This is a genomic window from Ekhidna sp. ABH4_415, from assembly GCF_056161305.1.
The window spans coordinates 288,358-345,013 of the sequence record NZ_JBSWYW010000005.1 but is presented as its reverse complement, the minus strand read 5'-3'; the positions used below and the strand labels follow the sequence as shown (position 1 = coordinate 345,013).

Annotated in this window: 60 protein-coding genes and 1 tRNA gene (2 of these 61 running past the window's edge); 23 read left to right on the top strand and 38 right to left on the bottom strand. The window is 41.4% G+C overall.

Annotation, left to right across the window (positions count from 1 at the left end):
* The 3 genes in view from ACXAH9_RS10865 to ACXAH9_RS10855 are tightly spaced (each overlapping or abutting the next) and all read left to right on the top strand, a layout consistent with a single transcriptional unit that may run on beyond the window.
* A protein-coding gene (locus ACXAH9_RS10865; RefSeq protein WP_474894882.1) for a peptidylprolyl isomerase crosses the window boundary here: on the top strand, positions 1–765 show its 3' portion. It extends 90 nt beyond the left edge of the window; 765 of the gene's 855 nt are visible here — the last part of the coding sequence; its start codon lies off the left edge, out of view; its stop codon occupies positions 763–765.
* The gene (locus ACXAH9_RS10860) at positions 766–1,665 is read left to right on the top strand and encodes an SDR family oxidoreductase (protein ID WP_474894881.1); all 900 of its coding nucleotides are present in this window, start codon (positions 766–768) and stop codon (positions 1,663–1,665) included.
* Positions 1,658–2,557, top strand: coding sequence for an ATP-grasp domain-containing protein (locus tag ACXAH9_RS10855; protein WP_474894880.1), 900 nt, complete (start codon positions 1,658–1,660; stop codon positions 2,555–2,557). The genes ACXAH9_RS10860 and ACXAH9_RS10855 overlap by 8 nt, the downstream gene beginning before the upstream one ends.
* A gap of 270 nt (positions 2,558–2,827) precedes the next feature.
* Here ACXAH9_RS10855 and ACXAH9_RS10850 read toward each other — a convergent pair whose 3' ends face one another.
* Genes ACXAH9_RS10850 through pxpA form a run of 3 tightly spaced genes read right to left on the bottom strand, consistent with a single transcriptional unit; the run spans position 2,828 to position 5,044 of the window.
* Positions 2,828–3,631, bottom strand: coding sequence for a 5-oxoprolinase subunit C family protein (locus tag ACXAH9_RS10850; RefSeq protein WP_474894879.1), 804 nt, complete (start codon positions 3,629–3,631; stop codon positions 2,828–2,830).
* A gap of 20 nt (positions 3,632–3,651) precedes the next feature.
* Positions 3,652–4,341, bottom strand: coding sequence for a 5-oxoprolinase subunit PxpB (pxpB, locus tag ACXAH9_RS10845; RefSeq protein ID WP_474894878.1), 690 nt, complete (start codon positions 4,339–4,341; stop codon positions 3,652–3,654).
* A complete protein-coding gene (pxpA, locus tag ACXAH9_RS10840) occupies positions 4,307–5,044 on the bottom strand; it encodes a 5-oxoprolinase subunit PxpA (protein ID WP_474894877.1) in 738 nt (245 codons plus the stop codon). The genes pxpB and pxpA overlap by 35 nt, the downstream gene beginning before the upstream one ends.
* Positions 5,045–5,123: 79 nt before the next feature.
* Between pxpA and ACXAH9_RS10835 the strand changes: the two genes are divergently transcribed.
* Entirely contained in the window at positions 5,124–6,044 is a 921-nt protein-coding gene (locus tag ACXAH9_RS10835; RefSeq protein WP_474894876.1) for an L-lactate dehydrogenase, read from the top strand.
* Here ACXAH9_RS10835 and ACXAH9_RS10830 read toward each other — a convergent pair.
* From ACXAH9_RS10830 to ACXAH9_RS10820, 3 genes are all read right to left on the bottom strand, one after another.
* Positions 6,041–7,240 carry an Nramp family divalent metal transporter gene (locus ACXAH9_RS10830; RefSeq protein ID WP_474894875.1) on the bottom strand — a complete coding sequence of 400 codons (1,200 nt, stop codon included), beginning with the start codon at positions 7,238–7,240 and terminating at the stop codon, positions 6,041–6,043. The genes ACXAH9_RS10835 and ACXAH9_RS10830 overlap by 4 nt on opposite strands.
* A 90-nt stretch (positions 7,241–7,330) precedes the next feature.
* On the bottom strand, positions 7,331–7,774 hold the full coding sequence (locus ACXAH9_RS10825; RefSeq protein ID WP_474894874.1) for a PaaI family thioesterase: 444 nt from the start codon (positions 7,772–7,774) through the stop codon (positions 7,331–7,333).
* Positions 7,771–8,532 (bottom strand): NRDE family protein, encoded by a 762-nt coding sequence (locus tag ACXAH9_RS10820; RefSeq protein ID WP_474894873.1) that lies wholly within the window; start codon positions 8,530–8,532, stop codon positions 7,771–7,773. The genes ACXAH9_RS10825 and ACXAH9_RS10820 overlap by 4 nt, the downstream gene beginning before the upstream one ends.
* 70 nt (positions 8,533–8,602) lie before the next feature.
* On the opposite strand from ACXAH9_RS10820, the gene ACXAH9_RS10815 reads away from it, so the two are divergent.
* Entirely contained in the window at positions 8,603–9,541 is a 939-nt protein-coding gene (locus ACXAH9_RS10815; RefSeq protein ID WP_474894872.1) for a CPBP family intramembrane glutamic endopeptidase, read from the top strand.
* Between the two features lie 8 nt (positions 9,542–9,549).
* Here the strand turns inward: ACXAH9_RS10815 and ACXAH9_RS10810 are convergent, their stop codons facing one another.
* From ACXAH9_RS10810 to ACXAH9_RS10765, 10 genes are all read right to left on the bottom strand, one after another.
* Positions 9,550–9,882, bottom strand: a complete 333-nt coding sequence (locus ACXAH9_RS10810) for a hypothetical protein (RefSeq protein WP_474894871.1) — start codon at positions 9,880–9,882, stop codon at positions 9,550–9,552.
* 14 nt (positions 9,883–9,896) lie between these two features.
* Positions 9,897–10,850, bottom strand: coding sequence for a WD40/YVTN/BNR-like repeat-containing protein (locus tag ACXAH9_RS10805; protein ID WP_474894870.1), 954 nt, complete (start codon positions 10,848–10,850; stop codon positions 9,897–9,899).
* A 21-nt stretch (positions 10,851–10,871) separates the two neighbouring features.
* A complete protein-coding gene (locus tag ACXAH9_RS10800; RefSeq protein WP_474894869.1) occupies positions 10,872–11,573 on the bottom strand; it encodes a hypothetical protein in 702 nt (233 codons plus the stop codon).
* 41 nt (positions 11,574–11,614) lie between these two features.
* Complete coding sequence (locus ACXAH9_RS10795) at positions 11,615–12,301, bottom strand: hypothetical protein (RefSeq protein WP_474894868.1); 687 nt, start codon at positions 12,299–12,301, stop codon at positions 11,615–11,617.
* 13 nt (positions 12,302–12,314) lie between these two features.
* Complete coding sequence (locus tag ACXAH9_RS10790; RefSeq protein WP_474894867.1) at positions 12,315–12,725, bottom strand: DoxX family protein; 411 nt, start codon at positions 12,723–12,725, stop codon at positions 12,315–12,317.
* 56 nt (positions 12,726–12,781) lie between these two features.
* Positions 12,782–13,210 carry a nuclear transport factor 2 family protein gene (locus ACXAH9_RS10785; protein ID WP_474894866.1) on the bottom strand — a complete coding sequence of 143 codons (429 nt, stop codon included), beginning with the start codon at positions 13,208–13,210 and terminating at the stop codon, positions 12,782–12,784.
* Between the two features lie 10 nt (positions 13,211–13,220).
* Positions 13,221–14,324, bottom strand: coding sequence for a pyridoxal phosphate-dependent aminotransferase (locus ACXAH9_RS10780; RefSeq protein WP_474894865.1), 1,104 nt, complete (start codon positions 14,322–14,324; stop codon positions 13,221–13,223).
* A 10-nt stretch (positions 14,325–14,334) separates the two neighbouring features.
* Positions 14,335–15,348: a cyclase family protein gene (locus tag ACXAH9_RS10775; protein ID WP_474894864.1), complete on the bottom strand. Its 1,014-nt coding sequence runs from the start codon at positions 15,346–15,348 to the stop codon at positions 14,335–14,337.
* Positions 15,349–15,354: 6 nt separating this feature from the next.
* Positions 15,355–16,845, bottom strand: coding sequence for an ankyrin repeat domain-containing protein (locus tag ACXAH9_RS10770; RefSeq protein WP_474894863.1), 1,491 nt, complete (start codon positions 16,843–16,845; stop codon positions 15,355–15,357).
* Between the two features lie 565 nt (positions 16,846–17,410).
* Entirely contained in the window at positions 17,411–18,160 is a 750-nt protein-coding gene (locus ACXAH9_RS10765) for a helix-turn-helix domain-containing protein (RefSeq protein WP_474894862.1), read from the bottom strand.
* Between the two features lie 399 nt (positions 18,161–18,559).
* On the opposite strand from ACXAH9_RS10765, the gene ACXAH9_RS10760 reads away from it, so the two are divergent.
* A tRNA-Pro gene (locus ACXAH9_RS10760) sits at positions 18,560–18,634 on the top strand.
* A gap of 33 nt (positions 18,635–18,667) precedes the next feature.
* Here the strand turns inward: ACXAH9_RS10760 and ACXAH9_RS10755 are convergent.
* Together ACXAH9_RS10755 and ACXAH9_RS10750 are read right to left on the bottom strand one after the other, a co-directional pair.
* Complete coding sequence (locus ACXAH9_RS10755) at positions 18,668–19,054, bottom strand: hypothetical protein (RefSeq protein ID WP_474894861.1); 387 nt, start codon at positions 19,052–19,054, stop codon at positions 18,668–18,670.
* The gene (locus ACXAH9_RS10750; RefSeq protein WP_474894860.1) at positions 19,051–19,932 is read right to left on the bottom strand and encodes a M28 family metallopeptidase; all 882 of its coding nucleotides are present in this window, start codon (positions 19,930–19,932) and stop codon (positions 19,051–19,053) included. The genes ACXAH9_RS10755 and ACXAH9_RS10750 overlap by 4 nt, the downstream gene beginning before the upstream one ends.
* Positions 19,933–20,146: 214 nt before the next feature.
* On the opposite strand from ACXAH9_RS10750, the gene ACXAH9_RS10745 reads away from it, so the two are divergent.
* Together ACXAH9_RS10745 and ACXAH9_RS10740 are read left to right on the top strand one after the other, a co-directional pair.
* Positions 20,147–20,956, top strand: coding sequence for a sensor histidine kinase (locus ACXAH9_RS10745; protein WP_474894859.1), 810 nt, complete (start codon positions 20,147–20,149; stop codon positions 20,954–20,956).
* Positions 20,953–21,645 carry a LytR/AlgR family response regulator transcription factor gene (locus ACXAH9_RS10740; RefSeq protein ID WP_474894858.1) on the top strand — a complete coding sequence of 231 codons (693 nt, stop codon included), beginning with the start codon at positions 20,953–20,955 and terminating at the stop codon, positions 21,643–21,645. The genes ACXAH9_RS10745 and ACXAH9_RS10740 overlap by 4 nt, the downstream gene beginning before the upstream one ends.
* 15 nt (positions 21,646–21,660) lie before the next feature.
* On the opposite strand, the gene ACXAH9_RS10735 is transcribed toward ACXAH9_RS10740, so the two are convergent.
* From ACXAH9_RS10735 to ACXAH9_RS10705, 7 genes are read right to left on the bottom strand one after another with little or no spacing between them, the layout of a single operon-like run.
* Positions 21,661–22,104, bottom strand: coding sequence for an SRPBCC family protein (locus ACXAH9_RS10735; RefSeq protein WP_474894857.1), 444 nt, complete (start codon positions 22,102–22,104; stop codon positions 21,661–21,663).
* 10 nt (positions 22,105–22,114) lie between these two features.
* Positions 22,115–22,888 (bottom strand): peroxide stress protein YaaA, encoded by a 774-nt coding sequence (gene yaaA / locus ACXAH9_RS10730; protein ID WP_474894856.1) that lies wholly within the window; start codon positions 22,886–22,888, stop codon positions 22,115–22,117.
* Positions 22,889–22,892: 4 nt separating this feature from the next.
* Positions 22,893–23,789 (bottom strand): alpha/beta fold hydrolase, encoded by an 897-nt coding sequence (locus ACXAH9_RS10725; RefSeq protein ID WP_474894855.1) that lies wholly within the window; start codon positions 23,787–23,789, stop codon positions 22,893–22,895.
* Positions 23,790–23,820: 31 nt separating this feature from the next.
* The gene (locus tag ACXAH9_RS10720; RefSeq protein ID WP_474894854.1) at positions 23,821–24,786 is read right to left on the bottom strand and encodes a polyprenyl synthetase family protein; all 966 of its coding nucleotides are present in this window, start codon (positions 24,784–24,786) and stop codon (positions 23,821–23,823) included.
* A 37-nt stretch (positions 24,787–24,823) separates the two neighbouring features.
* Entirely contained in the window at positions 24,824–25,912 is a 1,089-nt protein-coding gene (locus ACXAH9_RS10715; RefSeq protein ID WP_474894853.1) for a chorismate mutase, read from the bottom strand.
* Positions 25,913–25,914: 2 nt separating this feature from the next.
* Entirely contained in the window at positions 25,915–27,066 is a 1,152-nt protein-coding gene (locus tag ACXAH9_RS10710; protein WP_474894852.1) for a pyridoxal phosphate-dependent aminotransferase, read from the bottom strand.
* Positions 27,059–27,889 carry a prephenate dehydratase gene (locus ACXAH9_RS10705; protein ID WP_474894851.1) on the bottom strand — a complete coding sequence of 277 codons (831 nt, stop codon included), beginning with the start codon at positions 27,887–27,889 and terminating at the stop codon, positions 27,059–27,061. Before ACXAH9_RS10705 ends, ACXAH9_RS10710 begins: the two co-directional genes overlap by 8 nt.
* A 245-nt stretch (positions 27,890–28,134) precedes the next feature.
* On the opposite strand from ACXAH9_RS10705, the gene ACXAH9_RS10700 reads away from it, so the two are divergent.
* Positions 28,135–28,326, top strand: a complete 192-nt coding sequence (locus tag ACXAH9_RS10700; RefSeq protein WP_474894850.1) for a hypothetical protein — start codon at positions 28,135–28,137, stop codon at positions 28,324–28,326.
* Here the strand turns inward: ACXAH9_RS10700 and ACXAH9_RS10695 are convergent.
* Positions 28,312–28,896, bottom strand: coding sequence for a transposase (locus ACXAH9_RS10695; protein ID WP_474894849.1), 585 nt, complete (start codon positions 28,894–28,896; stop codon positions 28,312–28,314). The two genes, ACXAH9_RS10700 and ACXAH9_RS10695, sit on opposite strands and share 15 nt — an antisense overlap.
* 46 nt (positions 28,897–28,942) lie before the next feature.
* Entirely contained in the window at positions 28,943–31,396 is a 2,454-nt protein-coding gene (locus tag ACXAH9_RS10690) for a zinc-dependent metalloprotease (protein WP_474894848.1), read from the bottom strand.
* A gap of 53 nt (positions 31,397–31,449) precedes the next feature.
* On the opposite strand from ACXAH9_RS10690, the gene ACXAH9_RS10685 reads away from it, so the two are divergent.
* The 3 genes from ACXAH9_RS10685 to ACXAH9_RS10675 are packed head-to-tail and all read left to right on the top strand — an operon-like array spanning position 31,450 to position 33,636.
* Positions 31,450–32,304 carry an alpha/beta hydrolase gene (locus ACXAH9_RS10685; protein WP_474894847.1) on the top strand — a complete coding sequence of 285 codons (855 nt, stop codon included), beginning with the start codon at positions 31,450–31,452 and terminating at the stop codon, positions 32,302–32,304.
* 5 nt (positions 32,305–32,309) lie between these two features.
* Positions 32,310–33,110 carry an alpha/beta hydrolase gene (locus tag ACXAH9_RS10680; RefSeq protein ID WP_474894846.1) on the top strand — a complete coding sequence of 267 codons (801 nt, stop codon included), beginning with the start codon at positions 32,310–32,312 and terminating at the stop codon, positions 33,108–33,110.
* Complete coding sequence (locus ACXAH9_RS10675; protein WP_474894845.1) at positions 33,103–33,636, top strand: 2'-5' RNA ligase family protein; 534 nt, start codon at positions 33,103–33,105, stop codon at positions 33,634–33,636. Before ACXAH9_RS10680 ends, ACXAH9_RS10675 begins: the two co-directional genes overlap by 8 nt.
* A gap of 80 nt (positions 33,637–33,716) precedes the next feature.
* Here ACXAH9_RS10675 and ACXAH9_RS10670 read toward each other — a convergent pair whose 3' ends face one another.
* Complete coding sequence (locus tag ACXAH9_RS10670) at positions 33,717–34,205, bottom strand: DUF6702 family protein (RefSeq protein WP_474894844.1); 489 nt, start codon at positions 34,203–34,205, stop codon at positions 33,717–33,719.
* A 104-nt stretch (positions 34,206–34,309) separates the two neighbouring features.
* Between ACXAH9_RS10670 and ACXAH9_RS10665 the strand changes: the two genes are divergently transcribed.
* The 4 genes from ACXAH9_RS10665 (at position 34,310) to ACXAH9_RS10650 (ending at position 38,434) form a co-directional block, all read left to right on the top strand.
* The gene (locus ACXAH9_RS10665) at positions 34,310–34,897 is read left to right on the top strand and encodes a HupE/UreJ family protein (RefSeq protein WP_474894843.1); all 588 of its coding nucleotides are present in this window, start codon (positions 34,310–34,312) and stop codon (positions 34,895–34,897) included.
* A gap of 25 nt (positions 34,898–34,922) precedes the next feature.
* Positions 34,923–37,163 (top strand): M1 family metallopeptidase, encoded by a 2,241-nt coding sequence (locus ACXAH9_RS10660; protein WP_474894842.1) that lies wholly within the window; start codon positions 34,923–34,925, stop codon positions 37,161–37,163.
* An 89-nt stretch (positions 37,164–37,252) separates the two neighbouring features.
* Complete coding sequence (locus tag ACXAH9_RS10655) at positions 37,253–38,059, top strand: hypothetical protein (protein ID WP_474894841.1); 807 nt, start codon at positions 37,253–37,255, stop codon at positions 38,057–38,059.
* Positions 38,060–38,152: 93 nt separating this feature from the next.
* Entirely contained in the window at positions 38,153–38,434 is a 282-nt protein-coding gene (locus ACXAH9_RS10650; RefSeq protein ID WP_474894840.1) for a DUF427 domain-containing protein, read from the top strand.
* On the opposite strand, the gene ACXAH9_RS10645 is transcribed toward ACXAH9_RS10650, so the two are convergent.
* Positions 38,431–39,630, bottom strand: coding sequence for a lipoprotein N-acyltransferase Lnb domain-containing protein (locus tag ACXAH9_RS10645; RefSeq protein WP_474894839.1), 1,200 nt, complete (start codon positions 39,628–39,630; stop codon positions 38,431–38,433). The two genes, ACXAH9_RS10650 and ACXAH9_RS10645, sit on opposite strands and share 4 nt — an antisense overlap.
* Positions 39,631–39,656: 26 nt before the next feature.
* On the opposite strand from ACXAH9_RS10645, the gene ACXAH9_RS10640 reads away from it, so the two are divergent.
* Together ACXAH9_RS10640 and ACXAH9_RS10635 are read left to right on the top strand one after the other, a co-directional pair.
* Positions 39,657–40,679: an SPASM domain-containing protein gene (locus ACXAH9_RS10640; protein ID WP_474894838.1), complete on the top strand. Its 1,023-nt coding sequence runs from the start codon at positions 39,657–39,659 to the stop codon at positions 40,677–40,679.
* A 33-nt stretch (positions 40,680–40,712) separates the two neighbouring features.
* Positions 40,713–42,686: an alpha-ketoacid dehydrogenase subunit alpha/beta gene (locus ACXAH9_RS10635; RefSeq protein ID WP_474894837.1), complete on the top strand. Its 1,974-nt coding sequence runs from the start codon at positions 40,713–40,715 to the stop codon at positions 42,684–42,686.
* On the opposite strand, the gene ACXAH9_RS10630 is transcribed toward ACXAH9_RS10635, so the two are convergent.
* The gene (locus tag ACXAH9_RS10630; RefSeq protein ID WP_474894836.1) at positions 42,687–43,301 is read right to left on the bottom strand and encodes a porin family protein; all 615 of its coding nucleotides are present in this window, start codon (positions 43,299–43,301) and stop codon (positions 42,687–42,689) included.
* Between the two features lie 99 nt (positions 43,302–43,400).
* Here ACXAH9_RS10630 and gldB point away from each other — a divergent pair, with 99 nt between their 5' ends.
* Entirely contained in the window at positions 43,401–44,381 is a 981-nt protein-coding gene (gene gldB / locus ACXAH9_RS10625; RefSeq protein WP_474894835.1) for a gliding motility lipoprotein GldB, read from the top strand.
* A 33-nt stretch (positions 44,382–44,414) separates the two neighbouring features.
* On the opposite strand, the gene ACXAH9_RS10620 is transcribed toward gldB, so the two are convergent.
* The 4 genes from ACXAH9_RS10620 to ACXAH9_RS10605 all read right to left on the bottom strand — a co-directional run bounded on the left by ACXAH9_RS10620 (position 44,415) and on the right by ACXAH9_RS10605 (position 47,219).
* Positions 44,415–45,617: a glycosyltransferase family 4 protein gene (locus tag ACXAH9_RS10620; RefSeq protein ID WP_474894834.1), complete on the bottom strand. Its 1,203-nt coding sequence runs from the start codon at positions 45,615–45,617 to the stop codon at positions 44,415–44,417.
* Positions 45,618–45,713: 96 nt separating this feature from the next.
* The gene (nth, locus tag ACXAH9_RS10615) at positions 45,714–46,358 is read right to left on the bottom strand and encodes an endonuclease III (protein WP_474894833.1); all 645 of its coding nucleotides are present in this window, start codon (positions 46,356–46,358) and stop codon (positions 45,714–45,716) included.
* A 56-nt stretch (positions 46,359–46,414) separates the two neighbouring features.
* Positions 46,415–46,645: an anti-sigma factor family protein gene (locus tag ACXAH9_RS10610; RefSeq protein ID WP_474894832.1), complete on the bottom strand. Its 231-nt coding sequence runs from the start codon at positions 46,643–46,645 to the stop codon at positions 46,415–46,417.
* Positions 46,620–47,219, bottom strand: coding sequence for an RNA polymerase sigma factor (locus ACXAH9_RS10605; protein WP_474894831.1), 600 nt, complete (start codon positions 47,217–47,219; stop codon positions 46,620–46,622). The genes ACXAH9_RS10610 and ACXAH9_RS10605 overlap by 26 nt, the downstream gene beginning before the upstream one ends.
* A 179-nt stretch (positions 47,220–47,398) precedes the next feature.
* Here ACXAH9_RS10605 and uvrA point away from each other — a divergent pair, with 179 nt between their 5' ends.
* Positions 47,399–50,191 carry an excinuclease ABC subunit UvrA gene (gene uvrA, locus ACXAH9_RS10600; protein WP_474894830.1) on the top strand — a complete coding sequence of 931 codons (2,793 nt, stop codon included), beginning with the start codon at positions 47,399–47,401 and terminating at the stop codon, positions 50,189–50,191.
* On the opposite strand, the gene ACXAH9_RS10595 is transcribed toward uvrA, so the two are convergent.
* The 4 genes from ACXAH9_RS10595 to ACXAH9_RS10580 form a co-directional block, all read right to left on the bottom strand.
* Positions 50,192–50,599 carry a tellurite resistance TerB family protein gene (locus ACXAH9_RS10595; protein WP_474894829.1) on the bottom strand — a complete coding sequence of 136 codons (408 nt, stop codon included), beginning with the start codon at positions 50,597–50,599 and terminating at the stop codon, positions 50,192–50,194. It lies immediately after the preceding gene.
* Between the two features lie 151 nt (positions 50,600–50,750).
* A complete protein-coding gene (locus tag ACXAH9_RS10590) occupies positions 50,751–51,167 on the bottom strand; it encodes a TerB family tellurite resistance protein (protein WP_474894828.1) in 417 nt (138 codons plus the stop codon).
* 109 nt (positions 51,168–51,276) lie between these two features.
* A complete protein-coding gene (locus ACXAH9_RS10585; RefSeq protein WP_474894827.1) occupies positions 51,277–51,966 on the bottom strand; it encodes an ABC transporter ATP-binding protein in 690 nt (229 codons plus the stop codon).
* Positions 51,963–53,348 (bottom strand): DUF5687 family protein, encoded by a 1,386-nt coding sequence (locus ACXAH9_RS10580; RefSeq protein WP_474894826.1) that lies wholly within the window; start codon positions 53,346–53,348, stop codon positions 51,963–51,965. The genes ACXAH9_RS10585 and ACXAH9_RS10580 overlap by 4 nt, the downstream gene beginning before the upstream one ends.
* Positions 53,349–53,407: 59 nt before the next feature.
* Between ACXAH9_RS10580 and tpiA the strand changes: the two genes are divergently transcribed.
* The 3 genes from tpiA to ACXAH9_RS10565 form a co-directional block, all read left to right on the top strand.
* A complete protein-coding gene (gene tpiA / locus ACXAH9_RS10575) occupies positions 53,408–54,172 on the top strand; it encodes a triose-phosphate isomerase (RefSeq protein WP_474894825.1) in 765 nt (254 codons plus the stop codon).
* Positions 54,172–54,996, top strand: a complete 825-nt coding sequence (gene prmA / locus ACXAH9_RS10570) for a 50S ribosomal protein L11 methyltransferase (RefSeq protein ID WP_474894824.1) — start codon at positions 54,172–54,174, stop codon at positions 54,994–54,996. The genes tpiA and prmA overlap by 1 nt, the downstream gene beginning before the upstream one ends.
* A gap of 77 nt (positions 54,997–55,073) precedes the next feature.
* Positions 55,074–56,656: the 5' portion of a hypothetical protein gene (locus tag ACXAH9_RS10565; RefSeq protein ID WP_474894823.1), read on the top strand. It continues 3,337 nt past the right edge of the window; only the first 1,583 of its 4,920 coding nucleotides appear in the window; its start codon is at positions 55,074–55,076; its stop codon lies beyond the right edge, outside the window.

Below are 56,656 nucleotides of genomic sequence, written 5' to 3'. Positions count from 1 at the left end.
AAGTACGGAGACATGACTGTGGTGCTTTATGACGAAACGCCGCTTCATAAAAAGAATTTTTTAGAGCTCGCTCGCTCAGGTAAATACGACAGCACAGTATTCCACAGAATTGTTCAGGACTTTATGATTCAGGGTGGTGATGTGGCTAAAAAAGAAGGAGTACGAGAATCTGAAGAGGACAGAATCCCCGCTGAAATTGTAGATGGATTATATCATGTGAAGGGGGCCCTCGCAGCTGCCAGACAGGGGGATCAGGCAAATCCGGAAAAGAAATCGTCTGCTTCTCAGTTCTACATTATTGACGGCATGTCGTGGGATTTTATGACTACCGATGTGAGGCAATTAAATCAGCGAATGAGTGATATATTACAGGACACTGCACATAGCGACCTATTAAAACAATTTCAGGAACTGGCCCGAAACCGAGACAATGCTGGCATGACTGCTTTATCTCTCGCGAATAAAGATCTTGTTGAAGAAAAGTATGGAGTTGACTTAAGTGTGGACCCTTCGCAATATCCTGAAGAATATCACGGTGTAGGTGGTTATCCGCCATTGGACGGTGAATACACGGTTTTCGGTAAAGTGGTGGATGGATTAGAAGTAATAGACAAAATAGCTGCCATCCCAACATCACGAAACCCTCAAACTGGCGAGCGATCACTGCCGTCAGAAGATATTTACGTTTCGATGGAGGTGATCGAGATGAAGAAAAAAGAGATCACTGAAAAGTACGGATACGAGTATCCCAACTCAGAGGAGTAAATGAAAGTATTAATCACTGGAGCCAATGGGTTGCTGGGGCAAAAGCTGGTAAAGCTTTATGAAACCAACGAAGGTGTAGATGTCATTGCAACCGCTCGGGGAGCTAATCGAAATCCATTCGGATCATATACGTATGAACAGATGGATGTCACGGTCGTAAGTGAAGTGGCCAAAATCATTTCCAAGCACCAACCTGATGTGGTGATCAATACTGCTGCCATGACCCATGTGGATCAATGTGAACAAGATCCAGAAACCTGTCAAAAACTCAATGTAGATGCTGTAAGAAACCTAATCGAAGCATGTAAGGAGACTAAATGCTTTATTATTCATCTATCCACAGATTTCATTTTTGATGGAGAAGATGGTCCGTACGCTGAAGATGATCTACCTAATCCGCTTAGCAAGTATGCTGAAAGCAAACTTGAATCAGAAAAGTTATTGGGAGCAAGTGGGCTGAAACACGCCATTGTCAGAACGATGCTCGTTTACGGAATTGTTCATGACATGAGTCGATCCAACATCATCTTGTGGGTGAAAAAAAGCCTGGAAGAAAAACAACTGATCAAGGTGGTGAATGATCAGTGGCGAACTCCAACTTTGGCCGAAGATCTGGCCAAGGGATGTGCATTGATTGCGGAAAAACGAGCAGAAGGAGTCTGGCACATATCAGGGAAAGACCTACTGACCCCCTATGATATGGCTATGGCAACTGCCGAATATTTTGGTCTCGATAAGTCGCTAATCGAAAAAGCAGATGGATCCATTTTCACTCAACCTGCGAAACGTCCGGCAAAAACCGGATTTATTTTAGACAAAGCAAGAAGGGAATTAGGATATGAACCTGTTAGCTTTAGGGAGGGATTAGCCATTTTAAAGTCACAACTAGAAAATGTATGATGTTGTCATCCTGACGGACGAGCGGTACGTCAACCCCAAAGAGCGAAATGAATATATCAACAATGTGGTCCGCGAAGATCAGTTGGTGATGGACGCTTTGGAAAAGCGTGGCTTCAAAACGAAAAAAGTGGCCTGGTCAGATGCCGCTTTCGATTGGACACAAACAAAAATTGCACTCTTCAGGACTACATGGGATTATGCGGAGAAATTTATTGAGTTCAGTGACTGGCTGATGGAGGTCTCGATGAAAACCAGGTTGGTTAATGATTATGATACCATCATCTGGAACCTAGACAAACACTACCTCTCAGACCTCAAAGATCAAGGTGTCAATATTGTAGAAACGTATTTCATTGAGCCCGGAAACAAGCGAACGTTGAAGCAGCTGCACGATGAGCTGGGCTGGAAACATACTGTTCTCAAGCCGGCTATTTCTGCTGCCGCCAAAGACACGTTTAAGCTTAGCCCCGAGACAATTGAGAACTATGAGGAGCGCTACGCCTACCTGATCAAAGATGAAGCGATGATGTTACAACCCTTTCAGGAAGATGTAATGAAGCGAGGAGAGCTATCGCTGATGCTTATTGGCGGAGCATACACACATGCAGTACTGAAGGTTGCCAAACCCGGTGATTTTCGGGTGCAGGATGATTTTGGTGGAACAGTTGAAGACTACCAACCAACGCAAGCAGAGATTGACCTGGCTATTGCTGCCGTAAATGCTTGTGATCACATCCCTCTCTACGCCCGGGTAGATATCGTCAACGACAATGATGGGAACCCTGCCATTTCCGAATTGGAATTGGTAGAGCCGGAGATGTGGTTCAGAAAAAATGAGCAAGCAGCGGAGATGTTGGCGAAGGAAGTCCAGGCTTTATTAGGTTCCATCTAAAGACAAAATTCATGAAATCAGATAAAGAGAGTAATCTATTTCTCTATGTGTTTATTGCAATGCTACTCGTGACGATGCTTGCCTGTTACATTTTCTTATGAGAGCATCTTAAAAGGTATGTCCCGGATTTATTCCGGGACCTTGCGGAAGATCCCTTAATCCCTGGTTTTTGTCTTTCTCAAACCAATATTCGTTTTTGATTCGGGGACACGAACCATCGCGGAGACTCTCTAAGCTTTCGGAAAGTTTGAAACTTTCCGAAAGGTGTAATCAATTCTGCACACGCACCATCCTCACCGCTTTCCCCTGCCTCACCTGTGCCAGCTTGCCCATATCCTCATCAATCACCTTTCCAATCCTTGGATAGCCACCTGTTGTCTGGCAGTCATTCATTAGAATGATTGGATGGCCGTCAGCCGGGAGTTGAATGGTGCCAGGTATAACCGCAGATGATGCGATTTCTCGATAGTCACATGCCAACCGAGCACCTGTCAATCGAATTCCCATCCGGTCACTGCTTCCATCCACCTGGAATGATTCAAAGCTTGGTAGTTCTTTTAATAAATTCCATTCAGGCCCTTTCATGATTCGGATGGTTACAATCTCTTCGTTTTCTCTGTCCGGTATATCTGCCTGTGCTTTTATCTCTCCTTCGCCATTAGATGCAAGCATATCCCCCATTTGTAACCTTCTTCCATCTATTCCGCCAAATCCTGCCCGTTCATAGGTAGAGACACTTCCAAAATCCTCCTTCGCCTGAATGCTCCCTCCCATTCCAAGGTATCCGTAAACAAACGTAGGTGCGGAGATAGCGACCTTATCTCCAACTGACACTCTCATACATTTTCCTTTGGTCTGCCCATTGACTTTAAAGTTTGCACCAACAACAGAAATGACGGTTTCCTCAAGAGCTTCTAGCTCCATACCCATCAGCGCAAACTCGATCACTGGATATTGGTCAGGATTCCCCACAAGCTGATTTACTGCAATCATCATTTGCCGATCCATTGCTCCGGATTGAGGAATGCCGTATCGCCGATAACCAAACCGGCCAAAATCCTGAATGGTGGTCATGGGGCCCGATTTGATCATCTTCAATCTTCCCATTCCTCAAATGCTTTCTTAGTGATTCGATAAAACCGATACCGCGTTCCCACATCAATCAACATAGGCTGATCCTTTGTCGGAACAAAAATTTTTATTGGGGTTCGTCCAATGATATTCCACCCCCCGGGACTGGCTAATGAATAAATGCCTGTTTGCTCTCCGGCAATACCTACAGAACCTGAAGGGATTCGCTTTCGGGGCTGTTCCAATCGCGGACATGCTAATGATTCGTGAAGGCCGTCTGCATAAATAAAGCCCGGCGTAAAGCCTATGAATAAGGATCGATAGATTCCTTTTAAATGTCTTTCAATAACCTGATCTTCATTCATTCCGGACTGCTCGGCCACTCTGGAAAGATCCAGTCCCTCTTCATAGCAGATTGGTAGTTCAATCACATCGTCGTTATCTCGAATCTGCTTGGCAGACCCTTTTAGTCCATCCAGCCTCTTAATAACCTCACCCATGTCAAGTTTACTGAAAACGGCTATTGAATGGTATGCAGGTACTAAATCAATCAAATCTCCACCTATTGCCTGCTCCACAAGGTATGTACTCTCATGGATCTTCTCAATGGTTGTTCCCTTGCCACATTCGAGCAAAACAACCTCCTCTCCAAGGAGACTGGCTCGCCAGGAGATACTGTTAAACAGCAGCGATTTGGATTCCTTTGTTGACAAGGTGTTCGTGTATTTCTTTCGCTAAAGTTACTGCTCCTTCTGTATCACTGTGAAGGCATATGGATTGAACATTGAGCGTAAGCCAACCTCCAGCATTCACCCGGTTATTGACAGCCAGCTCTTCGACCTGCTTCAACACCTCTGTCTTTCGCAATACTGCTCCATCTAAAGTTCGAGAGCGGAGCGAACCATCAGGTTCATATTGGCGATCTGCAAACCCCTCTGCAATGAATGAATATCCATGCCTCTTGGCTACTTCTTCTGAAGTGGAGCCAGCCAGCCCCATCCAATAAGTGCCTGGAACAACTTCCTCAATGACTTTTAGAATCAGTTCGGAAATGAATTCATCTCCAGCAGCATGATTGTAAAGTGCGCCATGCGGCTTCACATGATGAAGGACTACTTGTTCCTCCTCGCACATTCTTTTGACCAAATGAATTTGATCTGTTATGCTGGCTGCCAATTCACCAGGCTGCATATGAATAATTTTCCTGCCAAAATGATCCGGATCGGGATAGGATGGATGCGCACCAACAGCTACCCCGTGTTGTTTTGCCAGGCGAATCGTTTGCCTGACAGAACGCTCATCTCCAATGTGACCTCCACATGCAGTATTGCAGGACGAAAGGAAAGGCATGATTTTTTCATCCAGGTTGGTTCCCGGATGTTCTCCCAGATCAGCATTGAGGTCGATGGAAAGCATAGTTGAATTTAGATAATATTAGAAAGTACCCGATTATTTCATCAACTTTAATTCTGCAGCAACATCAAATTCAACGTTTATGAAAACGAATCGCATTGGCATTATCGGGATGGGCTGGGTAGGGTCCAGCGTAGCAAGTTCCATTCTTCACAATGGTATTTGCAAAGAACTACTTCTTAATGATGTGCGTGAGGGACTGGCAGAGGGGGAGGCCATGGACTTCAATCACGGTTCATCTTTTTATCCAACCGCAAGCATTCGATCAGCTGAAATTGAAGAAATGCGATCCTGCCAGGCCATTGTGATTACAGCCGGCAGGGGTGGTAACCCCGGAGAAACACGTCTTGAATTATTAAAAGACAACATTGGGATAGCCAGAAACATTTCCAACAAACTGAAGGGGTATGAAGGTATTCTGATCATCGTTTCTAATCCGGTGGATGTGCTTACTTATTTCTATCAAAAGTTTTCAGGATTACCCGCGTCGAGGGTCATAGGAACTGGGACCATGCTGGATACAGCAAGGTTGCGGTCTATTACAGGCGCCAGATTAAATCTTGATCCACGCAGCATTCATGCACAGGTGATTGGCGAGCATGGAGATTCAGAGGTGGTATTATGGTCACGTGCCACCATCGGGGGTGATCCATTAAGAAACTGGGAAGGATGGCAGAAATCATTCGAAGTTTCCATTGCGGAGGAAGTGAGAAAAGCAGCTCAGGAGATTATCAAAAGGAAGGGTGCTACCAATCATGCAATCGGCTTGGTAACCGCCACGCTTTTGAAATGGATACTTAGAGGAGAACGCAGAATTATTACGCTATCATCTGCCCTTACAGGTCAATTTGGATTAACTGATTTGGCCCTTTCCCTCCCGTGTCTTGTGAGTGATAAAGGCATTGAAAAAATGTTTGAAATATCAATGAATGCTGAAGAAAAAGAGGGTTTCTTGAAATCAGCAGAGGTTATAAAAAAGGCCATAAAAGAAGTGATTGACTAAACAAACCCAAAGACATTATTCAGGCTTCTAAAGCTGACCAAAAGGCTGATCGAAATCACAAGAATTGCCAACCCATTTTGCCATGGTTTATTGATGTATAATCCGAGTAATGATTTTTTATTGCATAGGTAGATCAGGAAAAAAACGATGATCGGAAGGAGTATTCCATTGGCTACCTGAGCCACCTGGATTACCTCAATGGGTTTGTAGCCCAGCATGGAGAAGGTGGTCCCTACTATCAGTATCAGTGCCCATATAACCCTGAACTTCAACGTTTGAAACCCTTCTTTCCAACCGAAAATGCCCCGGGCAGTATAGGCCGCTGCTAAAGGTGCGGTAATCGCCGAAGAAATTCCTGCTGCAAACAAACCCAATCCTAAAAAATACTTAGCCCAGCTGCCAAGAAGTGGTTCCAGCTGCATGGCCATTTCATTAATACCCGTAACACCTTTGCCAAAAATTGTTGCTGCACTGGTAATGACTATTGCCATGGATATCAATCCACCCAACCCAATGGCGACCCCATTTTCCTTTTGCAGATCTGGAAGTTCCTCGGCTGATTTCCACTTCTGGCTAACTGAGGACGCATGTAAAAAGAGATTATAGGGGACAATGGTGGTCCCAATCAAACCGAGAATAGCTAGCTGGTTTTTGTTAGTAAATGAAGGAATGAAAAGTCCACTGAAAATCGAAGGTAGATCGGGCTTAACTAAGAAGGCAGTGATGATAAACACCACACTCATCAATATTACCAGTCCAATCAGGATTCGCTCGATGATCTTTACTTTACCAATAAACAATATGGCAAAAGAGCTAACTCCGATTATTAGCGCCCAGGGAACAGATTCACCAAAAATGCCTGAAATACCCAGAACTGCACCTGAAATGTTACCCGCTTCATAAGCAGCATTACCAACGATGATAGCTGTAAATACAAGTAGAATAGCCAACCACCTGGCTGCAGGATTTTCAATTTGAGATCGAATGGCTTCCCCCAAACCTGATTGTGTGATCAGCCCTAACCGAGCTGTCATCTCTTGTAAAATAATCGTAGCGATTGTTGCAAAGAGCAATACCCAAAGTAGCGTATAGCCAAAATTGGCCCCACTAAGGGTGCATACCGTGAGCGTGCCCGGACCTATGAAAGCGGCTGTTACGAGTGTGCTGGGTCCGAAGTATTTTTTTATTGCATTCATTTATTTTTTGTCATTTCAACGAAGGAGAAATCTTGAATAATCTGAGTAAATATTTTGTGCCATTGTACTAAATAGCATTTTGGGTGATCATCATACATAACCAGTTTCCGGACTCAGTTTCACTTTACTTTTCACAAACGTTCCTTGACCATGCCCTACTATTTTTCCTGCTTCATTCAACAATTCTGATCGAGCGACATACTCTTCTCCTTTAGATGTAGATGAAATTAATTCTCCAGTGGCGAGAATTTTTCCTTCAGTTACTGGCCGCTTAAAGTGTATTTCAAAAGATTTAGTTAAAACAAAAGCATCTTCAACTACAGAGTTTACTGCGAAGAATGCTGCATCATCCAGTAGTTTGAAATAAACAGATCCATGCATCGCATTGAGCGCATGGAAATATTTTGATTCAACCTTTAGTCCTATCTCAGCTTTACCTTTTGTTATGTGTACCGTTGTAGTATCAAATAGTTCAGTATTGATGTTGGCAGACAAATACATCCGCTGCAGCTTTTCAAAATGTGCTTTGTTCATTGAATGGTATGATCAATCTGAAAATCGAAAGTAACCGTGCTCTCTTTTCGACCAGCCACTGCATGTGTTTTTTCCATAAAGGAAACATTCCCATCATGGTCGATAGTGACTGCTGTGGTGCAGCAAGTGCCGTAATCGGGAGTTCGTATACACATGGCAGATACGGCTTTTTCTCTTTCATAATCAAGGCCTGTTTCCGGAAGCTGATCATCTGGTGCTGTTTCAGTGTCCTGCATCATATCAATCAATTGTTCGAGCCTAAAGGGCTGTTTAATGAGTGTATTAAATTTTCTTTTAGCTTTTTCTACTTTCGCCCATGGGGTATCGAGTAGTGCATTACTTAACCCGTAAACCCCAGGATCAAGTAGGTGCACGTCCTTATCATAATTGCTTACATGAGCTAACTCATTATCCAATGTAATTAGATTAAATCCGTTGTAATGGTCTCCTTTCTGCTTAACCTTTCTACAATACATTGACGGCTTTTCATTTCCCATAAGAAAGTTTACGGGCAGGTCACCTCTTGACATTGCTTCTGGCTTGATATTTTGAATGTCTCTGTAATTTGTAACGGCTGCAAAGCGACCATTTTTTTGTATCCCCATCCAGGTGCCCTTGGCCTGAAGGTCTCTTCCTCCCAATATCTTTTTGTGATCTATCCACCAATGAGCTATTGCAGTGGGACGTGCATAAAACTCATCTCGGTTTGCTACAAGAATGAACTTGTATTTGGGATGGACCTTATAAGCAAATGCCATTAAACACATGATTGATCATCCTTTGGTTTCGAATATCTAATTTAGAATTTCATTTTCACAAACCGACCTAATGAAGAAAGTTCTTCAGTACCTCAAAGATTATCAGCGATTACATTTCGATTGGAAATTATACCTGACGATACTGGTTTTCACAACGATCTGCATCATCTTCAACTATCGCTTTGATTTTGAAGATGGAGTCATAGATTCTTTCAATGGACGTCCTATCAAGTGGCTATGGATGTTTCTTTTTCATGGATTCCCATTCTTTGTCGTCTGTTTGATCTTATACGTTTTTGGCAAGAAGAAAGACTGGCTTAAAAGCAAAAGCTACTGGATTAAGTTCATCATTGGCTTTGGTTTGCTGGCACTGGATCGTTCCTTTTATGGTTTTACAGAGGGTCTTAAGTTTTTGCCCAAAATGGAGTATCACTTTATTGTAAGGTGTGTCAACTGGAGTTCCGGACTGATCCTTGTCGTAATCCCTTTGCTTCTTATTTACAAATTCATTGAAAATGACAAGGAACAAAACTTCTATGGTCTTAGCTGGAAAAAATTTGATCCAAGGCCTTATTTAATATTACTTGGAATTGCCGCCGTATTCCTAGGAATTGGCTCATTTATGGGTGACATTCAGGATTATTATCCTCGTTTTGCACGATCAGGCGCTAGCTTATACTTGAGAGAAAATCCTAAGGCTTCCCGCGCGTGGCTGGTGATAATCTATGAACTTTGTTATGGCAGCAGTTTTATTTCTGTCGAGTTGATATTTCGAGGCTTCTTGATATTTGCTTTTACCAGAACACTAGGAGGATATGCTGTACTGCCCATGGTCGTGACTTATGCGTTTCTCCACTTTGGCAAGCCGTTAGGCGAAACAGTCAGCTCTATATTTGGAGGATATGTTTTGGGCATCATTTCTTACAACAGTCGTAATATTTGGGGTGGCATATTCATTCATGTTGGGGTGGCCTGGCTGATGGAACTATTTGGTTGGATGCAGAGGTAAGACATTTGCTACCATTCTTGTAGTAATCCCCGGTCAAAAACATGTCCGGATTGAATGATTTGTGTCATAAGAAAAATCTCATCTCGCTTAACTGCAAGAATTTCTTCGGCAAGATTTAGAAAGTTTTGCTGAATAGCACTAATCTCTTGACCTGACCATAGGGATGGTAGGTAGAGTTCAACTTTCAATGTATATGGCTCTCCTACTTGCATAAAATCTGTTGATATGTGGATGGTGATGTCCTTTCGATCAACTCCAATTTTTTCACTCCAGTGATTAACAAATTGAACCCAGCTATCCTTTTGTGGTTTTTTAGCTGAAAAGCAGTTTATTATTGGCATTTATGTCCATTTTATTATTTAAAATAAGCCTGATTTACCTCTTTTAAAAAACCTTCCTTGCCGGAAATGAAAAACCTATCTCCAACCAAAATTGCATCATGAATGTGAGGCCAGTTTGCATTATATCTGATCCATGTTTCCCCGCCATCTGAGGTATAGAAGATCAGCGCCTTTTTCTCTTCGCCCAAAGTACCTCCAAATGCAAAACCATTATCTTTATCTGTGAATAGGATTTTTCGAATCATCCATTTTTCCTCCGCTTTGTAGCCTGGCAATTCTGAGTCAGACCAAGTTTCACCTCCATCGGTGCTCTTTCTTATCAGATAACTATCCTTAGTCTTTTTAGCAGTCCATTGCTCTGATTTTGTCAGGTAAAATTTATTATTAACAAATACCTTTTCTGCTGAAGAAGGTGGGTCGGCTTCTTTATCTCTCAACTCCCACGAATCCCCTCCATCGGATGTTATAAAATACAATGAGCTAAATGAGCTGCCACCAACTTTCGGGTTCATTCTAAACCCTGAAACAAAACCACTAAGGGAATCCGAAAAATACATGTGATAGTAGGCTACAAACTGTCCATCCGGATTTTGATTTTTAGTGGAGTCGTTTCGGTAGTGCTCTAAGATTCTGCCCTCAATCTCAGGGCTTATTTCTTGCCAGGTAGCCCCACCATCTTTTGTTCTGTAGACATATCCATAGTCTCCGCAAACAAACCCGGTTAATTCACTTACAAACTGTATTTGTTCGAAATATTCCGATCCCAGTTTCGCTCCCACCGACCAGTTCTCTCCATCATCATGACTTTTCAAAACCAACCCATTGCCGTAATCTACCGCCCAAAATGTTCCATTTGAATATGCCAATTCATGAAGAATCAAATTTTCAGAAAGTCTTATCTTCTGAGCTTCCAGGCTAAATATTGCTAGTATGCTTATTAGAAAACCAAAAAGGTTTTTACTTTTCAAAAGTTTAAGGTTGACCATGTGTTAGTTTGCTTTCTTTTTGAGTTCCTTTCTTTCTTTTTGGAAATAGTTAGTTGGGAGTGTTTTGGGGAGTAATGGAATACCTCCCTGGTGAATTCGCAGAACTTCAACAGAGTCGGCTCGTAATGGGTGAGACCATGAAAAAACCTGTGTTGAATCTTGATCAAAGTTCACATCGAATGAAATAAAGAGCTGCTGCACATTGGGCACAATCTCCTTTGAGATGACCATCTCCATATCCCGATAGCTTCCAAACGAAATAGTGTTTCCAACCCATCCAAACGTTGAATAGAATGCTTCGAAATCTAGTATGGGGTTTTGATGTAGGTAATCCTTACCATGGTAGTTGCCCCATACTTCTGCATCTCTATATCGCCAATCCCATTTATCTTGGTCTCTAATCCATTCATTCGAATCATTCCGATCAAAATTAATTTCTCCAAGTGACGCTGAAGCGTGCATAATTTTAATTTGATCATCTCCAAGATGATATACATTCATAATAGTTTGGATATCCGAGTGTACCCCTATGTAAAAATGATCTTGGTTTTCTTTTACCATCAAAAACTGATTCTCATAAATCAAGTCATAAAGAATAGTGTCGTTCTTTTCAGAGACACTTATTGAACCATCTAATCGATATGGTTCTGATAGAAGTTTCGTTGATTCTTCATTCTTGCAGGAAGTTCCCATGATTGCAATCATAAGTATGTAATAAACCGTAACTATATGCTTGCTCCCAAAAGTCATAACAGAAATAAATTTCTTGCAGCTATCTGCCACAGATCCGAAGATGAGAAAGAATAATAAGCCCAATGCATCAGGGCATATGCACCAAGTCCATAATAGTATGGCTGGCTTTTCAGCTTATTGAGCTGATCATAAAGGATAAAACCAATCAAGGTTAAATTCATCGCCCATAAATCCATGTCAATTGCCTCTAAGCCTAAGGGGGTGAAATTTATCCTGCCAATGGTTGGGCCTAAAAGTGAAACGGATGATACGATCATGTATCTCATGTGAACTGAAGGCTTGTTTATGTTCAAGATGGCAAGTAGATAAAATCCGCCAAAGAGGATCATCTGAGAAAATGGAAAAAAAATCTGAGCCAGATTTTGATCCGTAGTAAGGTGCTCTTCCATTCTAAAGAAAGAATGACGTATGACCAGCCAAATGGAGAGAACGATGATTGGAACCAGAAAATAAGAAGCCCTACCAATAGCTCGGTGAAAAGCATGCTTCTTTCTATTGATCAATATGGGTTGAATGATGAGCATCAAACACCATATCGTCATCACAGCCAAGTGGAAATGCAATGCCCAGTTTTGCAGTTCTCCACTGAAAAGTGCTGAAAAGTATCTTCTGAATCCAATCGGAACAAGAAGAAGTATGAGGACGAAGAAAAGGAAAATGAAACGATATTTTTTATCCATCGCTTTAGTCCTCCTATTTATTTAACCATTCATCAATTGACACTTTGCCTGCGCCAGCAAAAAGAAAAAAACAGGACATTGCCAGCATTTGTAGGGCTGGATAAGCATCAGCATAGGGGTCATTGACATGAACCATGAAGTAAGCCACCAGAAAGGTCCCTATCAATGGGATAGCGAATAACCGGACTTTAAAACCAAGTATCAAAGATATACCGCCCAAAAATTCAGAGAGCAGGTATGACCAGGCCGCCAAGAATGGAAGTGGCACTCCCATTGTCGCCAGCCAATCCGCATCTCCGGAGACATCAAAAGACGTGACAGATGACCAGGAGTAATAGAGTAGGTGTACACCAAAGGCAATACGAGGGAATAGAAACCCATAGCCCGCAATAGGCTCCAGTTTTTTATTGAGTGTTTTGATCATTTGATAGTTTAAAGAAGTTTGATTTTATTGAGCAAATCATGTGAGCTTTGAGCTTTTTACCGCACTACTTTATAGAAAATCTTACTTGTTATCTTCCATTGACCATCGATTTTGAGTAGCTGCATGTAATCAACAAAGTAGAATGTGTCATAGTCAATTTGCAGTTTAGCTTGAGCAGCCATACCTGAAATATCCACGGAAATAATACTCGTTTTTCGATTTTGAGGTGGACCTGGCTTCATTCCATTCCTAAAAAAATCAACTGCATTAACCTCTTTATAGCCATCATTGCTAATGAACTTCATTGAGGCATCCGGATGAAAAGCTTTGGAAAGGGTTTCAAAATCATTGTTGGTGCCCCCTTGTAGATACTGGTTGAGGGTTTGCATAACAGCAATGTGTTCTTCAGCATTGGACTGGGCCTGAGCAAACAGGGGAAACAGATTAAAGATCACAGTTGTGAGTACGATTAAAGAATATTTCATAGTCTTCATGTTACTTGTATAGTTCATTTAAATATTGAATTAAAGTTGTCATCTCATTTTCAGTACCTATGGTGATTCTGGCATAATTTCTATCTGCAATCTGCATTTGCCCAATGAGCATGTTTTGCATTAACAGTTTACTTTTTAAGTCATCGTTATTAAGCGTGGGAAAGAAAATGAAGTTGGTATTGGATTCGCATGGCTCCATGCCTAATTTATTGAGTGCAGATACGGTTTGATTTCTGACTCTTTCATTCTTATCCCTTGAGCTTTTTACAAACCCGGCATCATTCAGGGTTGCAATGGCCGCTGCAATGCCGGTGGAGCTTACACTTGCACTCCTCCATATTTGAAAGTGACTAAGCTCCTTTATTATTGACTGATGTGCTATTGCATAACCAACACGTAAGCCCGCAATACCAAATATTTTTGAGAATGTTCGGACGATGATAATCTTATCATTTGTCTTTATAAAATCCAACATGGATTGATCTTCTCCCGGATATTCTATGTAGGCTTCATCTATAATGATGTAAGAATGCTGGCTCATTCGGTCGCAAAAAGATTTCAACTCGTCCGCATTGAGCAAAGTACTGGTTGGATTATTAGGATTAACGATGTAGATCACACCCGGATTTTTATTCGCTACATCACCTAGTGCTTCTAAATCATGCTTAAAGTCTTTTGTTAATGATGTTGGAATAACCTTTCCACCTAATCGTTCAATATAATTTGGTAAAATTTCAAAGGTGGGTGAGGCATAAATAAGTGAAAGTCCTTTGTTAAAAACCCAATTTCCTAATTGATCCAAAAGCTGGGAGCTACCAGCACCGAGCATAAAGTTATTTTGATCTAGCCCAAACCTTTTAGCCAGCGATTCTATCAATTTAGTGGCTTGCGAAAATGGATATCTATTTCCACTATCTATTGAGAGTTTTATTGCCTCCCTTGCTTTTGTCGATGGTCCATATGGATTCTCGTTGGCATTTAAATAAATCGTGGAGTCTACATAGGAATCTCCAGAATCTGCAACCGAAAGCTGTGGTGATAACAGTCCAATTATTCCTAACATAGATGTATCTCTTATCCACTCTCTCCTCTTATACTTTTTCATAAATACACTTTTAAAAAATGGCAATCGGATTCACAGGAGAACTAGTGGTTCCTTCTATTCTCCATGGATTTATTGTGATAAAAAATTGATACCTGTTTATCTCCTTACAGTGCAAACTCAGTTCCTCCAAATTGGCATTATCGATGAGAGGCAAACCGAGATAAGGAATTCCAACTGTGTGAAATGTGCTGGAAAAACGATCGAATCCTTGAATCGGATGAGCATCATTATCCCCATCGCCACCCAGTAAGGCAATTTGATTTTTATGCGCCCACACAATACAACCCGGGTGAAGACCTGCCCGTCTTTCCCGGGTATTTTTTTCGCCTAATCCGGTTCGGACGAAAACAATATCTCCGGAACTCAGCAATGTTTTTTGCCTTTCGAGCACTTCTTCCAATAAAGCAGGAGTTATCGCAAAACCTGGTTCCAGGTCTCTCTCCAAATAATTTGGTACATCAATTAATACCCCTCTTCCCACAATTCCCTCTGAAAAATTTTCTGTGCCCAGCACTTTTGCCCCCTCCGAACCTAAGCTGTCTATGCTAAAACCATTATACATCTGTGTGGTGTCAGCAAACACATGGGCCAAGCCATCAAGGTGAGTAACTGCAAATCCGTGCCACACTGCACCCACAAAATCCCTGCTTCCGTACCGGCCTTTCTGCATTTGATATGATCCTTCCCGAACTCCAGGGGTTGTCACTATATTGGACTGTCTGGCAAGAGATATTTTCCTGCCAGATTTAATCAATCGAGAAGCTTCCAAAATCCTATCAGAGCTTATGTAGTTCAAAGTTCCTGTCTGATCATCTACTCCCCACCTTCCCCAATTGCTCAACTCGACGAGGTGATTTTGAATGTCTTCATCATTTGCTATTGTAGGCCATTCGGCGCGATTGATTGCCTGTTTATCAGCTCCTGTTTCCGATGTGGAACACGCAAATTGTAAGCAGAATAATCCAACCATTAGAAGTGGGAAAATTGATTTCTTAGCTGTTATAGAAATTGGTTTAGCTTCCATGAAGTACTATTCTTTATTGAAAATAAACTCAACCTCCACTTTCCCAAACCACTCTGGTTTTTCACCGCTGGGGTAGGTTTCATCATACATTCGGAAAGTCATTAGATCTCCATCAATTTTAAATCGATAGTACTGCTTTCCACCCTCAAAGCCTGGAACTTTAGCAATATCGGGTATGGCCAGCATCACATCATCAATGATTTCATAGGGCCCACTGTTGAAAACAATGCTTCTAAATCCAGCAAGTGTTTCATCGTCCGTCGGTTTGGATAGGTTTTTAAATGGTACTCTTGCCTTCCAGGATGGGTTGTACATAATGCTATACCTGCTTTGACCTATTAAGAGACTTCCCTGGTGTGCATCTATTGTATAAGTGGTGTCAGCATAGATATAATTAATGGTTTGAAGATTCCACGAGCCGATGAGTGGATTATCTACATTCCGCTTCTGCTCTATATAGGATTTCAATTCGTTGTTTTCATATCCTCTCGCCAGCGTATAGGCACTGTATGAGTTGTCCAGGCAACTAAGTGTATAGCTGGCACCAAAGTCAATCAGTGTCTTCGCAGCATTATTGTTGCCATAGAAAATAGACCAATGTAATGCTGTGCTTTGATTTACAATATCCTGATGGTCAATGGTTGCTCCAGCTTTAATCAACTTATTTATTAAACCTTCATGACCACCAACAGCAGCTCCAATCAGGGGTGTTAGTTGGTACTTTTCACCTCCATTGTTTACAGCCGCCCCACTTTCAATAAGCATGTCGGCAATATCGAAATAGCCGAATCTGGAAGCGATGGTTAAAGGAGTTTGTCCAACTCTGTTTAAAACATTAGGGTCTGCGCCTTGATTCAATAGCAGAGTTACCATTTTCAAATCACCAGCTCTAACCGCATGATGTAAAATCGACATCCCCAATCCATCCTTCGAGTTAGGGTTTGTTCCTTGTTTTATTAAGGACTTGACTTTGCCAAGATCGTTTTGGCGGGTCGCTTCTACAAGTTTTCTAACTTCCTCAGACGTTTCACCATCAAGTTCAGATCCTCTAAAAACATTAATCACAGAATCTGCATGCCACAACCTGAAGGCCACATCAAGGGCATCTCCGTGCTTGCTTTCCAGTTTGATGTTTGCACCTGCATCAATCAATTTTTGCATATTCCTGACATGCCCGTAATAAGTAGCCCAATTAATTGCCGGGTCACCGTTGATGTCGACCTCATCAAGTGACACACTTTGTTTCAAAAGCAAGTCCAGAATTTTTCCATCTGCAAAACCACTGGCATACATCAAAAGAGTAGGTTTTAAACTAGACTTGAATCTTGTATTTGGATTGGCCCCTGATAACAGTAGCTGTTCAACCTTATTGTGATTGTTCTCTTCTACAGCTACTTGCAAAAGACTATCAAGCTCCGAAGGATTGGATGCGAGAACTAAATGAGCGAAAGCACATAGTATCAGCCCAAGAACAATGGATTGAAATCTTACTTTCATCACGCATAAACTGTACGACTTCAATTGAATCATTATTAACCGCTTATTAGTTTTAAAAAAAAGCGGGGAATGTAATACACTCCCCTTAGTGCTCCATTAGAGATTATGAGAAGATTAAATCCAATAATGATTGCGACTTATCATTAGCTGAAAGACGTACACTATCTGGATGATCTGATTTCATGAAGCCTTACATCAAAGTAGGTTCAACTTGGTTGGAATAGCACTTAAAAAAACCCTCTTGAAGTAATGATAAATTTTATTTAACCCGAATTTTGAAGAGTAATTTTCACTAGCATTTGTCAATCATTAAGAAATAAAAAAGCAGAAGATGAGGTGATGGATCACTATCTTCTGCCATTACATGATTAATATTCCCACAATTGGAGAATGTCGAACTAACCCTCTTCATACTTGCAACAGGTTTGACTCCTACAATCTACTAAGGAATTAGACTATGCTGATGCAATTTTCAGTTTGCTCTGAATCATGTCCTGGCTAATATATGCGCTGATATCCAACTAAAAACATTGGAAGGTTGATAATAGGTTACCAATAATTATTATTAACTCTTTAAGCAGGAATTATCCCTGAAACTGGCTGGTGTAAATCCATTTATCTTCATAAACGCACGGTAGAACGTCACCTTATTACTAAATCCAGAATCTAATGCAATCGCCTCGATTTTATAATGTTGTAAGTTCAAATCTTTCAATAAATCTTCCGAATATTTCACACGATACTTATTACAAAACTCATTGAAGTTGGTTCCGGAGAAAGTAGACAAAGACTGAGATATTTTATATGACGGTATACCTAATAATGTCGATACTTTCTTCACCGTCAACCCCCGTTCAAGAAAGACTTTCTCTGTCTCAAAAAGTTTCGCTAAATCACTTACTATTTGTTTCATTTCATCCTTGTTCAAGTTAGAGCTCAAGTACTTTTTACTAAAATCATTGAGAAACTTTGGGTTGGCAAATAACAAGAATCCGATGATCAGGAAACACACCGATACCATCAAATAATATGGTGAGAAATCTCTCCAGCTATTTGCATATTCAACATAAAGACCCAACATGATTCCACTTACTAGATATATTATGGCTATCCCTATTATGTAAAGGCGTTCCGAATGTTTTAAGCCACGAATGAATTTTCTTAACATAAAGAAACTTGCGCATGCATACAGAATGATATGAACAACAATTGCGTAGTTATAAATAAGGAATCGATTACCAAATTGATCAGTAATTAACTCCATACGCGCGATCCCATTATCTATTTGATAAACATCCCTTATTAATAAGATCATTATTAAAGAAGGAAGAAAGTGAATTATCTTTTGCCATATATTGGGCGCTTGTTCTTTAAATGAAAGCAGGTGGAGGTAGAATAGAGGCCCGAATAAAAAGCTACTTGGATAAAAGTAAAAACCTATGAATTGAGGATATAGGTAGAATATCTCACTTGTTCCATAAAGAAAATTAAGAACCTGAAAGCTAAAAAGAATAATAAAAAATGAGAGTGTCCTGTTTCGGAAATATGGTAAACGAAAAAACAGTGATCCTGAAACGAATATACCTACAAGAGCAAGAAAGAATAAAATCAACCTCATTATTACACAATAAACCAATCTAAAGTGAAAAACCCTAAGATTTCCTTCGCTAGTATTCCGACTTAATAATAATTTAAGTGCATAATTTTGAACGTTCGGGATGTGGCGCAGCTCGGTTAGCGCACCACTTTAGGGTAGTGGGGGCCACTGGTTCGAATCCAGTCATCCCGACATGTTAAGCCACCTTTGGGTGGCATTTTAATTTCACCGGATAAAATCCAAGACCATTCTTCTTTTTTTAAGAATCGTTATCCCGAATGCCAAAATGATCAGATTACTTACATATAACCAATAATTAACTTGGTTGACTATGTATGCCTCCACTCCACCAAACTCTAAAAAGATTGTAACCGCCAATAGGGTTCTGGCAATTGCGTACACAATCAAGAGTATGCCCCAGGCCTTTATTAACCTTACCACAGACTTCTTTTTTTTGACCCGTGTGTAACCAATTCCTGTCAAGAAAAAGACCGCTATTGGTACGAGGACAGGGTTCCCCAATATCATTAGATAAAATGCCTTCCATGCTAACATACAAAGAGTGACAATTATCATCATCCAAATTTTAGTAGAATCGAGTGCTTTTTTCATAATGCTTTTTTGTCTAGTGTCACCAATATTTCACTCATGAGCTGAGTCATCAAATTCAAGAATTCAAAATCAACTGTCTCGTAGGTATCCGTTGGCTTGTGGAGGTGTTTTGTAATATCTCCAAACACCCCCACCGTAGAAAATTGCGATTGAAATGATTTGTTGTCTGAGGAAGCTCCTCCTATTAATTGAATTTCAATACCCAGATTCTTTGAGGCTTTACTATATGCCAACATCATTGATTCATCCATTGTTTGTATAAGTACAACTCTGTCCCCCTCCTCATCCCACCCGGAAAGGTCTGTTACATGAACAGAGTGGACATTAAAACCTTCTTCATCGATGAAATCAGAAAAAGCACGACTTCCAATTTCATCATCCTCCTCCTGATCAAAAAGTACAAATATGTAATTGAATGGGCGGTCTTTGTTCACAAGCAGTTTTTCTGCTAGAGACAAAACCAGAGCCACACCGGAGGCATTGTCTCCGGCTCCCGGACTCCCAGGCTCAGCATCGTAGTGGGCACCCACAACTATATATTCATAAGCCGGGTTAGTTTCGAGGATAGCGTATACATTGGTTCCTCTTGCGGGACCAAAAAACAGATCCGGAAATATCATGGGGTGTGCGGCTGTGTAATTATGAAACCGGGGTTTCAATCCTAATTCCAACAGATATTGCTCTATGATTTTAGCCGTTTGCTTCCTGCCAGATGGAGTACTCCGCTCCTCCAAAATACCAACCTTTCGAGACGGCACCATTCCGGTTAAATTTTTTATGACCTCTTCCTGAAAAGGCCTGACATCCAAAGGGTCTACATGTTGAGCCTTAGCCTGTATCCCAGCCTGGAAAAGAAATATGAATACTACAACTCTCATTTTTTAATTAGTTTAATTGTTTTACTGGTTCAAGATTATCCAGTGCTTACAGAATCTTAAAACATTTTTGATATCCAGATTTCCGATAGCAATGAACACCTATTTAAGTGCGATCAACATGGTTCATCATAGCTATTGATATGTTTATATTGTAAAAAGGGTTGTTTGTCATCCAACCTTTGTGCACTGCGTGTTTCGACCTAATTTAGGAGTCGTGAGAACTAGAAAATTTTACAAGACCGTCACTGTTCTCTTATTGACCGCCTCATCAATAATTGCAATGATTGAGATAAAGGGACGTCTCGAGAAGGCAAGTGTAGACGGATCCGAGGATGAGTCTATTCTAAGGACCTACTTTTGGTTTGCAGTAGCAGTTTTGGTATGTTCACTGGGTTTTGTGGTAATCAGCTGGATATTCGCAAAATGGAAAGAATACCGCGAACTCAAAAATCAGAATATCGAAAACGAACTGCTTCTCCTTAAGAGTAAAATCGATCCTCATTTCTTTTTCAACACACTGAATAACCTGTACGGACTTGCGAAAGAGAACTCAAAAGATACCCCGGAAGTGATTCTGAAACTTTCCGACATCATGAGATACGTCATTTATGAGGGGGACAATGAAAAGGTGCCGCTTTCAGAAGATGTAGCCTATGTTGAAAAATATCTGGAGCTGCATCGCATTCGCTACCGGGATAAAACCCAAATAAGTTTCAACAAAGAAGTTGACAGTGGTTATCAGATTGCTCCGTTAATGCTTGTTATTCTCGTTGAGAATGCGATTAAGCATGGCTTGGAAAAGGTGTCTGAAAAGGCTTATCTGAAAGCTAAATTGAAAGTGGAAAATGATCAGCTTACCTTTCTGGTTCAAAATAGTTATGATGAGCAAGAGAAGTCTATGCGTGGGGTTGGTTTGCAAAATTTGAAGCGAAGGCTTGACCTCACCTATCCACAAAATCATAAATTAACTACTGAAACGTCTGAAGATGAATTTCTGGCAAAACTTGAAATCAATCTAAAATGATCTCGTTTGCAATCATTGATGATGAGCCCATTGCTCACCGGATAATCGAGGGGTACTGCGAAGATTTGAAACATCTTAAAAAAGCAGGAAACTGCTTCAGTGCCGCAGAAGCAATGGATTTATTACACCGCTCCCGGATTGATCTCATTTTTTTAGATATCAAAATGCCTAAAATGACCGGGTTAGAATTTCTAAAATCTATTTCAAATCCCCCTAAGGTCATTATTACAACCGCCTTTAAAGAGCATGCACTAGAAGGGTATGAGCTGAATGTTGTGGACTATCTCCTGAAACCATTTTCTTACGAAAGGTTCATTCAGGCTATCAATAAAATTCCTTCTATAAAACACGCAACACCTGAGAAAGAGACGCCCAGAAGCCAACTATCAGTAAAAGTGGATAGGAAGCAGCAAATTATTCAGGTAGCGGATATTGTACTTATTGAAGCATTTGGAAATTACTGTAAAGTCCATTTAAAGGACTCCACGATTACAACTCATCAAAAAATTTCTTCATTCGAAAAAGATCTGCCAACCGATTTCATGCGTGTGCACAAGTCATTCATAGTTGCTAAAAATAAAGTCGAAGAAATTGATGGGAACAGGCTGAAGGTATCAGGAAACGAGGTGCCAATTGGTCAAACCTATCGAAGGATGGTTAGTGAGTGGTTGGATAATATTTCAAGCTAAAATTGCAACAGTTTACTAAGCTTGTCCCTCAACAAATCGTTTAAAATTGTCCATCCACTTTCGGGCGGGCTTTTTATACATTCCTGGAAAAAGGATCGAGATCAATTTCGGCATAACCCAGTCGATTCGGGTGTATTCAACATACACCTGATACCTGGTTTCATTTTCACCAAGTGAAGTGAACTCACACTTCATCGTATTATCCATGTGCTTGTGATGATAGAAAGCTTCAAACGATTCTGGTAAATTATTTTTTGTGATGGTCTCCGTTAAAACCATTTCATATTTCCCGTTCTTGTAATACATCTTCGAAACGGCACCATTCTGACCTTCTTTGCCTTCTTCTAATACTTTCTTTTCAAATCCTTCCTGATATTCACCCAGATATTTTGGGTCTGCAAAATATTTCGCAACCATATCAATGGGTTTATTAATGTCAATGTGACCTTTAAATATCATTCAAAGAATATTAGTTTTTACTCTCTCTTTTGAATGCCAACTTGTTTTCCGTAGAAGCCTCCTCATCAAAGTAGTAGCCCTCATAATCAAATGCTCTCAGGTCATCTGGGTTGGTAATCTGATGTTCAATCATAAATCGTGACATCAAGCCACGGGCTTTTTTCGCATAAAAAGAGATGATCTTGTACTTACCATTTTTCAGATGCTTGAACTCTACATCAATTACTCTGGCAGGCATGTCTTTTTTATCAACAGACTTGAAATATTCGTTAGATGCGAGATTCAATATGATATCATCTCCTTGTGCTTTCAAATCATCCACAAGTAAGTCCAGAATTTTACGATCCCAATATTCGTAAAGTGTGTTAAAATCATCGAAGGAGAGCTTTGTTCCCATCTCCAAACGGTAAGGTTGAATTAAATCTAGGGGACGGAGCAAACCATATAGTCCGGAAAGAATTCTAAAGTGCTTTTGAGCGAACTCAAACTTCTTCTCGTCAAATGACTCAGCATTCAGCCCCTGATAGACATCCCCATTGAAGGCAAGTGCAGCAGGCTTAGCATTATCTTTGTGATGATCAATGTCAAATTCTTTATATCGATGAACATTCAACCCCGCCAACTGCTTACTGATGCTCATCAGGTCTTTTACTTCATCGGTAGACTTTTTTCGAAGCACCTGGATCAACTCTTTGGTACAATCCATCAGCCTGGGCTGTGTGGTTTTTACTTCGTAGGGCGTTTCAAAATCTAAATTTTTTGCTGGTGAGACTACTGCAATCATGGCTTCAATTATTTACAAATTCTACAACCTCATCAATAAATTTTTCCTGCTGCTCAACAAATGAAAAATGACCTGTCTGGAAGGTGATCACTTCTGCATCCAAAGCATCTGCCAGTGCTGAATCTGCATCAATTACTGTCAAGTCATTTGTACCATGTATAACGATTGATGGAACATCTATGGTTGACAATTCTTTTAAGAAATCTCTCTTTGGAGACTTAAATTTTCTTAACAATGTCTGCGTAAGATTAAAATTCGAATTGAGATTCAGGTTTAAGGTATTTTTGGTTTCGTCTATAAATGTGAGAGAATAGGATAGTTTGATAAGTTCCTCATATGCGCTTATTTCTTTATTGGCAAACGCATCCGATGATATAATTGCATCTCTTTTAGTAAAATATGCGCTATCCATAACTTGAGCTTGTCTTGCTTGAATCTGATTATTATACAAATCTGTCATCGGTGTTGGGTGAGCATAAATAATGCCTTCAATATTCTCCGGATACTGTATTGCATATGCAGAAGCAATCTGAGCGCCCCAGGAATGTGCTAACAAATAGACCTTATTAAGGCCCAGCTTAACCCTTAATGCCTCAAGGTCTTCAACAAACTTTGGCATATTCATACTTAATGGCTCGACCTTTACAGATGATCTACCAGAAGCTCTTTGATCATAAAAAACCAACAAAAAGCTTTCAGATAATGGCTCTAAATGAGGTAGCAGGTAGTCATGATTTAAACCAGGACCTCCATGAATTACTATGAGCGGTTTTCCAGAGCCCATCGTTTTTACGAATAGCTCCGTTTGATTGACCTCCATTAAACCCTCAAAACTTGTTTCGGGGTTGCAGCCTACTAACCAAAGAAGTAGTAATAGAATATGTTTAGAGCGTTTACTCATTTTTTGTTGTACTAAATTAAAAAAGCTATGGCTAGCTTTCCCTTTTCATAAGTTTTTCAAAAAAAACCACCAACTGCTGCTTTCCTTCTGGCCTTGCTTCCAATTCTTTTAAAAGCATAAATGCTTCATCATAAAACCTGTTCATTTTCTTCTGAGTCAACTCGAATATGCCAATCTCTTCATAAATCGCTGTGACTGCCTCTACCTTTTCATTTACATCAAATTTTTGAGCCATGAGCCATTTATTCAGCTCTTTTCTTTGATTGGAATCGGCCAACTCCAATGCCTTTATCAATAAATATGTTTTTTTATTGGAGACAATATCACCACCTACTTGCTTTCCGAACTTGGCTTTATCTCCATATACATCAAGCAGATCATCCATCAGCTGAAATCCAATGCCCGCTTTTTCACCAATTTCATTGAGCTTTCCTAATTGCTCTTCATTCATCCCTGCCAGTAGACCGCCATACTCAAGACTGAATCCTAAAAGCACCGCCGTTTTTAGTCGGATCATTTCGATATATTGATCCTCAGTGACTGTTTCAAACTCCTCAAAATTCATATCTAGCTGCTGACCTTCACAGACCTCCACCGCACATTTATTAAATTTTTGAATGGCCAGTGCCAACGAGTGGGTAGGGCCGGTCAGTAACTGGTCATAGGCTTTCACCATCATGGTATCTCCACTGAGAATGGCCACCGTATTGTTCCACTTTTCATGAACGGTTGGTTTACCACGACGGATAGGAGCCAAATCCATGATATCATCGTGCATCAATGTGAAGTTGTGAAAGATCTCTACCGCCAATGCTGGCTCTATCATGGTTTCAACCTCTTCCTTTTCCAACCCATAGCCCAGCAGGACCAGCATTGGTCGTAGACGCTTTCCACCTAACGAAAGAATGTATCGGATGGGATCATAGAGGTTTTGAGGGTGCTTACCAAGTGTTAGGTTGGCAAGAGAGGAGTCAATTTTTTCGAGCAGATTTTTCATTGGCTGCAAGATAAAACCACAATCGCATTCGGTTGTTTTATTCTTCCTCTATCTCTGACCGATTCATCACCTCATTTTGATGGTCTATGGATTCCTGGTGAATGGCATTGAGGTAACGAATCATAAACCTTTCTGATAGCCCTTGCAACTTCCCTTTTGCAGAGGCTTTCTCAATGATTTCCTCCCACCGATTTGTTTGAAGAATGGTCACTCCCTTTTCTTTTTTCACCTCTCCGATCTCCTCAGCGATCTTCATTCGGTTACCCAACAACTCAAGCAAATCATCATCCACCATATCGATCTGTCTTCGTAGATTTTTAAGTTTTTCATTGAGCTCAGCATCAGGAACCTCCGGTCTTCTGACTGTAAGTTCAGACAAGATTTCATCCAGTTGCTCTGGCGTCACCTGCTGTTGCTTATCACTCCATGCATTGTTCGGATCGATGTGAGATTCGATCATCAGGCCCTCATAGTCCATATCCAACGCCTGCTGAGAGATGGGCTGCAGCAGGTCTCTATTTCCCGCAATGTGACTTGGATCACAAAGCATTGGAATATCCGGAAATCGTAATTTCATTTCTACTGCCAATTGCCATTTAGGTTCATTGCGATAAATGCTGTTTCCATGCTGCGCAAATCCACGGTGGATCATGCCAAGCTTAGTGACACCTGCTTTATTCAAGCGCTCCAGAGCTCCTGTCCACAGTTCCAGATCTGCATTGATTGGATTTTTTACGAATACGGTAGCATCTGTCCCTTCCAGGGCATTCGCAATTTCCTGAACAGAAAATGGATTTACGGTCGTTCGCGCACCTATCCATAAGATGTCCACCCCAGCTTTCAATGCTTCAAAAACATGATTGAAGTTGGCAACCTCTACCGAAACAGGCAGCCCTGTTTCTTCCTTAGCCTTTCGCATCCATTTGAGACCTTCACTACCAATCCCCTCAAAGCTGTTTGGCCTGGTTCGGGGCTTCCAGATACCTGCCCTTAGGATGTCTACTTTGCCAGTAGCTGCCACACGTCTACACGTTTCCAGCGTCTGCTCTTCTGTCTCAGCACTACATGGACCTGAAACAATAACCGGTCGCTTTTGCTGAAAAATGTTGATTGGTTCTATCTTCATTGCTATGCTTTAATTCTATCAATAACTTCATTCCAAACAGGCAAATCGCTACATAGCGAAAACCTGATATGCTGACCTCCCGCCGTTCCAAAAACAGTTCCTGGCGGTACAAAAATTCGGTACTTATTCAATAAATGATCAGCGAACGTTTCTGCATGATCAAAAGTGTTGGAGATTTTCGCCCAAACAAACATGCCTACCTGTTCCATTGTCACTTCACAATCGATCAACCCAGCTATCTCCAGGACTTTGCTCTTGCGTTCTGCATATATCGTGTTAAGACCATCATACCAATCTCTTTCTACTTCTAAAGCAGCAATTGCCGCCCTCATTAATGGCTTAAACTGACCCGAATCCATGTTGCTTTTGAACGTAAGTACCGTCTGTATAAGATCCCTGTTACCTGCCAATACACCTAGCCGCCATCCGGCCATATTGTGCGATTTTGAAAGGCTGTTCAGTTCCAAAACCAAATCCGTTTCCATCCGATTCTTTAACAAGCTGTTTTGCTCATTGGTTAGGATAAATCCATACGGATTATCATTAACAATGATCACTCCTTTCCTGCGCGAATAATCATTCAACTGCTCAAATAGCTGTTCATTCCCGTCCTTCCCTGTTGGCATATGGGGATAATTCACCCACATCATTTTTATGTTTTCAAGAGACTCCAGCTCGTCAAAATCTGGTAAATAGTCGTTTTCTTCAGTAAGATTGTAGGGAACAACCTCTGCTCCGGCAATCTTGGAAGCTGAGCTGTATGACGGATACCCGGGGTTGGGCACCAAAACTTTATCACCTTCATTGATCAGGGACATGCAGATATGCATGATTCCCTCCTTTGAACCGATGAGTGGGAGTATTTCTGTTTCGGAATCAATCGAAACATCAAAGAATTTGTGATACCACTTGACAAATGCATCCCTTAGCTCTGCAATCCCTCGATAGCTCTGGTATTGGTTGGCATTTGCCTCGGTCAAGCCATTGATCAGTGCTTCCTGCACGTTTTTCGGTGGATTTAAATCCGGACTTCCTATGCCCAGATTCAGCACATTATGCCCTTCCGCATTCAGATCGGCAATCTGTTTCAGCTTCCTGGAGAAATAATATTCCCCTATTCCGTTTAGTCGTTTGGCTTTTAATTCATCAACCATAGGTCTCTCCCTTTTTGTAAACTCCCAAAATTTCAAATTCCAGCATCATGCGCTTCATCATTGTTATCAGATCTTTAAGCTGGTCAGCATCTGTCAACTCCAACGTAGCATAAAATCCATATAACGTGTTTTTACTTGGAACCGGATGAGATTGCAGCTTCCCTAAGTTTATCCCCAAACCACTAATCACTGTAAGTGCTTTCGCAAGGGAACCCGGATCGTTTGAGGTTTGAAAATAGATGGAGATTTTATCGGGATCTTCTTCCTGACTGCCTCCCTTTCTTTGTAGAATCTTAAAACTTGTATAATTCAGGTCATGGTCTTCAATGCCTTCCTTCAATATCTCTAGCCCATATTCCTTTGCTGCTAACCTACCTGCTACTGCAGCTATCTGTTTAAGGTTTTTCTTTTCAATTTCCAGGGCGCTTCCAGCGGTATCAAAATGCTCAACAAGGCGAATGTTTGGGTATTGTGTGAAAAATTCACCACATTGTCTCAATGCCATCTGATGCGAACGCACCTCTTCCAACTCCTCTAGCTTTGTTCCTGCCAGCGCCATCAGGTTGAGATGCACCCGTAAGCCTACTTCGCCAACTACTTCCACTTCGTTCTTCCTTAGCAACTGGTAGTTGGGCAGAATACATCCCGCCAAAGAGTTTTCTATGGCCATAACTCCCTTGTCAGCTGTTCCTTCAGTAACAGATTGAACAACAGATTGAAAACTTTCACACTCAATCAACTCTAACTCTTCTCCGAAGAAATGATTGGCTGCTTCGTGATGAAAGCTCCCTCTTAATCCTTGTATGGCAATTTTTTCTGTCATTTTGCTACTTCCTACAATATGCACAAAAAAAGGCCTCCCTTTGGGGAGGCCTTTGTAAATGTCTTTACATCAGATACACTATAGCCACCCCATTATCCGCTTTGGATAAATAAAATAGTAGCTAAAATAAAATGCTCTGTGTGCGTTCATACTGGGGTAAATAGAAGCGAGATTTTTTTTAAATGCAAGTCAGAAATGAAATTAATTTTAAATAAGCTGACTTCCTTAGAAATAAAAATAAATTAATGACGCAATCAAATACCATTGAAGTCGAAAAGCAAAAACGATCTGAATATGTTAAATCTTACCAAGATCTTGGCCAAGATAAGTACATAATGAGTATCGCAGAGGAAGGAATTGAGGATTACTTTGATCAGTTAGATAAATATCTGACAGGTTTTGAAAACCTGTCAGATATAACTTCAAGTAAATGTTAATTCGAGTTTTTCAAGCCCCTTTATTGCCTGATCATGAAACTCTTTGAAGTCATTTTTTGAACCAAACCAACTTTGCACTTCTTTCCTCTTTAACCTGGTTAGTTTATCTGAAATCATGGCATGATAGCTACTATGTTCCCAGTCAGCGATAGATTTAGTGAATCCGTGATGCAGAGGATTATGATGGATATAGAAAATTACATTGGTCAAATAAGATTCATTCTCGATCTCCTTAGCCTTGAATGGCCGATTAAATAAAGAGCCCCTTCTGTCGTACATTTTGTTATATGCTTTTGCATAGCTGACAAATAAGTTGCTGAATTGCTTAGATAAGAAATCAGACAGGTTTCCAAAACCTGTCTGATTTAAATGCTCAAGGTCAACTTCATCCTTTATTCGAACCAAAAAGTGAAAATGATTCGGCATTAAGCAATAGGCATAAGAGTCTGCAATAGGTTCAATGTGGTGACTCCACTTTCGTAAAAAGAAATTGTAATTCTCATCATTTCGAAAGAGGTTCTCGCTTCCATTTGCATGATTGTAAATGTGATAAAACTTGCCTGCTTCCATTTCTTAAAAAAATTCTGACAGGTTCTGAAAACCTGTCAGAATTAAATCAAAAATCACAACTCCCTATCGGTGAACCATCTGGTGCTTTGATTTGATCAGGGATTTTAAACTCATCAGGTTCCTCTAAAAATCGATCGATTTGACTTAGGACATATTGATAATATTCCCCATCATCATTGGTGGTTCTTCCTGTTCGTCCGGAAGCGTATGACTTAATCGCTTTTATTTTTGCCAGTGCTTTGGCCTTCACCTCGGTATAGGCCCGGTCACTTACAGCTAGTCCCATGAGTTGTTTCAGCATTTCCATTTCCACCACTTTCTGAATCATTCGATCCAAGGCGTTTGATGAAGGTCTCATCCATGTAGCAGCAGTAACCCTGTCCAATACTGCATCTACACCTAGCTGTTTTGAGTCTCTGGCTTTATATGTAAGTAATCGATTAAACCGATCTGCATTGAAAATGAATCCGAATGGCAAGCTTGCTGCGGTCTCTACTGCTGCCAGGTAATCGAATGCCGGACCTGTTCGCGACTGGAATGTCTCTCTTGACCTCCCATAACCAAATGCCCGTGGTGGAATTTGACTTAACAGTTGCTCCGGTAGCTTTAAACTCTCTGGCTTCACTGTATTCAGCAAAGCCTCTAGTGCCGCCATTTGTTTATCTGCAGAAATCATTTCAGTTATTACCTGATCACTACCACGTAGTGCATAGCTATAATTCAGCCCACCAATCAATTTAGAAGTACCATCAACCTGATATCGATGGAACAAATACATTGGCACCAACACTTCCTCGATGGAGCTCATAGGCATGCCGGTTTTGATTGCCTTTTCTGAGAATTTATCCAGAATGGTTCTTCTGATTTTCATCATGCGGTTCAGTTCCACAGCAGCATTGGTGCCATTGTCCCACAGGTGAGCCTCAGGATGTAAACCACTAGCTGGGCGAGCATCCTGATCCGTGATGTATCTCAAATCACTGTCAAAAGCTTCATCTAAAATGGCTTTGAGTTTCTCTTCATTTTCCCCTTCCGGGAAATCACTATAACCATATGTAATGGTCACCTTATCCCAGGCACCAATATTATCATCATATGCTTCACTCAAATCAATATTTCCCTGATCATCCATCTTAACATATGGGTGCGGGTAGTCCATTACAGAAGCACGATCATTGACACTTGCAGCAAAATTGTGAGCGAGTCCTAGCGTATGTCCTACCTCATGAGCAGAAAGCTGACGCAATCTGGCAAGCGCCATTTCTGTCATGGCATTCGGTTTTTCATCCCCATTTTCATAGGGTTGCAAAAGCCCGGTAGCAATCAGAAAATCCTGACGCACCCGTAACGACCCCAAACTCACATGCCCTTTGATCATCTCGCCTGTTCGCGGATCGGTGATCCCACTACCGTAACTCCACCCTCGAGTAGAACGATGCACCCATTGAATGACATTGTATCGAACATCCAGTGGGTGTGCTCCTTCCGGCATTACCTTCACCTGAAATGCATCCTTGTATCCGGCTGCCTCAAACGCCTGATTCCACCAACTCGCTCCTTCGATTAGAGCGGAACGAACAGGTTCAGGAGCCCCTCGATCGACGTAGTAGATAATCGGTTCAACCGGCTCACTGATCTCAGCATCGGGATCTTTTTTCTCAAGTCTGTGGCGAACGATGAATCGCTTCACCAGTGATTCTTCAATAGGTGTGGCATAATCCTGATAGGAGATATTGAAAAATCCGCATCTGGGATCAAACGCGCGAGGGGTGTAATTATCATCCGGTAGCTCAATAAATGAATGGTGTGTACGTACTGTCACAGCATCAGGCGTTGGAGTCACCGATCGTAACCACCAGCCTTTTGCATCTCCACCGAATGTTAGTATCGTTTCAAACTCCGTGTTTTTAGGAAAATTGAATGTTGCGTCCATGTAAATCGCAGACCTTGATTTGTCCACTGAAAAGTTGCCTTGATTCGAACCTCTTAACCTTCCGCTCACATCATGAGAATCCCTTAATAGCCAATCTGTGATGTCGATCAGGTATGCACTTTCACTTTTTGTTTTGATTTCAAACCCACCAATAACCGAGCTGGCAAAAGCTTCAGCCACCGATTTTACTTCATCCTGATTATTGCTGACTGCCCTATAATCCAAATTAGGCTGAATGAGCAACAGCTTATTTCCATGTTTTTCGAATCGAACCACTCGTTCGCCTCCCAGCTGCCCTCTGTCCAGCCCAATGTCATTGGACCCGATCCCTGCTGCTAATGAATTTACGTAAAGAAACTCTTGATTGACTTTATCCACCTCTAGGAACATTCGACCTACCTCATCATCATAGTAAAAGTTAAAAAAGCCTTCTTGTTTCTGCATCCCTGTTGTTAAATCCGCAATCGAATTTGATTGATCGGATGACGAACTGGCCGGTGCATTGGTGGATTGGCAACCAACCATAAATGAGACAAGAATCAATGTCAGAAAAGTGTAGGTTCTCATTGTTGTATATTTATAAAAGCTATTCAGAATAATCAATTCATTAAAGTAAAGCATTGATCACCACAATCATAATAGTAATTGTATCAATCTATGTTATCGTTAATGTAGCGGCATATTTCTTACAGGAGAAGTTCTTATTCAAGCCCGAAAAGTTGCCCTCTGACTTTCAATTCAAGTATGGGGAACAAAATGTGCAAGAGCACAACCTCTACATCGGTGACGATGTGCGAATAAACGGTGTACACTTTAGTGTGAATAAGCCCAAAGGAGTAGTGATGTATTTGAAAGGCAATTCACGCTCCATCAAAGGGTGGGGTAAGTTCGCTATTGACTTCAACCGACTGGGATTTGATGTGGTGATGGTGGACTATCGGGGATTCGGAAAAAGCACAGGAAGAAGATCGGAAAAGGAGATCAAAGGAGATTTGCAAAAAGTATATGACATCTTAAAAAGCAAAGTACCAGAAAAGTATGTGATCATTTATGGAAGATCGATGGGCTCTGGTTTTGCCGCTAAGCTAGCCAGTAATAACAGCCCAAAAATGCTGGTTCTGGAATCACCTTATTACAGCATGAAGAAAGTGGCCAAGCGATACATCCCCTTTCTACCGGCCTCACTTATCTTGAAATTTCCACTGACTACTTACAAATGGATCAAGTACGTTGAGTGCCCGATAAAGATCATCCATGGTACCAAAGACAAATTAATCCCTTACAAATCAAGTTTGGCACTGGCAGAAATCAATCCATCTCTAACTCGCGTATATTCCGTGATTGGTGGAGGGCATAACAATCTGCATACTTTTGAGGAGTATCATCGTATGCTTGAAGAAGCGTTGCACTCTGATGAGCTGAAACCAATTGATCCAGAGAAATCTAGCTTAAATTTTAGTAGAAAGAAAAATTAACGAAGGTGTCTGCATTACGAATACTTGCCATTGTATTGCTGTGCATTTATGTGCTGATTGGATTGGCGATTTATTTGCTGCAAGAGAGCCTCATCTTCTTGCCTGAATCCTTGCCCAGAGATTATGAATATGCCTTCGAAAAAGAGTTTGAAGAGCATAATCTGACCATGGAAGATGGGTCGGTCATCAATTCCCTTTATTTCAAACTGCAGGATTCCAGAGGGTTGATCGTTTACTTTCACGGGAATGCCGGGAACCTTGCGCGATGGGGAGAAGTGACCGAACCCTTTGTAGACTTAGGTTATGAGGTTCTTATTATAGATTATCGAGGCTATGGTAAAAGCACTGGAAATCGGACGCAAACCAAAATGCTCGGTGATTCGGAAGAGGTTTATGGCTTTGCCAAAAAGCTGGAAAGGGAAGAACGGATCATCATATTCGGGCGATCACTAGGATGTGTGTTCGCCTCTTACCTGGCTTCCAAAAACAATCCGGATAAACTCATTTTAGAGACCCCATTTTATAGTTTGATAGATGTGGCCAAGAAGCTCTTCCCGATCTACCCAACATCATGGTTACTGCAATTTCGTTTCCCCAATCACCAATATCTGAAAGATGTCAAAGCTCCAGTCTACATTTTTCATGGGACGGATGACGAGGTGGTGCCATACGAATCCGGAGAAAAACTTTATGAAGAACATAAGGATAAGGCGACTTTTATTTCTATTGAAGGGGGTCACCATAATGACCTGGCAAGATTCGATCGCTATTGGGAAGAAATGGAAAAGGTGTTGATCGATGAGTGAATCACTATACTTTATAGCTGTTTTACCCCCTGAAGACATTCAGTATGAGATCACTGCATTGAAGCATGAAATAGCCGAAAAATATGAAAGTAAGCATGCACTTAGATCGCCTCCTCACATCACCCTGCTCATGCCATTCAAATGGAAGGATAAACGATACGATGAGTTAAAAGAAGTAATGAGAAGTCTGAACGCTGACCTGGAACCAATCGAAATTCAGCTAAAAGATTTTGACTTCTTTGAACCGCGGGTAGTTTTTGTCAATGTAGTGGAAAATGAAAAGCTAGAGAAGCTCCAGAAAAAAGTAGTAGATGCGTGCAGGATGCAACTCAAGTTGGATAATGCGAACTATAAAGGCAAACCCTTTCATCCTCATGTCACCATTGGTTTCCGTGATTTGAAGAAGCGAATGTTTTATGAAGCGCAGAAGGAGTTTGGGGAACGAAAAGTGGGTTTCAAGTTTCTAGTGAATAAAATCACACTCCTAAAACATGATGGTACGAAATGGAATGTGGTGAGTTTGTAATGTGATTGTTGGATGAAAAAGTTATTGTCTCTTTTCTACTTCTTTTTTGCTTGATTAAAGAGCCTTCAAGAAAAAGACAACTAGTTGCCCCACTCAAACACTCCGGTATCTTCGTCCTTGTACAACCTCGCACTCTGCACATCGTCAAAAGCACGGAAGTGTACCAGGTTTTCCTGATCGCCCCAGACCTCATGAAGGATAGTATTCCGGACTTTAACCTGCTTTAGTTTCTTCACCTTTTCAATTTCAATGTAGCACCACATCACATCCTCTTCAATCTCTGCACCGATGTAATTCAGTTCATATTTTCTGTCTTTTTCATCCCACAGCTTCATTCTGTCCAAAAGATACTTTTCCAGGTTTTCATTGATAAAATCCCAGCTTTCTTTCGACATGATATTAAGCTTTTCATCTCCCGAGTAGGCTCTCAGTGCCAGCTCCAGATCATCCAAAAAAATACGTGTGCTAATTTGTATTACTTTCTGGTCTTCTTTGTATTTGATGTCGGAGACACTGACATGAAACGGGTGACTAACCAACTGAAAAAGTAAGAGCACAAGTGTTATCATGATTCAAATCTAGACAAAGAGTGTGCCTGGTTCCAATACCGTTCATCAAATCATCTGTTAGAATAAATCTGGAGATCAACTCCTTGTTTTATATTCGCTACCCCATGAGTGAATTTAGGCTGTACTACGGACTGGGTTTTGACCATATTTTGGATGTCAATGGCTATGACCACATCCTGTTCGTTGTGGTTCTTTGCGCACTCTATCAGTCAGTAGACTGGAAAAAAGTTTTGATATTGGTCACGGCATTCACCATTGGTCACTCCATCACGTTGGCTCTGGCTACCATGCGGATCATCAAGATCAATGCAGACCTGATCGAATTTCTCATTCCGGTCACTATTTTGATTACAGCGATTTCTAATCTTTTCACCAAAGAGGACAGAATTGCTGAAGGAAAAATATGGAGAAACTATGGATATGCTGGTTTTTTCGGGTTGATACACGGGCTTGGTTTTTCCAATTACCTCAGAGCACTTTTGGGTACAGACAAAACAATTATCCTTCAGCTTTTTGCCTTTAATGTAGGATTAGAGGTGGGTCAAATAATAGTCGTTGGATTATTCATGATCATTAGCTTTATTTTCGTCGGTTTAGGTGGAGTAACTCGCAAAGATTGGAAGATGATCATATCGTCGGCAGTTGGGGGTATTGCCCTTATGCTCATGCTGGATACAAATTATTTAAACTGAAAATATTATTAACTAAAACGTAACTATGAAGAATAGCATTCTACTAATTGTAGCGTTTCTGGTCGGCACAGCAGGGATGGCGCAGGATCGAAAACAAAAAGACACAGAATGGGAGCAAAAATTTGAGCAGCTGGGTACCATGTTGCCCACGCCAAATGTTTATCGAACAGCTTCCGGAGCTCCCGGACATCAGTACTGGCAGCAAAAAGCCGATTACAAAATGAACATCGTGCTGGATGATAACAAACAGACAATCACAGGGAGTGAAACAATCACTTACTACAACAACTCACCGGACGACCTGGAATACCTATGGGTGCAGCTAGATCAAAATATGCGTGCACGAAACTCAGACTCCCCGCTGATCGAGTCATCTGACATGGAAGATACCTTGAGCGCTCGGGAAGTGTTCCGCCTGACAGGAGATCAGGAGTATGATGGTGGGTTCAAAATAAAGTCAGTGAAAAGCGCCGGAAAAGACATGAGCTACCTCATTAATAAAACGATGATGCGAATCGATTTAGCCCAGCCTTTAAAGTCAGGCGAAAATATGACATTCAGCATTGACTGGATGTACAATATCAACAATCGGATGACTGATGGTGGTCGCTCTGGGCTAGAGTACTTTGAAGAGGACGGAAACTACCTCTATACAATCGCACAGTTCTTCCCACGTATGGCGGTTTACATCGACAATGAAGGATGGCAGAACAAGCAATTCCTTGGAAGCGGAGAGTTTGCGTTGACTTTTGGTGACTATGAAGTTGATCTGACTGTGCCATCAGACTTTATTGTTGGAGCTACAGGGGTTCTTCAAAACCCTAAGGAAGTGCTAACAAAAGAACAGCAAGAGCGATTTGCTCAAGCAAAGAAAAGCTATGATAAGCCGGTCATCATCGTAACAGAAAAAGAGGCGAAGAAAAACGAAAAGACAAAAGCGACAGGGACGAAGACTTGGAAATATAAAGCTGAGAATGTAAGAGATTATGCCTTCTGTGCATCCAGAAAGTTCATTTGGGATGCTATGGCTGTGAAATTAAGTGAAGGAAATGAGCCCTTGGCCATGTCGTATTATCCAAAAGAGGGTAATCCGCTTTGGGAAGAATGGTCTACTGTGGCTGTGGCACAAACCCTTAAAACGTACTCCAAGTTCACAGTGGAATATCCCTATCCGGTGGCCATCTCGGTACATACCGCATCCATTGGAATGGAGTATCCGATGATCTGCTTCAACTACGGACGTCCTGATCCTGATGGCACCTATTCAGATCTAGTAAAACATGGAATGATTGGAGTAATCATTCATGAAGTGGGACACAACTTCTTCCCAATGATCATCAATTCAGATGAGCGTCAATGGACATGGATGGATGAAGGTCTCAATACGTTTGTTCAATACCTGACCGAACAGGAGCTTACTGATGAGCTTGGGTATGTATTTCCTTCCAAAAGAGGCCCTGCACACAAAATTGTGAACTATATGAGTGGGGAAAATGGGTTGGTTCGTCCTATCATGACCAACTCAGAGCAGATTCGCCAATTTGGAGCAAATGCCTATGCCAAGCCAGCTACTGCATTAAACATCCTGAGAACGGTAGTGATGGGGCCGGAGTTGTTTGACAAGGCTTTTAAGACATACGCAGAGCGATGGGCATTTAAGCACCCAACACCTGCCGATCTATTCCGAACAATGGAAGATGCATCTGCCGTAGATCTGGATTGGTTCTGGAGAGGCTGGTTCTATGGAACGGACTATGTAGATGTAGACCTGGCAAATGTTCGTTGGTTTCAGATGCAAACCGAGGAGAATGGCCTTGAGACCAGAAACATTAAAGGCTCTGGTCAGAGTATAGACGGCAATAACAGCAGTAAGGGATTTGGTACTGATCCAAATGCGTTTGTTTTTGAGGAATATCAAGGCAAATACAGGGAATTCAACCAATCCGTAAATAATGAAAAAATTAAGCAGTCGGCTGCTGGTAAGAACTTCTATGAGTTGACGCTTAAAAATCAAGGTGGCTTGGTGACGCCTGTTCTTATTCAGTGGACGTATGCTGATGGTACAGTAGAGCTGGAAAAAATACCTGCTGAGATCTGGAGAATCAATGAAAAAGAAGTGAAAAAAGTCTTCGTAAAGGACAAAGAAGTCGTTAAAATTGTGATTGATCCGGATCGAATGACAGCAGATACGAACGCTGCAAACAATGTATTCCCAAGATCAAATGAAGGAGATCGATTTGATAAGTTTAAAAAAGGGAAGGATTAATTAAAACGAACACAACCAACCTAAACTATAAGGGAGACCATCACGGTCTCCTTTTTTATTTCCTATCTTTAGCACAAACATTAGATGCCATGAAAAATCAGTTGTTTTTCGTCCTAACTATCCTTCTTCTTACTGCCTGTTCTACAGGCTCATCTTCATCAGAATCTGCCGATACTACCTCAGTTGCAGATGGCGGTGAGTTCGTAGCTTATAATAATCCCCCAGCAGAAGGGTTCAATCAGGAAGGCTCTGATCTACTTGCAACCCTTCTTGCTGATAAAACCATGCAGGCCATGGGGGGCAGAAAGGCTTGGAACAATACACGCTACATCAAGTGGAATTTCTTTGGTAGACGCGATCATATCTGGGATAAATGGACTGGAGATGTGCGCATTGAAGTTCCGAATGATAACCTCATCATTTTGATGAACATAAAATCAAAAGAAGGAAAAGCCATGAAAGATGGAATAGAAGTAACAGACTCGCTAGATGTCTATCTTCAGCGAGGATATGAAATGTGGGTAAATGACTCCTACTGGCTGGTAATGCCATATAAATTAAAGGATACCGGTGTTACGCTAAAATACCTAAGGGAAGACACGACTCAAATTGGTGCACGTGCCGATGTACTTAGTTTATCATTTGATGATGTGGGGGTCACCCCTCAAAATGTTTATGAAGTTTGGGTGGACACTGATTCTAAATTGATTACTCAGTGGGCCTATTATCCAGATTCGAGTACGATTGAGCCTCGTTTTATTACCCCTTGGGCTGACTATAAAAAGTATGGTGAGATTCTGCTGTCAGGCAACAGAGGCCAATATTCCCTGGAAAACATAGAGGTGCTTGATGAAGTCCCAGAAGGAACATTTTCAGAGTTTGATAGCGTACTATGAAAGGGAATGAGCACGACATTCAGGATTCATTTAGTTGATCATGGTGCAAACCATTCCCAGATAAATTCCATTATTGTATCAAAGAATATGATTATGAAAGCAATTTGGAATGACAAAGTGATCGCCGAAAGTGACGAAACTGTGGTAGTAGAAGGAAATCATTACTTTCCTCCATCGTCAATCAAAAAAGAGTATTTCAAAGAAACCAATACACATACCCACTGCCCGTGGAAGGGTCAGGCCAGCTACTATACGTTGGAAGTGAACGGTAAAGAAAACAAGGATGCTGCATGGTACTACCCAGAGGCCAGCGAACTCGCGAAAAACATTGAAAATTATGTGGCTTTCTGGAACGGTGTTAAGGTTGAGGACTAAGGTTTCCCGTTAGTGGGTAGCTTGACCTTTGGTTTCTTCAAATCATAAGCAATATAAAAGCTGCGCAAAACCAGCGTCAAGACAAATGGTACTAGGGATTGATGTATGGGCTGAAGTAAAAACCCCCATACCAAAAGCAATCCGCAGTACCAGTATGCATTTACCTTGAAATAAACTTTGAAGAAGTGCCTAAGCTTTTCTTTTCCAACAAAAAAGATCAACGGAAAATGAAACGGAATAGCCCACAAAATGTCAAGGTTGTTTTTAGACATGTGCTCAGTACCAATCCACAGGTAAACCACCCACCATCCAACAAATCCCGCAAAACCAAAAAGTAGCATGTCAATCCATTTGGTTCTTTTACCTGACTTAAGATTTCTATGAGTAATTAGTCCGGAAACAAAAAAGAGTATCACAAAGAAATTAAAAGGAGTGACCCAAACTGACAGGGAACTCTCCTCTTTAGGTATAAATGCGTCTACCGATTTTTTTACGAGAGGTACCTCCTCACCGTCTCTCAAAATAGTGGCCCCTGAAAAAGCTTTATGAATGTATGGAGGAAGAAACATGTATTCCTCAGCTTTTGCTTCCTGATCCACTTCCATTCCCAGTCCCACATCAATTCCAAAGTCCCCCCAATCCTGCTGACCCAAATAATCATCCATTAGCTGCCTGAACGTCTTTCCCTCTTCCCTATAGCTTAGATCAAAAGTGATTCTCCCTGGAAAGTTTTCTTGTACCACGTCCCTGATTTTAGTGGCGCAGTTGTCGTATACATAATGATAGAGATACTCCGCATTTTCTGGCTTAACATTGTTCTGAAGAAAATCAAAAAGCCTCTGTGTCTCTTGCGGTGTGAGGTCTAGATACTGAAGCTTGATATAACGCTTAAAATACCGTTGAACCCTGTATGTTCTGCTCCATTCTCGCACCCCCACTTTGTACTTGAGCAGTCCTCTGGCAAAGTTTAAAAAGAAGTTTTCCTGGTTAAAATCATACAATCCATAGTCATAAAACCAATCGATCCCGTTGGCAGGATCCGTGACTCTAAAGCCATTATGACCAAACGCAGACCATGGTTCACCCTGATAAGGGCCAATTGTCACTACTGCAATTTCAGCCTCCTCCGATAGTCTAATCTGAGCTTCACAAAATATAGAAATTGAAATAAGAAGGGCCAGAAATACGAATCTCATGATTCAAGTGTTTACTTTGTTTTACAATGTTGGTCAATCTACACGATAGCATCTCGCTCGCATCAAAACTAACGCCAAAAAGGATATCCAATGCATGGAAAATCTGGCAGAGCTATCAAAGGGCTGTTAAAAACGGCAAAGCACAGATTTCGGGACTCCCAATCAGCATGGCTATTGAGCCAACAACAGCCTGCAACCTCAGATGTCCCGAATGTCCCAGTGGATTGCGGTCTTTTACGCGCCCTACCGGAAAACTTGATGTATCCCTCTTTGAAAAAATAATGCTGGATGTCAGTGATCACCTGATTTATCTTACTTTCTATTTTCAGGGTGAACCCTACCTCAACCCTAAGTTTTTAGACATGGTAAAAATTGCTAATCGACATAATATTTATACCACTACGTCCACCAATGCCCATTTTCTTGATGATAAAAACGCAAAACAAACAGTAGAAAGCGGATTGGATCGTTTAATTATTTCCATCGATGGCGCTTCACAGGAAACGTATGAGTCTTATCGCAAAGAAGGTGACTTAACCAAAGTGCTGGAGGGAACGAAGAACATTCTGAAGTGGCGGAAAAAATTAAAATCAAAAGGCCCTAAAATCGTGTGGCAGTTCCTTGTAGTAAAACCGAATGAGCATGAGATTCCAAAAATAAAGGAGCTGGCAAAGGAATATGGAGTAGACAAGGTAGCTTTCAAAACCGCACAGATTTATGACTATGAGAAAGGTAGTGAACTGGTCCCTTCTATAGATAAATATTCACGGTATCGATCCAATGGAGATGGCACCTATTCCATCAAAAACACACTGGAAAACAAGTGTTGGAAAATGTGGCAGTCCTGTGTAATCACCTGGGAGGGTCAGGTTATTCCCTGTTGCTTCGATAAAGATGCATCTCATAGTATGGGAAATGTGAGTGAACAATCATTTAAAGAAATCTGGCATTCCCGACCCTATCAAAATTTCCGAAAAGCCCTTTTGACCTCTCGCTCAGAAATAGAAATTTGCAAAAACTGCACAGAGGGGCTGAAGGTTTGGGCCTGATGTACTTATTTCGCATTGCAATTCACACAACTCATGAAATTCGAACGAAATAACCGTACCGACGAAGAATTACTTACCATCCACCAGGCGTTGGTCACCCCACGGTTGATCGAGGAAAAAATGCTGATACTCCTCCGTCAGGGCAAAATAAGTAAATGGTTTTCAGGAATCGGGCAGGAAGCCATATCTGTTGGTGCTGCTTTGGCCCTTGACAAAGAAGAATACATCCTCCCTATGCACAGAAACCTGGGCGTTTTTACCACTCGTGGCGTTCCATTTCAAAGGCTTTTCTCACAGTTTCAGGGAAAAATGAATGGATTTACGAAAGGAAGGGACAGAAGTTTTCATTTCGGAACTCAGGATTATAATATCGTTGGGATGATCTCTCACCTTGGTCCACAACTCGGCATTGCTGATGGGATAGCCCTCTCTCACTTACTCCGTAAAGAAGAAAAAGTAAGCCTCGTATTTACCGGAGACGGTGGTACCAGTGAAGGAGATTTTCATGAGGCGGTCAATGTTGCATCCGTTTGGAAGCTACCGGTTGTTTTCGTGATTGAAAACAATGGGTATGGACTTTCTACCCCAAGTCGGGAGCAATTCAATTTTGACTCATTTGTTGTCAAAGGGCCTGCCTACGGCATGGAAGCATATAGTGTAGAAGGCAACTCCATACTAGAAGTCTTGAATGAGTTGGAGCCACTGGTTGAAGATATTCGAAAAAATCCTCGCCCAGTCATTTTCGAAGCAAAGACCTTCAGAATGAGAGGACACGAGGAAGCCTCAGGAACCAAATATGTTCCCAAAGAGCTGATGGAAAAGTGGGCAAAGAAAGATCCGGTTAAAGGTTTTGAAAGCTTCCTGATCAAAGAAGGGGTTTGCACTAACGATGAAATTGGAGAAATCAGAAAGTCCATCCAAAAAGAAATAAATGAGGCAGTGAAGGAGGCCTTTGCAGAGGATACTATTAAGGCGAATACAGAAACTGAGCTTGCGGATGTGTATTTCCCATATGAACAGAAAGTCACCGCTCCAAAAGGAAAGAAATCATCCAAACGATTCGTGGATGCAATTTCTGATGGGCTTAGACAATCACTGGAAAAACATCCTGAGCTGATCATAATGGGGCAAGACATTGCCGATTATGGTGGAGTATTTAAGATCACCGAAGGCTTTATGGAGCAGTTCGGGAAAGAAAGAATCCGCAACACCCCTTTGTGTGAAGCGGCAATTGTCGGGACCGGTCTCGGATTGAGCATTGCGGGAATGAAAGCAGTAGTAGAAATGCAATTCGCTGATTTCGTAACCGAAGGTTTCAATCAGATTGTCAACAACCTGGCTAAAATTCACTACCGCTGGGGACAAAATGCCGATGTTGTAGTGAGGATGCCAACAGGGGCAGGTGTAGGAGCCGGACCTTTCCACTCCCAATCCAATGAAGCATGGTTTTTCCATACACCTGGACTAAAAATTGTTTATCCATCAAATCCGATTGACGCCAAAGGCTTGCTGGCTGCTGCAATTGAGGATCCAAACCCCTACCTGTATTTCGAACACAAAGCACTGTACCGCTCATTGACAGAAGATGTACCAGATGCCTACTATACAACTGAAGTTGGTAAAGCGGTGGTTTGCCATGAGGGAACTGACTGTACTATTGTCACCTATGGTATGGGTGTTCACTGGGCCATGCAATATGCAAAACAGGCCAGGCATTCTTTGGAGGTTGTAGATCTCAGAACACTGCTTCCTTGGGATAAAGAAACGGTAGCTACATCCGTTCGAAAAACAGGACGGGTTATGGTCTTACATGAGGATTGCCTCACAGGAGGTATAGGCGGTGAAATTGCTGCGTGGATTTCCGAGCATTGCTTTGAGTACCTGGATGCTCCTGTCATGCGAGAGGGAAGCCTGGACACACCCGTTCCTTTTGCTGCAGATTTGGAGAAGAATTTTTTGCCAAATGAACGACTAGAGGAAAGGCTTATTCAGTTGGTTAAATATTGATTAAAACTTCACTCCTAAATCTATAGAAAATACAGTGTTTCTTAATTGAAGATCACCAAACCCATCTTCAGCACCATTTACCACGTTCATTAATCCTCGTTGATAGGAAAACCCTCCGAATATGGCTGTATTTATACCCGCTCTAAATTCAATTCCCGCACCAAGAATCACGGGGATATCAATAGGGGTGAATTTCTCAACTGTGGTATATGAGGGGTCTTCCTCTTCATTAAAAACTAAGATTTCCAGGGCTGATCCAATCTGCAAAAATCCTTTTAAGTCTGGTGCTATTTCATTCGTGAACAGCTTGAGGGTAGCAGGAATTTGCAGGTATTGAAGCTTATATTCTTCCTCTATGGTTCCGCTTGCATCACGAAATGCCACTCGCTTTGGAAGATAGATCAATCCAGAGCTTAAAAAGTACGTATCCGATAAGGTCTTATCCGCAACCAGACCTACCGAAAATTTCATTTTCGAACCATCATTTTCTACGGTTTGTGCGTCATTCTTAGCACGATTTGCTGCAACCACAGGTGCCAGTTTCAGACCAAGCTTAATCTGAGCCATGGAACCAAGGGAGGCAAAAATTAGGAGAGAAAATATAAACTTCTTCATGTTCGTTATCTGGTTTTGATTATTCCACCAAGGCAAAAATTAGACCTCAATGAGGTAAACAGGTTTACCCTGTTAAATTTGCCGTCAAAAATAGATAGTATGCGAGCAGTCCACCTAATGATTTGTGTTGTTTTATTAGCGTCATGCACCAGGCAAACATGTAGAGAATCTGTTGAGCCGAAAAAGGTGGTACTCAAAGTTGAAAGGCTTGAGCAAGAACTTTTCAACAGTGAGTCAACCAAAGAAGTGGAGCGCTTCCTACAAAACAATCCGGATTTTGCTCAGCTATTTCTTCATTCAGACCAGTATCCGGCTGATTCAATTCTGGCGAACCGGATGTTTGGATTAATCCAAAACCCATCCATTGATACCCTTTACCAGGAGTCAGTTGCTGCGTTTAAAGATTTTGATGAGGTAGTTGCCACAATGGAAGAAGGACTTGGCAGGTTAAAAGTATTTTACCCAAACGCTCCCTCTCCAATTGTTCAAACATGTGTGACCGGACTCTACAATGACCTTTTTATTTCGAATGAGCACATCATGATCGGAATGGACTTTTTCGTCGGCCCGGATGCAACATATAAGCCTCAGCAAATCCCCAATTATATCTTGCAGCGCTATACTATTGACCATTTAGCTGCCAGCATTCTTCAGTTTATCTCCAGCCAGTATATAGCCAAGAGTAAAGGCGATGCGATGCTTGCAGAAATGATTGATTATGGGAAGTCCTATTACCTGCTGAGCAAAATTTTACCCTGTACACCAGGCAACATTTTGATAGGATATACAGAGGAAGAATGGGAGGATATTTATGAAAATGACGCAATCATCTGGGCCAACTTCATACAAAATGAATGGCTATACGAGACTGACCATACGATGAAGCAGCGCTTCTTGGGGGAGCGACCAAATGTCTATGAAATTGGAGACAAATGCCCTGGCCGAATTGGCAGGTGGCTGGGCTGGGAAATTGTAGAAGCCTATGCAGAACGAACTGGTGCTACCATTCAGGACATCATGTCAGAAACCGATTTCAATAAAATCTTCACCGAATCGAAATACAAACCATCTGGAAGCTAATTTATTCCCCTCCCTGGAGGGGCTAGGGGTGGGTTATGCCGTCAAAATATAAACCTCAGAGTCAGTTACCTCAAACTTGTATTCGTTATTAAAGATTTTGAGGAGCTTAGTGATCTGAATATCCTTATCGTAATACAGTTCAGCAAGCTTTCTGCCATTGCGCTGATATCTGGCCAGGAGTTCCGGAGATTCCAAAAAGACTTTCAGTTTTCTTACAAATTCGGTTCTAGAATAGGGATTGTGATGAAATCCGCATTTGTTTTTACGGATCAGGTTCTTAATCCACCCATCAAAATTGATAATGGTCAGCTTGCCGGATGCTAAGGAATCAAAAAGCTTATTCGGGCTCCCTGTGCCCAGCACTTTCACATCTTTAAAAGACACATAAACCGCATCACTTTTAGCAAGCAGATTCTTAACACAGTGTTTACTCGAATGAGGGTAAAATGACACATTCTTTAGTCTTTTGGCCATCCTCTTCAATTGACCCAACTCCGATCCATACCCTATGATATTGAAATGCACAGGAAGGCTCGATTCTTTGCATTGCTTCGCAGCTTCTATTAAGTATTCCAGGTGATTCGCTTTTCCAAGTGCACCACAATAGGTGATTTGAAATCGGTTATTCTCACTGAAATCTCCAACACTGTAGTCAGCCTCAAAAAATGAGCAATCTGCCATATTTGGAATCACATACACTTTGGTATTTGGGCTAGCTTTCTCTATGTAATTTCTAATTGCTGGTGATAATGCAATTACTTTTTCGGCTTCAAAGTAGAACCTCTTTTCAAGGGAATAAAGCCATTTTTTCAACCACCTGTTTTTAATTACTCCCATCTGCACAGGTGCCTCTGGCCACAAGTCTCCTACTTCAAAATAGTATGGCAGATTCAGTTCCCTTTTCAGATACGTTGCTATAAACCCGGTAGTTAGCGGAGTGGTCATCACATACGCCAAATCATGTTTCGATAGCTTTTTGGCTTCTTTTTTGGCAAATTTTACAAATAGAAAGAATGCCCATATTCGCTGAATGAACCCGAAGCTATTGTCATAAACCACAGGCAAGTAGTGAACTTTAATGCCATCCACTTTTCTGACCTCATAAGCAGCATTGTGCGCAGTAATCATTGTCACTTCATGACCTGCATCTACCAATCCTTTAGCCAGATAATAAGACCTTATTGATCCTCCCTCCTCAGGGGTTTTAAAATACTGATGGACGTATAAAATTTTCATCCTTGCCTTAAAGATGCAGCCTTCCCCATTAAAATCAATTCCTCTTTCGAGGAAAACAACCTTAGTATCGGCAACTACTACAAAAACATAGAGATGTTAAATAAAATTTTTCTCAAAGTATTTACAAAAATGGGTGATCTCACATTTCTCACATTGTGGTTTCCTCGCCAGACAAACGTACCGTCCGTGGAGTATCAGCCAGTGATGGGCACGGGAAATGTATTCTTCAGGGATATGTTTGACTAGCTGCTTTTCTACTTCCAAAGGGGTTTTGGCTGTTTGGGTCACCAGCCCCAGTCTCTTTGACACACGAAAGACATGCGTGTCCACCGCCATGGCAGGCTGATTGTAAAGCACAGATACAATCACATTAGCAGTCTTTCTTCCTACACCTTGAAGAGAGGTAAGTTCTTTGATAGTGGTGGGAATTTCAGAATTGAAATCTTCAACAAGCTTATTGCTTAAGGCAAGGAGGTGCTTCGTCTTATTATTTGGATAGGAAACACTGCGTATATAAGGAAACAGTTCGTCAAAGTGACTGGCGGCCATGTGCTCCGGGGTTGGAAAATCCTTGAACAAGGCAGGCGTAACTTTATTGATCCTTGCATCGGTGCACTGGGCACTCAGCACCACTGCTACAAGTAGCTCAAACGGATTAGAGTATTGCAACTCGGTTTCCGGTTGTGGATAAGATTCTGAAAAGTATTTGACGAATGCTTCGTACCGCTCCTTCTTGGTCATCGCCTAAAATTAGGCAGACTTCCGAGGTTTTGGAAACCTCGGAAGTCTCTTAATTTTCAGCTACCAACCGAAAGATTTTTCGATGCATAAAGAATCCTGGAAACAACCTCCTGTGGAGCCTTAAATGTCACAGCATCCAAAGCAGATTTTGCTGCTTCCAATTCATCCAATCTTGATCGGAGTTCCATGTCAGCACACAGCGATTCTTTCATCTCCAATCGCTCGTCCTCATTTAGCTCGTCGTATAGAAATCTTACTAAATCATCTTCTGTAAAGGTTTTTGTCATACGCGTTTTGGGTTTGCTCAAACTTTTTTCTCAAGTTTATCAAAGCATACCTCATCCTTCCCAGCGCCGTATTGATACTTACATCAGTTGCATCAGCAATTTCCTGGAAGCTCATCTTCATGTAGTGTCGCATAACCAACACCTCACGTTGTGAGTCCGGTAAATCTTTGATGTAGGCTTTCAGAAGGTTGTAGGTATCTTGTTTGATATGTTCTTCTTCAATTGACGACTCTGAGAAATCAAGCGTATTAAACACACTGCTTCCATCCTCCATCACAATCAAAGGATATCGCTTGGCTTTTCTAAAGTGGTCTATAGACAGATTATGAGCGATTCTTAGAATCCAGGGAAGAAATTTCCCTTCCTCATTATACTTGCCAGATTTGATAGTACGAATTGCCTTGATGAAAACCTCCTGCATGAGATCTTCGGCGGTGTACCTGTCTTTTACAATTAAATAAATTGTGGTAAAAACCCTGTCTTTATGACGATTGAGGAGTTCCTCAAATGCCTCTTCGTTTCCTCCAATGTAGAGGGATAGCAATTCACTATCATTCAAACTTGTCTTATTCATGTAATTCACCTGTTTGTTAACGTAGAGGTCTATATCATATTGTAGGGTTTAGGGTTAGAAATAATTTTATGCGGACAAGAATATAAAAAATCAACAACTCGGAAAAGTCTGCACCTTATTTTTGCGCCACTCGAACCGAATCCTTTTGTTAGTGTTTCATAGACAGGCACACCCCTAAAATGGTTGGAAAAATTGACAATTTAGATCCCAAAGAATACATCCTCATCAAAGGAGCACGGGTGAATAATCTGAAAAACCTTGATGTGGCAATCCCTCGAGATCAACTCGTGGTGATCACAGGATTATCAGGTTCGGGAAAATCATCCCTTGCATTTGACACGCTATTTGCAGAGGGACAGAGAAAATATGTAGAGAGCCTGAGCTCGTATGCGCGCCAGTTTTTGGGACGGATGGAGAAACCTGAGGTAGACTACATCAAAGGCGTAGCTCCCGCAATTGCCATAGAGCAAAAAGTTTCTTCCAAAAACCCAAGATCTACGGTTGGTACCACTACAGAAATCTACGATTATCTGAAGTTGCTCTTCGCGCGCATCGGTAAAACCATTTCTCCGGTTTCCGGAAAAGAAGTAAAAAAAGATACCGTTACGGATGTTGTCAACTACATCCTTTCTCACGAGGAAGGTTCGAAGCTGATGATCACAACACCACTCAAACAAAAGGAGAAAAGATCTTTAACTAAGGAATTAGAAATCCTGATGAGTAAGGGCTACACCCGCATCATGATTGGAGATGAGGTGGCTTTCATTGAGGATTTGCTGAAAAATAATGAGAAGCCAAAGGAAGCAATCGAAATCCTGATTGACCGGGCGGTTGTTCAAAACGATGAAGCCACACAGTTTCGTTTGGCTGACTCTGTACAAACTGCATTCTTCGAAGGAGAAGGCGACTGTTTTGTAACCATCGTAGGGAAAGGAAAAAAGAACTTTTCAGATCGATTTGAACTGGACGGAATGGTCTTTGAAGAACCTTCGGTCAACTTTTTCAGCTTCAATAACCCATACGGTGCTTGTAGAAAATGTGAAGGGTTTGGAAGAGTTTTAGGAATCGATCCTGATTTGGTGATCCCTGATCGTAATCTATCGGTCTATGAGGGTGCTATAGCTCCATGGAAAGGTGAAACCATGAAAAAGTGGGCAGAGCCTTTGTTGAAAGATGGTATCAGGTTTGATTTTCCAATCCATCGTCCGATTGCTGAACTCACGAAAGAGCAATACGATCTTCTCTGGTCTGGTAATGAATATTTTGATGGACTCAATAAGTTCTTCGTGCATTTAGAATCCAAGCTCCACAAAATCCAGTATCGCGTGATGCTCTCTCGCTACCGGGGGAAAACCACCTGTCCGGACTGCAGAGGAACAAAGCTTAGAAAAGATGCAAGCTACGTCAAGGTCGATAATCATTCGATTACTGACCTGGTGTTGATGCCTGTGAAGAAACTTCGCCCATTTTTCGATTCTATCAACCTGGGCAAGCACGATGAAAAAGTTGCTAAGCGTATCCTTGAAGAAATCAAAAATCGTCTTTCATACCTCGAACAGGTTGGACTTGGATATCTCACTTTAAATCGGCTGACGAATACACTTTCCGGTGGAGAGTTTCAGCGAATCAAGCTGGCAACTTCCCTTGGCAGTGCGCTGGTTGGTTCTATGTACATTTTGGATGAGCCAAGTATTGGACTTCACCCGAGAGATACGGATCGATTGATCGATGTATTGAAAACATTGCGCGATGTTGGGAATACAGTGATTGTGGTGGAGCATGAGGAGAAGGTAATGGAAGCTGCAGACCAGATCATCGACATTGGTCCCGATGCAGGCGTGTTTGGTGGAGAACTTGTCTTCCAAGGTAAGACCTCAGACATGAATGGAGAGACCAACTCCTACACTTCTAAATATCTGCAAGGAAAAGAGACGATTCCTGTTCCTGAACGAAGAAGACCATGGCGATCCTCCGTTCAAATTGAGGGGGCTCGAGAAAATAATTTGAAGAATATTGCTGTAGAAGTACCACTGGGTGTGTTAACGGTTGTTACGGGTGTGAGTGGTTCCGGCAAGTCCACGCTAGTAAGAAAAATCTTACATCCGGCAATTGGTAAGCAGCTGGGACAAATCGGGGAAGCCTCTGGCAAGTTCACAAACTTAACCGGCAACTACAAAAAAATTACACAGGTAGAATTTGTAGACCAAAACCCGATTGGAAAAAGCTCTCGTTCCAACCCGGTCACATACGTAAAAGCCTATGATGCCATTCGTCAACTTTTTGCTGAGCAGCCCCTATCTAAAACCAACAATTTCAAACCAGCACATTTCTCGTTCAATGTTGATGGTGGAAGATGTGAGGTTTGCGAGGGAGAGGGTACCGTAAAAATCGAGATGCAGTTCATGGCTGACCTTCATCTGACGTGTGAAAACTGCGGTGGCAAACGATTCAAGAAAGAAATTCTTGAAGTCAAATACAACGACAAGAATATTGCTGATGTGCTTGACCTCTCAGTTAGAGAGGCATTGGAATTCTTCGAGGGAAACAATGCCATCACCAACAAGCTGCAGCCACTCTTTGACGTGGGGCTTGGGTATGTGAAACTTGGACAGGGATCAAACTCGCTAAGTGGTGGAGAAGCACAAAGAGTCAAGCTCGCCTCCTTTCTTTCAAAGGGAAGCAAGACAAATAATACCGATCACATCCTTTTTATTTTTGATGAACCAACTACCGGCCTCCACTTTCATGATATTAAAAAATTGCTGGATGCAATCAACGCTTTGGTTGATGGGGGTAATTCAGTGGTGATCATCGAGCACAATACCGAGGTTATAAAGAATGCCGACTGGATCATTGATCTTGGTCCCGAGGGAGGAGAAGAAGGTGGTAATGTTTGCTTTGCAGGATTGCCGGAGGATCTGGCGAAACTGAAGGATAACTATACTGCTCAGTATTTGAAAGAGAAGCTATAGCTATTCAGCGTCTATTAAATACTTTCTCATTCGATGGTTGATGCTTCCAATATTCGGTGTGTCGTTGGGATTGCTCTCAATTATTCCAGATAGGAAACCTATTGCTCTTTCTTCAAAACCCAAAGCACTTGCAACCTTCTCGCTGAACTTGATTTCACTTAGTAAAACCTTACCGTCAATCTTCATCAGCTTGACCATGTAAATGAGAATATCTACTTTCTCATCAAAATTAAGATCCTTAATCAAGTTTCCGGTTTTACCTGCATTTTTAAGAAGCTCTTTAAGATCTCCCATGGATAATCCCTCGAGCTCCGCTAAGTGTCGAATAAATTCTTTTTCAGAGCTGTCGAAATCACCATCTGCCTGTGCAATTCCTACCAAGGCTCTAAACTTTACAACATCTTTCATGAATCAATGCATTTATTATTTACCAAGATGTTAAGAAATACCCACTTATCAGCCAGGCTTGCCTTACTAATAGATGAGTCGGCCTTTGTTATCGATTGAGAAGTAGGCCATTAAACGTTGATCAACCTAAGAATAATATTAACTAGTCGTCTTAAGGTTTTGAGACGAAATCCTTCATTTTAGTTTGAATAGCACTCCAATTTGGAGGCACGCTCTTGTCTCTGTGAACCATTTCAGAAAGAAAGCCAATCGACTTCTCATCAAACCCAAACATTTTAGCCATCATCTGACAAAATTTGATTTCGCTAAGAAATACCTTGCCATCTGCTTTCATGATTTTTACCAGGTCAGCCAAGATCTCGATCTTACCATCAAAGTCTAGATTGAAAGCGATGGGTTTGTTTGCGTCTTTACTTTCAAGTTCTTCCTTTACCAATTGTTGCAATTCGGACTCCTCGATTTGATTATCTCGTGCTAGCTCTTTAAGAAGTTCCATTTCCTCTTTCTCTAACCTATTATCAATTAAGGCCATTCTGATTAGTGCACGGAATTTTTCTAGTTTGTTCATTTGAAATTGGGGTCAGTTTTTTCAACAAAAAGACCTCAATTAAGAGATACTTGAAATGCGGGGTAACATCAGAAATGAGTAAGTTTTTTTACTAACTAGTTTATGGAAATCAATTATCGAAATAAGCTCCAAGCTTCTTCATGTTCTCCTCATTCACTTCTACATCATACTTCACTTGACCCGCTTCTATAAGAATAACACGATCACAAGATTCAGCTATATTTTGAAGATTATGACTTGAAACAATCACGCACCTGCCTTTCTCTTTTTGCGCTCGAATCAGTTTTCTCAGCTTTGCTTGTGATGTGGGGTCCAAATGAGCAAAAGGCTCGTCCATGATGATGTATTTAGGGTCTCCTGCCAATAGTGACAAGACACCAATTCGCACTTTTGTCCCGGTAGACAAATCCCGAATATACTTTTTGTTCTCATCGATATCCTTATTAGAAAATTCAGCATAATCAGAGAGTAGCTTCTCCACATCAAACCGGGAGTTTTTCATCTTTAACATGAAGCTCAGATATTCCTTTGGCCTTAAAAACTCAATGAGGAAAGACTCATCTATAAATGCATTTAAATGATTTTGCCAGTCTGCCGAAATATTCACCGGAACATCTTCCACTGAAACATGTCCATGATCTGGCTTCAGCAAATCCAGAACAGACTTAAAAAAGGTCGTTTTTCCTGCGCCATTGTTTCCTACCACACCTATGCACTCACCAGGGTGGATTTCCAGGTCATCAATATCCAGGGCACGTACACCTCCAAATGATTTCTTCAACTTTTTGATCTTGATCATGCTTTAAAACTTTGTGACAAATGATACTTTCTGGATTGATATTTTTTTGCGATCAAATCCGTAATTGGGTGAAAGAGCACTAACCCTACTAATCCGATACCACCAAGTAACAATCCTGCATTATTACCCAAGAAACTTACCCCTATTCCATAAATCATTAATGGTAGCAAAATGACTAAAAAGCTGCTAACGAAAATCGGAGCAGTCATCATACCATTGTAGTTCATGAATGAGTTTTCCGTTAGAATAATCTTCGTGTCATTTAGCGTGGATCGGTAAAGGACTAGCGGAATCGTAACACCAATATTGAATAGAAAAACAGTGATCAGGTCTATCCAACTTAACCCGTTTATTAATGTGGGAATAGATGTAAACGTTAAACCAACAAAACAGGTACCAACATAAAACAAGTACCGGGTCTTTATAAAAGCCTTTGGAGAAATATTGGTGATTAAAAAGTCAAAATAGCTCCCTTCCCATCCAAGGGAATAAACCCCATGCTGAATAATGAAAAAACCAGTTGCGATAAAAAATATTAATGTCCCAATCATCCACTCTGTATCCCCGTCTACGAGAAAAGGTAGCAGCAAAACACTAACCATACCCAATAGTAAATTACTCCTGGTACGCTTATTCCTCACCAGCAATGCCCACTCTAGTTGGAATACCGGATTTTTAAAACTTAATACGGGTAAAGCATCCAGCAGTCCTGATGCTTTTTGTGCTTTTTCCACCTCTCTGTGCTCGATGGATGATTTTACCATTCGATAAGAACCAAAAATCGCGATTCCAAAGAAAACCAGAGCCGTAATTGGCTGAATAAGAAGGTTTGAGACTGTGAGATTTGGAATAAATAGTTCGATGATTAGAACAATTAAAACAAGCCCCATGAGAAGGGGTTTTAGCCTTCTTTTTGAGAATTGTGTCAGTATCCCTAAATAATGATTTGCAAGCCACCAGATAGCCACTGATAAGAAGGCCATATTTCCCAACCAGCCAGCAGCTTTAGTAGCCATCATGATCATTGAGAGGAATAATATAAAAGGTATGATGCCGAATAGCGAAGTAAAAAGATACTGTGAAGCTATCTCCTTCGACTTATCACACCACAAGACATAATACTTAAGCTTAGGAAGTGGCCTTCTAAAAACTAATCGGATGACTAAATCCAGAAAAACATAAATAAGTAACAAGAAATGATAGTTTGAATTACCCGATACATAAGCACTCAAGTAACCCACATATGCATCTAATGAATCATATGAAAAATACATGGAACTGCCGAATATGATTGACAGCACAGTAAATGCAAAAACTTCACCATCAAAAGAAGTGCTTCTGACAATAGACTGATAGTGATGTCTTATATAGAAAAGATCCATTCTAAATGTGTTAGTGACGCTCCGTTAGTATCATTGCAATCTAAAAACTTACACTGGGCATGAGAAAAAAAATTGTAGCTGGAAATTGGAAAATGAACTGCACGCTTCCTGAGGGAAAAAAATTAGCTTCGGAAGTCATCCATATGGTACAGGGTGAGGTGAATAATGAAGCAGACGTAATCCTAATTCCACCTTTTATCCATCTCACTGGTATTCAAAACCTGATTGGTTCATCGAAGAACATTTTTCTTGGTGCTCAAAACTGTCACCAAAGCCAAAGTGGGGCATTTACCGGGGAAGTTTCAGCGGGTATGCTTGTTTCTTGTGGAGTAACGTACGTCATCCTTGGGCATAGCGAGCGCAGAGAATACTTCGGAGAAACTGATGACCTCCTTGCGGAAAAAGTAAGCTTCGCGTTGGAAAACCAGCTTATTCCTATCTTTTGTTGCGGCGAAAAGCTGGAAGTTCGTGAGGCTGGCAAACATGAGGATTTAGTCAGTATGCAGGTAGAAAAAGCATTGTTTGGACTCTCCGAAGATCAAATCTCAAAAGTGGTGATCGCATATGAGCCTGTTTGGGCAATTGGTACCGGTAAAACGGCAAGTGCTGATCAGGCGCAAGAAATGCATGCGTTCATCAGAAAGCAAATAGCTGCAAAATACTCCCAGGAAACAGCAGATTCCATTTCCATTCTTTACGGAGGGAGTGTCAAGCCAGAAAACGCAAAGGAGATTTTCTCCCAGCCGGATGTGGATGGCGGTTTGATCGGTGGGGCGAGCTTAAAATCGCGAGACTTTACAAACATTGTAAAAGCATTTGATTAATGGATTTCATCACCATCAAAGTATCATGTGACTCAGCACTTACTGATGTGCTCATCGCTGAGCTGTTTGAAGCAGGGTTTGATTCCTTTCAGGAGTTTGATGATGGTTTTGAAGGGAGCTGTGAGCAGTCTCAATTTGATGAAGAAAAGGTAGGGGTCTTATTCAACCAGTTTCCAAATGTCTCTTTTACGGTTAAAGAACAAGAGAAGGTCAACTGGAATGAGGAGTGGGAAAAAAACTACGACCCCATAATCGTTGAAAACCGATGCATCGTTCGTGCATCATTTCATGATTCCCGACCAGAATTTGAATATGAGATCATCGTCACTCCTAAGATGTCCTTCGGAACTGGACATCATGCAACGACTTACCAGGTATTAAATTACCAGATGGATTTGGATCATTCAGGCAAAAAGTTCCTTGATGTGGGTACTGGAACAGGCATACTAGCGATAATGGCGGCTAAGCGTGGAGCTAGTGAAATAATAGCAACTGACATTGATGACTGGTGCATCGAAAATAGTGAGGAGAATTTTGCGTTGAATGATGTAAAAGACGTGGAGTTGATCAAGGGTGAAATTGAAGAGGTGAGGAAATCTAAATTTGACATTGTAATCGCCAATATCAATAAAAACGTGCTTCTGGATCAAATAAGTGATTACGCCAAAAGGTTAAAATCTGATGGCCAACTCATCCTCAGTGGATTTTATGAATCTGACATTTCCGATTTGGAAAATGAAGCAATGAAAAGTGGACTATACAAAATTCATTCAACCACCAGAGATAAATGGGCGATGCTCGCTTTAGAAAAACGCTCCGTCTAAAACCGACGTTTATGTACGGTACAGTGGGGACTTATAAATATCTTTAACGCTTGATGCGCTCGCTTTTATTATTTGTAATGGCATCTGTGCTAGTGATTATGACAGCACATGCCCAACGATACTCTGAAGATAAAACGGAGTTTCGGGCACAGGCTATTGCTAAGCTCAAATCCATCGGAACAGAATCAGCGAATAAGATTGCGTTTGATTTTCAGAACGCATGGGATGGTAAATTCACCGATGCGCAGCAAAACAAAGCACACCAGATTGCTCTGACGATGCAGCAAAAAGGATATCAGTTTTATCCTTATTTCTACCACTATTTTACCTATCTGGCCTATTCAGTAACACAGGAAAACCTGCAAAGAGATCAATTGGACAAGGTGCTTGAGATTAATGAGCAAGTTGTACGCACACTATCCAAATCGCAATACAGGGAGTTTCTTTTTGGATTAAATATCTATTTCGCCCGAAAATATTTGAGCCTGGATAAAAACCTCTCCGTGCAGGCACTCGATGGAAGCTACGAGTTCAAGCTGCTGGACGAATACGTTGACGTACAGCCTTTTCAGGAGGAAGCCATAGCGGAAGATACCGCAGAGTTAATCACAGAAGAAACCATGCCGGTAATCGAGGATGAGCCAGCAGAAGACTCCTGGGGAAATGATTCATGGGACAACTCCAACGATAGCTGGGGGAATGATTCGTGGGGCAATGATGATAGCTGGGGTGATTCTGACGATTCGTGGGGGGACGACTCTTGGGGTGGTAGTGATGACTCATGGGGAAATGACGATAGCTGGGGAAACGATTCCTGGGGGAGTGTGGAAGAGGAAGAGCCCGCCTATGAAGCACCAAAAGCAGTGAGGCCAAGCTACTCGCCTGCCATTCAAGATTATCTTACGCTGAAACAATATCAGTATGTGCACCCTGAACCAGAAGGGCCAGTTATCGAAGTAAAAAATGCACGAATCGTAATGGCCACACCTTTTGACTCTCTGCGAATCAAAAGTGTGAATGGTTCTTTTTTACTTCAAAACAGAACATTATCGGCAGAACAAGGATCTCTAGACTGGCCTGGTCAAAATACAAAGTTTAGAGGGGCTGTTGTTCAGCTAAAAGAATTTCACCTCAAAAAAGATCGGCCATCGTTCTGGACCCCTAATGCCACCCTGCAATTTGATGAACTTGCCGGGGGTGAAATTGAAGGCGTTTTTGAATACAACAGCGTCAGACGACCAAAAAGAGCACTTTCAAAATATCCAATCTTCACTTCAAACAATGCCAATCATACAGTAAAGCTGACAGATGATAAGCTCAGCTATACAGGTGGCATTCAGCTTAAAGGCAATCAACTGTTTGGAAAAGCTGTCTCACGGGATCCGGGCATACTTAAAATTCTGGACGGAAAGGGCAATACAGTTGTATTGAAATCGAGCGAGTTTGTATTGGGAGATTCCCTTGTTTCGATGAATAGTGGATCAATCACCATTCTTCATGGTAGTGATTCCATTTATCACAAGTCTGTTCGTGCTAAGTATGATGTATTGACGAAAGAACTAAAGGTCCTTCGGAACAGTAACCTTACCCCTTACAAGTCCACCTATTTTGATGTTACGATGAACGTAGATTTGATCACATGGAAGATGGAAGATGATTC

Coding starts and splice junctions, on each gene's coding strand:
- ACXAH9_RS10860 (WP_474894881.1), top strand. CDS start 766: ATGAAAGTATTAATCACTGGAGCCAATGGGTTGCTGGGGCAAAAGCTG.
- ACXAH9_RS10855 (WP_474894880.1), top strand. CDS start 1,658: ATGTATGATGTTGTCATCCTGACGGACGAGCGGTACGTCAACCCCAAA.
- ACXAH9_RS10850 (WP_474894879.1), bottom strand. CDS start 3,631: ATGACCACCATTCAGGATTTTGGCCGGTTTGGTTATCGGCGATACGGC.
- pxpA (WP_474894877.1), bottom strand. CDS start 5,044: ATGCTTTCCATCGACCTCAATGCTGATCTGGGAGAACATCCGGGAACC.
- ACXAH9_RS10835 (WP_474894876.1), top strand. CDS start 5,124: ATGAAAACGAATCGCATTGGCATTATCGGGATGGGCTGGGTAGGGTCC.
- ACXAH9_RS10830 (WP_474894875.1), bottom strand. CDS start 7,240: ATGAATGCAATAAAAAAATACTTCGGACCCAGCACACTCGTAACAGCC.
- ACXAH9_RS10825 (WP_474894874.1), bottom strand. CDS start 7,774: ATGAACAAAGCACATTTTGAAAAGCTGCAGCGGATGTATTTGTCTGCC.
- ACXAH9_RS10820 (WP_474894873.1), bottom strand. CDS start 8,532: ATGGCATTTGCTTATAAGGTCCATCCCAAATACAAGTTCATTCTTGTA.
- ACXAH9_RS10815 (WP_474894872.1), top strand. CDS start 8,603: ATGAAGAAAGTTCTTCAGTACCTCAAAGATTATCAGCGATTACATTTC.
- ACXAH9_RS10810 (WP_474894871.1), bottom strand. CDS start 9,882: ATGCCAATAATAAACTGCTTTTCAGCTAAAAAACCACAAAAGGATAGC.
- ACXAH9_RS10800 (WP_474894869.1), bottom strand. CDS start 11,573: ATGATTGCAATCATGGGAACTTCCTGCAAGAATGAAGAATCAACGAAA.
- ACXAH9_RS10795 (WP_474894868.1), bottom strand. CDS start 12,301: ATGGATAAAAAATATCGTTTCATTTTCCTTTTCTTCGTCCTCATACTT.
- ACXAH9_RS10790 (WP_474894867.1), bottom strand. CDS start 12,725: ATGATCAAAACACTCAATAAAAAACTGGAGCCTATTGCGGGCTATGGG.
- ACXAH9_RS10785 (WP_474894866.1), bottom strand. CDS start 13,210: ATGAAATATTCTTTAATCGTACTCACAACTGTGATCTTTAATCTGTTT.
- ACXAH9_RS10780 (WP_474894865.1), bottom strand. CDS start 14,324: ATGAAAAAGTATAAGAGGAGAGAGTGGATAAGAGATACATCTATGTTA.
- ACXAH9_RS10775 (WP_474894864.1), bottom strand. CDS start 15,348: ATGGAAGCTAAACCAATTTCTATAACAGCTAAGAAATCAATTTTCCCA.
- ACXAH9_RS10770 (WP_474894863.1), bottom strand. CDS start 16,845: ATGAAAGTAAGATTTCAATCCATTGTTCTTGGGCTGATACTATGTGCT.
- ACXAH9_RS10765 (WP_474894862.1), bottom strand. CDS start 18,160: ATGATCTTATTAATAAGGGATGTTTATCAAATAGATAATGGGATCGCG.
- ACXAH9_RS10755 (WP_474894861.1), bottom strand. CDS start 19,054: ATGAAAAAAGCACTCGATTCTACTAAAATTTGGATGATGATAATTGTC.
- ACXAH9_RS10750 (WP_474894860.1), bottom strand. CDS start 19,932: ATGAGAGTTGTAGTATTCATATTTCTTTTCCAGGCTGGGATACAGGCT.
- ACXAH9_RS10740 (WP_474894858.1), top strand. CDS start 20,953: ATGATCTCGTTTGCAATCATTGATGATGAGCCCATTGCTCACCGGATA.
- ACXAH9_RS10735 (WP_474894857.1), bottom strand. CDS start 22,104: ATGATATTTAAAGGTCACATTGACATTAATAAACCCATTGATATGGTT.
- yaaA (WP_474894856.1), bottom strand. CDS start 22,888: ATGATTGCAGTAGTCTCACCAGCAAAAAATTTAGATTTTGAAACGCCC.
- ACXAH9_RS10725 (WP_474894855.1), bottom strand. CDS start 23,789: ATGAGTAAACGCTCTAAACATATTCTATTACTACTTCTTTGGTTAGTA.
- ACXAH9_RS10720 (WP_474894854.1), bottom strand. CDS start 24,786: ATGAAAAATCTGCTCGAAAAAATTGACTCCTCTCTTGCCAACCTAACA.
- ACXAH9_RS10715 (WP_474894853.1), bottom strand. CDS start 25,912: ATGAAGATAGAACCAATCAACATTTTTCAGCAAAAGCGACCGGTTATT.
- ACXAH9_RS10710 (WP_474894852.1), bottom strand. CDS start 27,066: ATGGTTGATGAATTAAAAGCCAAACGACTAAACGGAATAGGGGAATAT.
- ACXAH9_RS10705 (WP_474894851.1), bottom strand. CDS start 27,889: ATGACAGAAAAAATTGCCATACAAGGATTAAGAGGGAGCTTTCATCAC.
- ACXAH9_RS10700 (WP_474894850.1), top strand. CDS start 28,135: ATGACGCAATCAAATACCATTGAAGTCGAAAAGCAAAAACGATCTGAA.
- ACXAH9_RS10695 (WP_474894849.1), bottom strand. CDS start 28,896: ATGGAAGCAGGCAAGTTTTATCACATTTACAATCATGCAAATGGAAGC.
- ACXAH9_RS10690 (WP_474894848.1), bottom strand. CDS start 31,396: ATGAGAACCTACACTTTTCTGACATTGATTCTTGTCTCATTTATGGTT.
- ACXAH9_RS10675 (WP_474894845.1), top strand. CDS start 33,103: ATGAGTGAATCACTATACTTTATAGCTGTTTTACCCCCTGAAGACATT.
- ACXAH9_RS10670 (WP_474894844.1), bottom strand. CDS start 34,205: ATGATAACACTTGTGCTCTTACTTTTTCAGTTGGTTAGTCACCCGTTT.
- ACXAH9_RS10665 (WP_474894843.1), top strand. CDS start 34,310: ATGAGTGAATTTAGGCTGTACTACGGACTGGGTTTTGACCATATTTTG.
- ACXAH9_RS10660 (WP_474894842.1), top strand. CDS start 34,923: ATGAAGAATAGCATTCTACTAATTGTAGCGTTTCTGGTCGGCACAGCA.
- ACXAH9_RS10655 (WP_474894841.1), top strand. CDS start 37,253: ATGAAAAATCAGTTGTTTTTCGTCCTAACTATCCTTCTTCTTACTGCC.
- ACXAH9_RS10650 (WP_474894840.1), top strand. CDS start 38,153: ATGAAAGCAATTTGGAATGACAAAGTGATCGCCGAAAGTGACGAAACT.
- ACXAH9_RS10645 (WP_474894839.1), bottom strand. CDS start 39,630: ATGAGATTCGTATTTCTGGCCCTTCTTATTTCAATTTCTATATTTTGT.
- ACXAH9_RS10640 (WP_474894838.1), top strand. CDS start 39,657: ATGTTGGTCAATCTACACGATAGCATCTCGCTCGCATCAAAACTAACG.
- ACXAH9_RS10635 (WP_474894837.1), top strand. CDS start 40,713: ATGAAATTCGAACGAAATAACCGTACCGACGAAGAATTACTTACCATC.
- ACXAH9_RS10630 (WP_474894836.1), bottom strand. CDS start 43,301: ATGAAGAAGTTTATATTTTCTCTCCTAATTTTTGCCTCCCTTGGTTCC.
- gldB (WP_474894835.1), top strand. CDS start 43,401: ATGCGAGCAGTCCACCTAATGATTTGTGTTGTTTTATTAGCGTCATGC.
- ACXAH9_RS10620 (WP_474894834.1), bottom strand. CDS start 45,617: ATGAAAATTTTATACGTCCATCAGTATTTTAAAACCCCTGAGGAGGGA.
- nth (WP_474894833.1), bottom strand. CDS start 46,358: ATGACCAAGAAGGAGCGGTACGAAGCATTCGTCAAATACTTTTCAGAA.
- ACXAH9_RS10610 (WP_474894832.1), bottom strand. CDS start 46,645: ATGACAAAAACCTTTACAGAAGATGATTTAGTAAGATTTCTATACGAC.
- ACXAH9_RS10605 (WP_474894831.1), bottom strand. CDS start 47,219: ATGAATAAGACAAGTTTGAATGATAGTGAATTGCTATCCCTCTACATT.
- uvrA (WP_474894830.1), top strand. CDS start 47,399: ATGGTTGGAAAAATTGACAATTTAGATCCCAAAGAATACATCCTCATC.
- ACXAH9_RS10595 (WP_474894829.1), bottom strand. CDS start 50,599: ATGAAAGATGTTGTAAAGTTTAGAGCCTTGGTAGGAATTGCACAGGCA.
- ACXAH9_RS10590 (WP_474894828.1), bottom strand. CDS start 51,167: ATGAACAAACTAGAAAAATTCCGTGCACTAATCAGAATGGCCTTAATT.
- ACXAH9_RS10585 (WP_474894827.1), bottom strand. CDS start 51,966: ATGATCAAGATCAAAAAGTTGAAGAAATCATTTGGAGGTGTACGTGCC.
- ACXAH9_RS10580 (WP_474894826.1), bottom strand. CDS start 53,348: ATGGATCTTTTCTATATAAGACATCACTATCAGTCTATTGTCAGAAGC.
- tpiA (WP_474894825.1), top strand. CDS start 53,408: ATGAGAAAAAAAATTGTAGCTGGAAATTGGAAAATGAACTGCACGCTT.
- prmA (WP_474894824.1), top strand. CDS start 54,172: ATGGATTTCATCACCATCAAAGTATCATGTGACTCAGCACTTACTGAT.